This is a genomic window from Lactobacillus sp. OTU4228 (genome assembly GCF_001006945.1).
Lineage (GTDB): Bacteria > Bacillota > Bacilli > Lactobacillales > Lactobacillaceae > Lactobacillus > Lactobacillus amylovorus.
On the sequence record NZ_CDLD01000014.1, the window covers coordinates 115,343 to 173,013 of the forward strand.

53 protein-coding genes, 5 pseudogenes and 1 riboswitch (2 of these 59 running past the window's edge) are annotated in these 57,671 nt (G+C 38.5%); of the genes and pseudogenes, 46 read left to right on the forward strand and 12 right to left on the reverse strand.

Translation table 11 applies throughout. The annotated features are described in order from the left end of the window. The 9 genes and pseudogenes from BN1206_RS04115 to BN1206_RS09860 form a co-directional block, all read left to right on the forward strand. Nucleotides 1-590, forward strand: partial view of an L-lactate dehydrogenase gene (locus BN1206_RS04115; protein ID WP_013437721.1) — the 3' portion only. It extends 337 nt beyond the left edge of the window; 590 of the gene's 927 nt are visible here — the last part of the coding sequence; its start codon lies beyond the left edge, outside the window; the stop codon is at nt 588-590. Between the two features lie 125 nt (nt 591-715). Beyond that, nucleotides 716-2,032, forward strand: coding sequence for a C1 family peptidase (locus BN1206_RS04120; RefSeq protein WP_013437722.1), 1,317 nt, complete (start codon nt 716-718; stop codon nt 2,030-2,032). A 218-nt stretch (nt 2,033-2,250) separates the two neighbouring features. After that, nucleotides 2,251-2,961: pseudogene (locus BN1206_RS04125) on the forward strand (anion permease). Between the two features lie 59 nt (nt 2,962-3,020). Next, on the forward strand, nt 3,021-3,803 hold the full coding sequence (locus BN1206_RS04135; protein ID WP_052542941.1) for an alpha/beta fold hydrolase: 783 nt from the start codon (nt 3,021-3,023) through the stop codon (nt 3,801-3,803). A gap of 97 nt (nt 3,804-3,900) precedes the next feature. Beyond that, a pseudogene (locus BN1206_RS10015) lies at nt 3,901-4,281 on the forward strand ([citrate (pro-3S)-lyase] ligase); the annotation flags it as partial. A 173-nt stretch (nt 4,282-4,454) separates the two neighbouring features. Beyond that, a pseudogene (locus tag BN1206_RS04145) lies at nt 4,455-4,901 on the forward strand (collagen-binding domain-containing protein); the annotation flags it as partial. Nucleotides 4,902-4,957: 56 nt separating this feature from the next. Continuing rightward, nucleotides 4,958-5,149 (forward strand): LPXTG cell wall anchor domain-containing protein, encoded by a 192-nt coding sequence (locus BN1206_RS04150; protein WP_013641799.1) that lies wholly within the window; start codon nt 4,958-4,960, stop codon nt 5,147-5,149. Between the two features lie 222 nt (nt 5,150-5,371). Continuing rightward, nucleotides 5,372-5,827, forward strand: coding sequence for a DUF441 domain-containing protein (locus BN1206_RS04155; RefSeq protein WP_013641800.1), 456 nt, complete (start codon nt 5,372-5,374; stop codon nt 5,825-5,827). 31 nt (nt 5,828-5,858) lie between these two features. Then, nucleotides 5,859-6,023 (forward strand): hypothetical protein, encoded by a 165-nt coding sequence (locus BN1206_RS09860; protein WP_013437729.1) that lies wholly within the window; start codon nt 5,859-5,861, stop codon nt 6,021-6,023. A gap of 21 nt (nt 6,024-6,044) precedes the next feature. Here the strand turns inward: BN1206_RS09860 and BN1206_RS04160 are convergent, their stop codons facing one another. From BN1206_RS04160 to BN1206_RS04170, 3 genes are read right to left on the reverse strand one after another with little or no spacing between them, the layout of a single operon-like run. Then, complete coding sequence (locus tag BN1206_RS04160; protein ID WP_013641801.1) at nt 6,045-6,878, reverse strand: energy-coupling factor transporter transmembrane component T family protein; 834 nt, start codon at nt 6,876-6,878, stop codon at nt 6,045-6,047. 1 nt (nt 6,879) lies between these two features. Further along, nucleotides 6,880-8,580: an ABC transporter ATP-binding protein gene (locus tag BN1206_RS04165; RefSeq protein ID WP_052542942.1), complete on the reverse strand. Its 1,701-nt coding sequence runs from the start codon at nt 8,578-8,580 to the stop codon at nt 6,880-6,882. A gap of 11 nt (nt 8,581-8,591) precedes the next feature. After that, complete coding sequence (locus tag BN1206_RS04170; protein ID WP_013641803.1) at nt 8,592-9,149, reverse strand: ECF-type riboflavin transporter substrate-binding protein; 558 nt, start codon at nt 9,147-9,149, stop codon at nt 8,592-8,594. Between the two features lie 193 nt (nt 9,150-9,342). On the opposite strand from BN1206_RS04170, the pseudogene BN1206_RS04175 reads away from it, so the two are divergent. Both BN1206_RS04175 and BN1206_RS04180 read left to right on the forward strand, forming a co-directional pair. Then, nucleotides 9,343-10,612, forward strand: a pseudogene (locus BN1206_RS04175) (FAD:protein FMN transferase). Between the two features lie 3 nt (nt 10,613-10,615). Next, complete coding sequence (locus BN1206_RS04180; protein ID WP_013641804.1) at nt 10,616-10,996, forward strand: DUF1828 domain-containing protein; 381 nt, start codon at nt 10,616-10,618, stop codon at nt 10,994-10,996. A gap of 284 nt (nt 10,997-11,280) precedes the next feature. Here the strand turns inward: BN1206_RS04180 and BN1206_RS04185 are convergent, their stop codons facing one another. Together BN1206_RS04185 and BN1206_RS04190 are read right to left on the reverse strand one after the other, a co-directional pair. Then, nucleotides 11,281-11,613 carry a hypothetical protein gene (locus tag BN1206_RS04185; RefSeq protein WP_013437736.1) on the reverse strand — a complete coding sequence of 111 codons (333 nt, stop codon included), beginning with the start codon at nt 11,611-11,613 and terminating at the stop codon, nt 11,281-11,283. Nucleotides 11,614-11,628: 15 nt separating this feature from the next. Then, nucleotides 11,629-12,567, reverse strand: a complete 939-nt coding sequence (locus BN1206_RS04190) for a sugar-binding transcriptional regulator (RefSeq protein ID WP_052542943.1) — start codon at nt 12,565-12,567, stop codon at nt 11,629-11,631. Between the two features lie 188 nt (nt 12,568-12,755). Between BN1206_RS04190 and BN1206_RS04195 the strand changes: the two genes are divergently transcribed. Next, complete coding sequence (locus BN1206_RS04195) at nt 12,756-14,102, forward strand: threonine/serine exporter family protein (protein WP_013641808.1); 1,347 nt, start codon at nt 12,756-12,758, stop codon at nt 14,100-14,102. Nucleotides 14,103-14,195: 93 nt separating this feature from the next. Here BN1206_RS04195 and BN1206_RS04200 read toward each other — a convergent pair whose 3' ends face one another. Both BN1206_RS04200 and ybaK read right to left on the reverse strand, forming a co-directional pair. Beyond that, nucleotides 14,196-14,657 (reverse strand): hypothetical protein, encoded by a 462-nt coding sequence (locus BN1206_RS04200; RefSeq protein ID WP_022087179.1) that lies wholly within the window; start codon nt 14,655-14,657, stop codon nt 14,196-14,198. Nucleotides 14,658-15,088: 431 nt separating this feature from the next. Next, entirely contained in the window at nt 15,089-15,598 is a 510-nt protein-coding gene (gene ybaK / locus BN1206_RS04205; protein ID WP_013437740.1) for a Cys-tRNA(Pro) deacylase, read from the reverse strand. Nucleotides 15,599-15,660: 62 nt separating this feature from the next. On the opposite strand from ybaK, the gene prmA reads away from it, so the two are divergent. From prmA to aspS, 6 genes are all read left to right on the forward strand, one after another. Continuing rightward, complete coding sequence (prmA, locus tag BN1206_RS04210) at nt 15,661-16,605, forward strand: 50S ribosomal protein L11 methyltransferase (protein ID WP_022087047.1); 945 nt, start codon at nt 15,661-15,663, stop codon at nt 16,603-16,605. 55 nt (nt 16,606-16,660) lie between these two features. After that, nucleotides 16,661-17,023 (forward strand): hypothetical protein, encoded by a 363-nt coding sequence (locus tag BN1206_RS04215; RefSeq protein WP_013437742.1) that lies wholly within the window; start codon nt 16,661-16,663, stop codon nt 17,021-17,023. Nucleotides 17,024-17,037: 14 nt separating this feature from the next. After that, nucleotides 17,038-19,278: a RelA/SpoT family protein gene (locus tag BN1206_RS04220; RefSeq protein WP_052542944.1), complete on the forward strand. Its 2,241-nt coding sequence runs from the start codon at nt 17,038-17,040 to the stop codon at nt 19,276-19,278. Next, a complete protein-coding gene (gene dtd, locus BN1206_RS04225) occupies nt 19,278-19,715 on the forward strand; it encodes a D-aminoacyl-tRNA deacylase (RefSeq protein ID WP_052542945.1) in 438 nt (145 codons plus the stop codon). Before BN1206_RS04220 ends, dtd begins: the two co-directional genes overlap by 1 nt. Before the next feature lie 291 nt (nt 19,716-20,006). Further along, nucleotides 20,007-21,293 (forward strand): histidine--tRNA ligase, encoded by a 1,287-nt coding sequence (hisS, locus tag BN1206_RS04230; RefSeq protein WP_013641813.1) that lies wholly within the window; start codon nt 20,007-20,009, stop codon nt 21,291-21,293. 2 nt (nt 21,294-21,295) lie between these two features. Further along, the gene (aspS, locus tag BN1206_RS04235) at nt 21,296-23,149 is read left to right on the forward strand and encodes an aspartate--tRNA ligase (RefSeq protein WP_052542946.1); all 1,854 of its coding nucleotides are present in this window, start codon (nt 21,296-21,298) and stop codon (nt 23,147-23,149) included. A gap of 59 nt (nt 23,150-23,208) precedes the next feature. Here aspS and BN1206_RS04240 read toward each other — a convergent pair whose 3' ends face one another. Together BN1206_RS04240 and BN1206_RS04245 are read right to left on the reverse strand one after the other, a co-directional pair. Next, the gene (locus BN1206_RS04240) at nt 23,209-24,393 is read right to left on the reverse strand and encodes an aminotransferase class I/II-fold pyridoxal phosphate-dependent enzyme (protein WP_014565781.1); all 1,185 of its coding nucleotides are present in this window, start codon (nt 24,391-24,393) and stop codon (nt 23,209-23,211) included. 105 nt (nt 24,394-24,498) lie between these two features. Then, nucleotides 24,499-24,756, reverse strand: coding sequence for a hypothetical protein (locus tag BN1206_RS04245; RefSeq protein WP_013437748.1), 258 nt, complete (start codon nt 24,754-24,756; stop codon nt 24,499-24,501). A 95-nt stretch (nt 24,757-24,851) separates the two neighbouring features. On the opposite strand from BN1206_RS04245, the gene coaBC reads away from it, so the two are divergent. The 4 genes and pseudogenes from coaBC to BN1206_RS04265 all read left to right on the forward strand — a co-directional run bounded on the left by coaBC (nt 24,852) and on the right by BN1206_RS04265 (nt 29,076). Next, nucleotides 24,852-26,048: a bifunctional phosphopantothenoylcysteine decarboxylase/phosphopantothenate--cysteine ligase CoaBC gene (gene coaBC, locus BN1206_RS04250; RefSeq protein WP_013437749.1), complete on the forward strand. Its 1,197-nt coding sequence runs from the start codon at nt 24,852-24,854 to the stop codon at nt 26,046-26,048. 386 nt (nt 26,049-26,434) lie between these two features. Further along, nucleotides 26,435-27,230, forward strand: a pseudogene (locus BN1206_RS10320) (aldo/keto reductase family protein). 46 nt (nt 27,231-27,276) lie between these two features. Further along, a complete protein-coding gene (yidA, locus tag BN1206_RS04260; RefSeq protein WP_013437750.1) occupies nt 27,277-28,086 on the forward strand; it encodes a sugar-phosphatase in 810 nt (269 codons plus the stop codon). A 24-nt stretch (nt 28,087-28,110) separates the two neighbouring features. Further along, nucleotides 28,111-29,076, forward strand: coding sequence for a 2-hydroxyacid dehydrogenase family protein (locus BN1206_RS04265; protein WP_013641816.1), 966 nt, complete (start codon nt 28,111-28,113; stop codon nt 29,074-29,076). A gap of 47 nt (nt 29,077-29,123) precedes the next feature. On the opposite strand, the gene BN1206_RS04270 is transcribed toward BN1206_RS04265, so the two are convergent. Together BN1206_RS04270 and BN1206_RS04275 are read right to left on the reverse strand one after the other, a co-directional pair. Further along, on the reverse strand, nt 29,124-30,509 hold the full coding sequence (locus BN1206_RS04270) for an APC family permease (RefSeq protein WP_013437752.1): 1,386 nt from the start codon (nt 30,507-30,509) through the stop codon (nt 29,124-29,126). Nucleotides 30,510-30,612: 103 nt separating this feature from the next. Continuing rightward, nucleotides 30,613-31,227, reverse strand: coding sequence for a DedA family protein (locus BN1206_RS04275; protein WP_013437753.1), 615 nt, complete (start codon nt 31,225-31,227; stop codon nt 30,613-30,615). 137 nt (nt 31,228-31,364) lie between these two features. On the opposite strand from BN1206_RS04275, the gene uvrC reads away from it, so the two are divergent. From uvrC to BN1206_RS04315, 8 genes are all read left to right on the forward strand, one after another. Continuing rightward, nucleotides 31,365-33,167, forward strand: coding sequence for an excinuclease ABC subunit UvrC (uvrC, locus tag BN1206_RS04280; RefSeq protein WP_052542947.1), 1,803 nt, complete (start codon nt 31,365-31,367; stop codon nt 33,165-33,167). Between the two features lie 78 nt (nt 33,168-33,245). Next, nucleotides 33,246-34,550, forward strand: coding sequence for a GTPase ObgE (gene obgE / locus BN1206_RS04285; protein WP_013641818.1), 1,305 nt, complete (start codon nt 33,246-33,248; stop codon nt 34,548-34,550). 20 nt (nt 34,551-34,570) lie between these two features. Then, nucleotides 34,571-36,490: an acyltransferase family protein gene (locus tag BN1206_RS04290; RefSeq protein WP_082104746.1), complete on the forward strand. Its 1,920-nt coding sequence runs from the start codon at nt 34,571-34,573 to the stop codon at nt 36,488-36,490. 18 nt (nt 36,491-36,508) lie between these two features. After that, nucleotides 36,509-37,444: a ribonuclease Z gene (rnz, locus tag BN1206_RS04295; RefSeq protein ID WP_013437757.1), complete on the forward strand. Its 936-nt coding sequence runs from the start codon at nt 36,509-36,511 to the stop codon at nt 37,442-37,444. Beyond that, on the forward strand, nt 37,444-38,238 hold the full coding sequence (locus BN1206_RS04300; protein ID WP_013437758.1) for an SDR family NAD(P)-dependent oxidoreductase: 795 nt from the start codon (nt 37,444-37,446) through the stop codon (nt 38,236-38,238). The genes rnz and BN1206_RS04300 overlap by 1 nt, the downstream gene beginning before the upstream one ends. 5 nt (nt 38,239-38,243) lie before the next feature. Beyond that, nucleotides 38,244-38,495, forward strand: coding sequence for a lipopolysaccharide assembly protein LapA domain-containing protein (locus BN1206_RS04305; protein ID WP_013437759.1), 252 nt, complete (start codon nt 38,244-38,246; stop codon nt 38,493-38,495). Nucleotides 38,496-38,595: 100 nt separating this feature from the next. Beyond that, entirely contained in the window at nt 38,596-38,784 is a 189-nt protein-coding gene (gene rpmF / locus BN1206_RS04310; RefSeq protein WP_013437760.1) for a 50S ribosomal protein L32, read from the forward strand. Nucleotides 38,785-38,843: 59 nt separating this feature from the next. Then, entirely contained in the window at nt 38,844-40,400 is a 1,557-nt protein-coding gene (locus tag BN1206_RS04315; protein ID WP_046432508.1) for a bifunctional metallophosphatase/5'-nucleotidase, read from the forward strand. A 61-nt stretch (nt 40,401-40,461) separates the two neighbouring features. On the opposite strand, the gene BN1206_RS04320 is transcribed toward BN1206_RS04315, so the two are convergent. Continuing rightward, complete coding sequence (locus BN1206_RS04320) at nt 40,462-40,680, reverse strand: YjzD family protein (protein ID WP_013437762.1); 219 nt, start codon at nt 40,678-40,680, stop codon at nt 40,462-40,464. Nucleotides 40,681-40,795: 115 nt separating this feature from the next. Between BN1206_RS04320 and BN1206_RS04325 the strand changes: the two genes are divergently transcribed. The 16 genes from BN1206_RS04325 to BN1206_RS04400 all read left to right on the forward strand — a co-directional run. After that, on the forward strand, nt 40,796-43,903 hold the full coding sequence (locus BN1206_RS04325) for a DNA polymerase III subunit alpha (RefSeq protein ID WP_052542949.1): 3,108 nt from the start codon (nt 40,796-40,798) through the stop codon (nt 43,901-43,903). 165 nt (nt 43,904-44,068) lie between these two features. Next, nucleotides 44,069-45,031: a 6-phosphofructokinase gene (gene pfkA / locus BN1206_RS04330; RefSeq protein ID WP_013437764.1), complete on the forward strand. Its 963-nt coding sequence runs from the start codon at nt 44,069-44,071 to the stop codon at nt 45,029-45,031. 33 nt (nt 45,032-45,064) lie between these two features. Next, complete coding sequence (pyk, locus tag BN1206_RS04335; RefSeq protein ID WP_013437765.1) at nt 45,065-46,834, forward strand: pyruvate kinase; 1,770 nt, start codon at nt 45,065-45,067, stop codon at nt 46,832-46,834. 125 nt (nt 46,835-46,959) lie between these two features. Next, a complete protein-coding gene (locus BN1206_RS04340) occupies nt 46,960-47,850 on the forward strand; it encodes a CvfB family protein (protein ID WP_013437766.1) in 891 nt (296 codons plus the stop codon). Then, nucleotides 47,840-48,745, forward strand: a complete 906-nt coding sequence (xerD, locus tag BN1206_RS04345) for a site-specific tyrosine recombinase XerD (protein WP_013437767.1) — start codon at nt 47,840-47,842, stop codon at nt 48,743-48,745. The genes BN1206_RS04340 and xerD overlap by 11 nt, the downstream gene beginning before the upstream one ends. 9 nt (nt 48,746-48,754) lie before the next feature. After that, a complete protein-coding gene (locus BN1206_RS04350; protein WP_013437768.1) occupies nt 48,755-49,108 on the forward strand; it encodes a reductase in 354 nt (117 codons plus the stop codon). After that, nucleotides 49,101-49,841 carry a segregation and condensation protein A gene (locus tag BN1206_RS04355; RefSeq protein WP_013437769.1) on the forward strand — a complete coding sequence of 247 codons (741 nt, stop codon included), beginning with the start codon at nt 49,101-49,103 and terminating at the stop codon, nt 49,839-49,841. The genes BN1206_RS04350 and BN1206_RS04355 overlap by 8 nt, the downstream gene beginning before the upstream one ends. Continuing rightward, nucleotides 49,831-50,421, forward strand: a complete 591-nt coding sequence (gene scpB, locus BN1206_RS04360; RefSeq protein ID WP_013641823.1) for an SMC-Scp complex subunit ScpB — start codon at nt 49,831-49,833, stop codon at nt 50,419-50,421. The genes BN1206_RS04355 and scpB overlap by 11 nt, the downstream gene beginning before the upstream one ends. Continuing rightward, nucleotides 50,421-51,137, forward strand: coding sequence for a pseudouridine synthase (locus BN1206_RS04365; RefSeq protein ID WP_013437771.1), 717 nt, complete (start codon nt 50,421-50,423; stop codon nt 51,135-51,137). The genes scpB and BN1206_RS04365 overlap by 1 nt, the downstream gene beginning before the upstream one ends. A 27-nt stretch (nt 51,138-51,164) precedes the next feature. Next, nucleotides 51,165-51,279: riboswitch (FMN riboswitch) on the forward strand. A gap of 77 nt (nt 51,280-51,356) precedes the next feature. Beyond that, nucleotides 51,357-52,046, forward strand: a complete 690-nt coding sequence (locus BN1206_RS04370) for an ECF transporter S component (RefSeq protein WP_013437772.1) — start codon at nt 51,357-51,359, stop codon at nt 52,044-52,046. A 102-nt stretch (nt 52,047-52,148) separates the two neighbouring features. Next, complete coding sequence (locus tag BN1206_RS04375; protein WP_052542950.1) at nt 52,149-52,622, forward strand: SAG1386/EF1546 family surface-associated protein; 474 nt, start codon at nt 52,149-52,151, stop codon at nt 52,620-52,622. A 51-nt stretch (nt 52,623-52,673) separates the two neighbouring features. Beyond that, nucleotides 52,674-53,348: a (d)CMP kinase gene (gene cmk / locus BN1206_RS04380; RefSeq protein ID WP_052542951.1), complete on the forward strand. Its 675-nt coding sequence runs from the start codon at nt 52,674-52,676 to the stop codon at nt 53,346-53,348. Nucleotides 53,349-53,418: 70 nt separating this feature from the next. After that, nucleotides 53,419-54,630 (forward strand): 30S ribosomal protein S1, encoded by a 1,212-nt coding sequence (gene rpsA, locus BN1206_RS04385; protein WP_013437775.1) that lies wholly within the window; start codon nt 53,419-53,421, stop codon nt 54,628-54,630. A gap of 67 nt (nt 54,631-54,697) precedes the next feature. After that, nucleotides 54,698-56,005: a ribosome biogenesis GTPase Der gene (gene der / locus BN1206_RS04390; protein WP_013437776.1), complete on the forward strand. Its 1,308-nt coding sequence runs from the start codon at nt 54,698-54,700 to the stop codon at nt 56,003-56,005. Between the two features lie 162 nt (nt 56,006-56,167). Then, nucleotides 56,168-56,443: an HU family DNA-binding protein gene (locus BN1206_RS04395; protein WP_003547110.1), complete on the forward strand. Its 276-nt coding sequence runs from the start codon at nt 56,168-56,170 to the stop codon at nt 56,441-56,443. Nucleotides 56,444-56,531: 88 nt separating this feature from the next. Further along, nucleotides 56,532-57,671, forward strand: partial view of a tetratricopeptide repeat protein gene (locus BN1206_RS04400; protein WP_013437777.1) — the 5' portion only. The gene runs 108 nt beyond the window's last position; 1,140 of the gene's 1,248 nt are visible here — the first part of the coding sequence; the start codon lies at nt 56,532-56,534; its stop codon lies off the right edge, out of view.

Below are 57,671 nucleotides of genomic sequence, written 5' to 3' on the forward strand. Positions count from 1 at the left end.
TATTCGTTGTTTCCGCAAACCCAGTAGATATCTTAACTACTTTAACTCAAAAGTTATCAGGCTTCCCTAAGAGCCGTGTAATTGGTACTGGTACTTCACTTGATTCAATGCGTCTTCGCGTTGAACTTGCTAAGAAGCTTAATGTTCCAGTTGCCAAGGTTAACTCAATGGTTCTTGGTGAACATGGTGATACTAGTTTTGAAAACTTTGATGAATCAACTGTTGATGGCAAGCCGCTTCGCGACTATGCAGAAATTAATGACAATGTTTTAAGTGAAATTGAAACTGACGTCCGCAAGAAGGGCGGCAAGATCATCGCTAACAAGGGTGCTACATTCTATGGTGTTGCAATGATGCTTACCCAAATCGTTAGTGCCATCTTGGACAACCGTTCAATCTGCTTGCCATTATCAGCACCAATTAACGGCGAATATGGCATTAAGCACGACTTGTACTTAGGTACTCCAACTGTTATCAACGGTGAAGGTATTGAACAAGTAATCGAAACCAAGCTTTCAGATGCTGAAAAGGCTAAGATGCTCAACTCAGCTGATAAAATGCAAGAAGTTTTATCAGGTATTGAACTTTAATTGATATAGATATATTAAGAAAAAGGCGTTCATTGAGCGCCTTTTTTTGCTTGCTAGATAATACAAAAGAAGGTATTATTATGATTAAAGAATTAATAAGAAATTAGAGACTAACGAGGTAGGATATGACAGTTATTTCTGATCAAGAGATCGCAGACTTTTCTGCCGATTTCAATACTAATAGCAAAAATCAAGTTGCTTCACGTGCTGCTCGTCGTAGCGGATTACTTGAAGCATCCTTTAACGATCGCGTTTCAGAACGTTTAAACCATGTTTTTTCAACTGAACTTGATGTAGGTGGCGTAACTGACCAAAAGCATTCTGGTCGTTGCTGGGAATTTGCCACATTGAATGTTTTGCGTCATTACTTTGGCAAGCAAAACAAAGTAAAAGATTTCACTTTCTCACAAGCTTATAACTTTTTCTGGGATAAGATTGAACGCGCAAATGCCTTTTATAATGCAATGATCCGTTTGGCTGATAAGCCACTTAACGACCGCGAAGTGCAATCATGGTTAGCTTTTGCTGGTGAAGACGGCGGCCTTTGGAGCATGGCCATCAACCTAGTTAAAAAATATGGTGTTGTACCTTCATACGCAATGCCTGAAAGTTTTAACTCCAACAATACTACTGGTTTGATCGATTCTTTAGCACGTAAGGAAAGAAAAGATGCTATTGCTTTACGTAAATTAGTGAGTGAAGGCAGTTCACAAGATGAACTTGAAAAGGCTAAGAAGCACTTTTTGAATGAAGTTTACCGCATGGTATCTGTTGCCTTAGGCGAACCACCAAAGAAGTTTGACTTGGAATACCGCGATGACGACAAGAAATATCACTTGGAAAGAGACTTAACTCCACGTGAATTCGTACAAAAGTATTTCAAGGATTTTAAGTTTGATGATTATGTAGTTTTATCAAACTGTCCTAACCACGAATTTAACAAGCTTTACCATATGCCACTTTATGACAATGTTGATGGCGGTGATCAAATTAAGTTTTTGAATGTGCCAATTGAATATTTGGCTCAAGCTGCTGTAGCACAACTTAAGTCTGGGGATGCCGTAATCTTTGGTAACGACGTTTTGAAGCAAATGGAAAGAAAGACTGGTTATCTTGATACCGAACTTTACCAAACCGATAAATTATTTGGTGTTGATACCAAGATGAGCAAGGCTGATCGTTTAGCGACTGGCGAAGGCTTTGCTACTCACGATATGACCTTAGTCGGCGTTGATGAAGATCACGGCCACATTCGCAAGTGGAAGGTTGAAAACTCTTGGGGCGATAAATATGGTCACAAGGGCTTCTACGAAATGAGCCAACCATGGTTTGAAGATTATGTTTACGATGTCGTAGTTAGAAAAGAATTTTTGACTGATGAACAAGTTAAATTGGCAGAAGGTCCAGCAATCGACCTAAAGCCATGGGACAACATTGGTTAATAGCTCAAAGCCTAGTTTTTACTAAGCTTTTTTCTTTTGCTTATAAAAATAACAAGTTATTTATGAATTAATTTCACAAGTTAATATATTTTTATAAAATACTAAAAAATCGATATTTATTTAAAAATGCTTAAATTTCGAATAAAAAGTATATAATACTATGTGAAAACATTCATTTTTAAAATTTAGTTTATTAAAGCTAAGCAGGGGAAGAAAAAATGAAATATCTAGAAAGAGTAAACTACAAAGGCTTTATTTGGCCTTTAGTAATGGGGATTGTGTTGTGGCTGATCACTCCGTGGCGGCCTAGTGGATTAACTCCTCAAGCATGGGAAATGTTTGCTATTTTCGTAGCGACTATTGTGGGATGTATAACAAAGCCGCTCCCAATTGGTAGTACCACGCTTTTAGGGATGGTTGTAACTGTCTTGGTTGGAATTGCTCCAGTTAAAGACGGGGTTAACTCAAAAGGTGTTGTCGTTCAAACTGGTATTTTGAGTTCATTCGGTAACTCAGCTGCCCGGTTAATTGCGATGGCCTTTATCATGGCTCACGGTATTAGCAAGACTGGTTTAGGTAACCGTGTCGCATACCTCATGATTAAACGTTTTTGTAAAAAATCAATTGGTATCGGTTATGCGATTACTGGTTTGGAATTGATTATGGGTGCTTTGATTCCATCAAATAGTGCTCGTACTGGTGTGTTACTTGGCTAGTAGTTGAATCAATTTCTAATGCTTTTGGCATTCACTGGCGCAATCAACGCATCAACCACGCACTATGCTAACGGTCCAGCTTCTATTTTGGCTACGACGGGCTATGTCAAACAAAATGAATGGTGGAAGATGAACTTTGTTTTAGGTATCGTCTACATCTTGATCTTTGGTATTGTTGGTACTTTATGGATGAAAGTTATTGGTGTCTGTTAAAAGTAAAGTCAATCTGGGAGAACCGGGTTGCCTTTTTGTGTAATAGAAAGTAAGGAAAAATGGAATTTAAAACAAATGATAATGTAACTTTACATTACAGTGATACTGGTGAAAAAGATAAGCCAGTTTTGCTCGGAATCCCAGGAATCGGTGGTTCTAGTCAGATGTGGCGCGATTTAATTAACTTATTTAAGAAGGATTATCGCTTCATTATGCTGGATCCAAGAAACCAAGGAAAATCTGAACGTACTTATCGCGGACAACGCATTAGTCGTCATGCCGCAGATCTAGAAGAATTACTAGTTAAACTAGACTTGCATGATGTTGTTGCAATTGGCAACTCCATGGGTGCCGCCAACATCTGGGCTTATTTATCCATCTATGGCAAGGGTAGACTCAAGGCAATGGTTGACTTGGATCAATCACCAAAGATGATCGCCGACAAGAATTGGAAGTATGGTTTTAAAGATCTAAATTGGGATAACTATCCTGAAATGTTAAAGCTAGATTTTGGCAAGGCTTTTTATCACCATATTGATGACGAAATGTTTGAAGCAGCTAAGAAGGAATATCAAGAATTTCCTTATGATCCGGAAGAAAACTATAAATGCTTAGTTGAACATGCTGAGCAAGATTGGCGCGACGTGGTCATGGATATGCCTGTGCCACTTCTTGTAATTGCTGGGGCTAAATCGCCATATTTCAATCCTGATTTCATTAAGGCGGTTAAATTCTTAAATGATCAGGTAGAAACTGCTCTAATTCCTGAATGTGGTCACTTACCACAGGCAGAACAACCTGAAAAAACACATGAGATCATCGCTGATTTTTTGAAAAATTAAAAATTTAGTGATTAAATTAAAATAATTAAAATTTGGGAGTACACTGAATTTGTGAAAATAATTACTTGTTATTAATGCTTAGTAAGGTGGCATGTTTATGGACAAAGTCGTTGATTTATTTTTAAACGACTCCTCGACTAGAAAAAAGTGGGAACTGGTAGTGTTAGTGGCAATGTTTTGAAGTATATCGGTGTTAAAAACAATAATGCTTGAACAAGGTAGTCACCAATTTGATGAATTACCTAACCCAAGAAAAGACTTTCCATTCCTTTTTTTTACGAAAGCAAAGTATGCGGCAAGCTTTGAACACTTGCACTTCAATCTCTTGGCGAAAACTGACGAGGCAGCCTTTCTTGAAAATGGTACGCCTGATATCCAAGACTACTTGCATGACTTGCCCAAGATTGACGATCAAGCTAATAAGAAGATAGCTGCGATTGTGATGAATGCTAATCCGTTCACGCTAGGTCATAAACATTGACTTCCGGTACAATAACATTTCATGGCCTAACAGATACTAAAGAATCTCCATTGATTATTATTAATGTTGGAAAAAATGAAAATCTGACTTCATTATCGTCTGCTGCCAATATGGATTTATATTATGGTAATGAAAAAATCGATTCATAAGAATATCATAAATATTCCAATCGTATTTTATGGAATTTTGGTAGCAATTTACAAGAATTGAAAATTGCTAATGGTCATTTCATGGGAAGTATTTTAGCTCCAAATGCTGTATTTGATACTGGATTTAATGTAGATGGTAACATAGTAGCTAAAGAAGTTACTATTGGTAGTGAAAATCACCGTTGGGATTGGATGATGCCAGCTTATCCAGTTGTTCCTAATCCCCAACCAGAACCTGAACCAGAGCTCCAACCTAAACCAACACCAAATTCTGATCCTGAACAACCTAACTTCTTCCCACCAGCTCTAAAGATTCAGACGAGCCGGAAACACCTCAATTTGGTGAACCCCAAGTCAAAACTCATTTACCTGATGCAGGTACAGTTAGCCAAGCTCCAGCGACCAACAATAATGAGGAAGTATTCTTTCAACCTCAAGCAAAACGCCATTTTGGCAAAGCAGTACTGACCGATAAAAAGACAAAAACAGTTAAAAAAGCCAAGACTGCTACAACCGCAGTTAAGGTGGATAAACCAGTTATCAAACATATCTCAGTAAAAAAGGTAGTCACTCCTCAAGTTAAAAAAGTAAATAAAAAGGTGGCAACTACACTTCCACAAACTGGACAAAAGCAAAATCATGTTACTTTACTTGGTTTGGTCTTAGGCGCTGTATCAATAATGATCGGCTTCTTCGATCAAGCCAAGAAAGAATAAATTAATCCTTAATAAACTTATGTCCCAAAAAGTCCGAGCAATCGGGCTTTTTCTTTTACAAACAAAAAAGTCCACGTTTCCGTGGACTATATTTGCGTATACAATATTCATTCCTTGCGTATTTTTATTATTGCATATTTGGAATTAGATTTCACTTATTTTGTCTTGAAAACAATTTTTTGTTAAAGTAAGAAAATAAGTATTTTTGAGGGGGAAAAGTAGATGGAGAGTTGGCTATTTTTAGCCTTAATTTTAGTAGTAGCATTAGTTGGAAAAAATATGTCATTGATTATTGCGACAGGGGTTGTGATGCTATTCAAATTACTACCTTTTACCAGTAAATGGCTGCCAACAATTCAAGCAAAAGGAATCAACTGGGGCGTGACTGTCATCTCAGTCGCAATCTTAATCCCTATTGCTACCGGACAGATTGGTTTTAAAGACCTAATCAAAACTTTTAAAACACCAGCAGGATGGATCGCAGTTTTAGCAGGTATCTTAGTCGCTATTTTATCTAGATATGGCGTTGACCAATTAGCCGCCGTACCACAAGTGACCGTTGCCTTAGTGCTCGGTACGATCATCGGTGTGGTGGTCTTCAAAGGCGTGGCAGCTGGCCCCGTAATTGCCAGCGGTATGACATATCTAGTGATCACCTTATTTAATCTGCACTTTTAGATGTATAATTAGAAAAAAGAAGGTGGACTAAATGACAATAATTGTTCACGAAAATATAGGTAAAGAACTAGACGATTATCTAGAACGACGTTTGCGCAATTATGAAGTAATTACACCGCCAATACCTAAAAAGCCAGAGATCGTTACCTTAGAAGACGACGATAAAAAGAAGAAACATCATAAAAAGGATCGCTAAATTGATAGCGATCCTTTTTAATTATACAAATGGATTATAGAAGCGGCCGTGATCAAGTTGCCAAAGAAGTACGACAAGTAAAACTAGTACAACGGCTAATCCCATTACCCAAAAATCATCTTTTTTAAATGATTCTGCAACATACCAAGTACGCTTTTTCTTGGAACCAAATCGTCTGAGTTGCATTGCCGTACTGATTGTATCGATTCGATCCAAACTAGTGAAGATTAGTGGCATGACAATGTTTAATGTGCCCTTGATTCGTTTAGATAATTTAGCTTTCTTAGATAGTTCAACACCACGTGCCTGTTGTGCGGCCGAGATGGACCAATAAGAATTTTGAATATCAGGGATGTAGCGCAATGCCAATGCTACGGCATAAGAAATCTTATAGCTGATACCGATGCGATTTAAACTTGCCGCAAATTGACTTGGATTCGTTGTGAGCAAGAAAAGCAGCACGACTGGAATTGAGCAGACGTATTTCAAGAATAAATTAAATAGGTAGAAAACTTCTTGAATGGTCAATGTAAAGTAACCAGCATGAATCAAGATACTCTTTGAATGATAGATATTTTCACCATAAGTTGGTTGGAAAAGGTAAACAAAGAGCAAATTCAAAATCATGAAAGCAACGATAAATTTAACGATAAAAGAAATTTGGCGCCATTTGATGTTTGCTTCCTTAAAAAGATAGATCGAGAGAATACCAATCGCAACTAGAAAACGGGTATCGTAAGTAATCATACAAGCTGCCGAAACTAGCAACATGAAAACTAACTTGGTCGTGGCATTTAGCTGATAGATAAAACCACTCCCTGGTTGATAGCCTAGTATTTGACTTTCATCATGCATATTACTTGTTCCTTTCTGAATTGATGTATGAGCGAACGAATGCGTCAGGATCCCTTAACTGATATTTTTTAGCTAAATCATATAAGCTGGTTCGCTTTAAAGCTGCCTTTCTGATTAAGCTCTTTTCAGTTAAAAGCTTGATTGGCAGAGTATCTGCAATTAATTCACCATCCGCAAAAGCAAGTGAGCGATTGGTGTATTCCATCATGAGGTACATGTCGTGAGTGATAATCATGATCGTTTTGCCTTGCTCATTAAGTTGATTTAAGAAGCTCATGATCTCAGTGTAAGTCTTCCAATCTTGTCCTGCAGTTGGTTCATCCAAGATAAGCAGATCAGGTTCAAGCACCAGAATTGCAGCAATTGTCACACGCTTTTTTTGACCGAAACTTAAAGCAGAAATAGGCCAGTTACGGTAAGGGTAGAGGCCACAAATCTTTAGCGCATGATAGACTTTTTCTGTGATTGCTTCCTTATTATAGTTGCGCAAACGTAAACCCAATGCGACTTCGTCAAAGATCATCTTTTGGGAGATCATTTGATTAGGATCTTGCATGACGTAGCCAATTTTTTCTGAACGTTCTTTGATTGAGAGTGAGGCTAAGTCATCACCGTTAAAAAGAACGCGTCCTTCGTTTGAGATGAAGCCACAGATAATACGGCAAAGGGTAGTTTTACCAGCACCATTTTGACCAACGATTGAAACAAAGTCGCCTTTGTTGATGGTAGCTGTGACATCGTGCAATGGATTAACCTGCAATTTGTTGTAGCGGTGACCAACGCCTTTTAATTCAAGCAAAGGAGTAGTCTCTTTTTTTTCACCTTCCAGTATGCTGTGATTAACCCAGTCTTGCAATTGATGAGCGATTTCGGGTTCATCGGGCAAAGCTGCGACGGAAGTTAAGTCAGGGATGTTGGCAATATTAATATTGGCTTTTTCCAACGCCTTTAAATAAAGCGGACTTCTAACGCCAATGTCTTCTAATCTGTTTTCGTGTAAAAGATCATTCGGCTTTTTATCAGCAACGATTTCACCATCATTAATTAAAATAATACGATCAAGTGATTGACGCATCACTTCTTCAACGCGGTGTTCGATGATGATTACCGTGGCATTTAATTCCTTTTGAATTTGATCAATTAAGGCCATTGTTTTAACGCCAGAAGCAGGATCCAGGTTGGCTAATGGCTCATCAAAAAGCAGAATAGGTGATTCATCAATTAAGACACCTGCTAAAGCCACAATTTGTTTTTGCCCGCCTGATAAATTCTGGGGTGATTGTTTTAATAAGTGCGAAATATTAAGCTCATCAGCCCAGCGATGTACCGTTTGACGAATCTTGTTTTGCGGCTTGCAGTCATTTTCCAAAGCAAAAGCAATGTCCTCCCCAACGGTTAATCCAATAAACTGACTGTCAGTATCTTGTAAAATAGTTGAAGTAGTAAAAGATAAATCGAATAAATTAGTATTCTGGATATTTTTACCGTCAACCAGGCATTCACCTTCGATATCACCTGTATCGATATTAGGAATCAAGCCGTTAAGACAGCGACCAATCGTTGATTTACCACTACCTGATGGTCCGGCAATGAGAATCTTTTCGCCTTTATTAATATCTAAGTTAATATTTTTCAGCGTTGGAAATGCCTGACTATCATATTTAAATGTAAAATTCTTGAATGAGATAATTGGTTGGGTCATAAAACGCCTTTCTAATCTTCTTTGCGCAAACTGCCTTTTTTGATTTTGGTTCCCGCGTATGCTTTAAGTAGCAGTGTACCCACAATCATGATAGTAATTCCGTTAGAGATCGTTGCACTGATGCCCTGCACGAATACCTTATTGGCAGGTTCACTGTAAATCAGAATATCGCCGACTGGTGCAACAGCAATCCAGGCGATAGCGTTAGCCAGAATTTGCACGATATTAAAGAAAATAATTTGTTTAAAACCAAAAATGCCGTTTTTAAGATCCAATGGCTTTCTGGAAAGCCCAATTATCAAACCGAAGATTCCTGTGGCTAGAACCCAGCTCCACCAAGTTTGTCCATACATAATAAAGTCAGATAAAGCATGACCAATAAAACCTACTGCAAAGCCAACTTTAGCGCCATAGATTGCCGCAAGTAGGGCAAGAAAAGGGAAGACGAGCTCAATATTGGTGTTAGGAATAGGCGTAGGAATTGAAGTAAAACGGGCTAAAATGACATAGATAGCCGAACCAATTCCGATCGCTACAACGTTTTTAACTGATAAGCCTCTAGTTTTCATAAATTTCTCCAAAAAATTAGTATAGTTAAAAGGTATAATTAGAAAGCGGTTACTGTCAAGGCGGGATGCTTTTTCAGATTATTCACATAAAAGTTATTTAATTTGAATATTTTAGAATAATTTATAATAAAATAAGTTACACTTTTCACATTGTGTTAAAACAGAACTATATGAATGAAAAAGGGTTAGAAGAATGTTCGCAACGGTGTTTTATTGGTGTGTTGTAGTTGCAGCATGTGCTTGGTCATTAGTTTGGTCATTAATCTACCTAGCAAAGCATGAGAACGGCAACTTATGGATCTTTGCCATTATCAATGCTTTAGGCTTAATTGCATTGGGTATTTTATACTGGATTTATAGTTCACAAGACAACCAATGGTACTGGTTTGCTTCGAAGCAACTCAATATCGCTGGCTTAGTTTATGTATTTTACTTCTACATTGTTTGGGTTGTCTTCCAAGCTATTGCAGGAATTACTAAAAAAAGTACAATTAACCTAACCACTAAGCCGACTGAAGATACGCAATTTTTGATGGGTACTGTTTGTACGATCAAGGTTAATAACAAGAATAAGAGTGCAGCGCTAGATGATGGTTTGGATCGTATTAAAAAGCTAGCCGATGAGATCACTATTAACCAAAAGGGCAGTGAAGTTGATAAGATTATTGCTGAAGCCGGTCAAAGTTTCCGCTGATGTTTATGATTTATGCAAGAAAGCATATTACTACAGTCAAAATTCGGATGAATCCTTTGACATGGCAATTGGGCCAATTACTAGTTTATGGCGGATCGGTTTTCCAGATGCCCATAAGCCAACGTAAAAGCAAATTGATGCTCGCTTGCCACTAGTTAACTATCGTAATGTTAAGTTCAATGATGCAAAATGCACCGTTTATTTAACTAAAAAGAATATGAAACTAGACCTAAGCGGAATTGCCAAGGGCTATATTACCGACCAAGTTAAAAAAGTTTTGGTTAAAGATGGTGTAACAAGTGCAATTATTGATCTAGGTGGTAATGTATATGTATTAGGTCCTTCACCAACTAACCACAGTAATTGGACGGTCGGTATTCAGGATCCTAAGAAGAGTCGTGGTACCGCTATTGGTTCTATCCCAGAAATGAATAAGACAATTGTTACCTCAGGTATTTATGAACGTTACTTGAAGGTCGGCAAGACCGTTTATAGTCATTTGATGGATCCTAAGACTGGTTATCCTTTCCAAAATAATTTGATGGGCGTTTCTATTGTGACCAAGAATTTGGTTGATGGGGATGCACTTTCAACTGCTACCTTTGATAAAGGACTGGAAAAAGGCTACCAGTACATTGAACAAAAGAGGGGTACCAACGCAATTTTTATCACTAAGGATAAGAAAGTTTATGTAACTAGTGGTTTGAAGAATAAATTCAAGCTGTTTAAGGATTCAGGCTACAAGTTAGCTCAGATCAAGACGAGGTGAAAAATGAAACAAGAAGAGACAAAGGCATTAAGCAGAGAAATCGGTGATTATGTAGCTGCAAATACCAATGTTATTTGGGTAGATGATCATACGATGCAAATTGCCACAATGATGATTGATGCTTATGGTGATACGGTTTATGTATGGGTAGACGAAGCAGAAGATCATTGTCGTGTTAGTGACGGCGGTCGGATTTTATTCAAGCTTGACCCTAATGATGAAGACGGAGAACTAAATGATACGGCAAGAGAAATTGCTTTAGGATCAGGTTATCAATTTGACGATGAGCACTTTGAAATTTATGTCGATGTTGATCGCAAAAATGTTGCTCAAGCTGCGATAAAATTAGCACAATTACAAGTAGCGATTTCATATTTAGGCTAAAAATACATCCCTAAACTCCAGTTTTAGTAGTTCAGGGATGTATTTTTATCTTCAGTTTTCTTCTGACATCATTAATCATTAGCAGGGATCCTTTCTACATTAACATCATCCGGCTTTTGCCCATTTAAATCAAAATTAGCAACAGTCTCACCTAAGTTCATCATGCTTTCTACATCTGGAATACAAAATTCAGTTCAAAACTCCTTATATATCACCTCACCGTCATTGTAAACCGCTTACAATAAAAAACTTAAGAAAAGCCGCAACTTTTGTTGCGGTATTTTTTAAGCTTTTTTCTTATTATCGTGTTGCATAAAAATAAAGAAAGCAGAAATAATATTGATGATTACGGCAGGCAAAGCCAGGACAGCGGTAAAGCCATAAAGAGCATTACCAACCACGCCTAATATTGGTCCAATCATGGAAATTTTTAAATTATGTGCTTGAACAACGGCAATAGCATTAATAATTACGCCGGCCCAAGCAAATAGGTAGTAGAACATCGCCATTCTAGTGGTGAAACTTGCGCCGAAAATAGCGAACCATGAAGCGATGAATAAGAGGCAGTTAAACAGGTTAATGGCCCCGATCCATAGGTCGAATTTAGTTTTTTTCATTTTTTCCTCCAAAAATTAGTCTTCATGTTGCAGTACTCGCTCTGCGATAGCATCGTTGATTACCAAGTGAGTGATAATACCGCTACGAAGTGCTCCAAGCAAGGCCTCTGACTTAAAGCGATTGCTTACAACGCAAAAACGAATTGGTGTTTTCATGATATCCTTCATTGAAATACCACAGATATGCTTTTCAATGTAAGGAAAGAAGTTGCCATTGATATCGTAAGGACGGCCCATTATCATGCCTGCCACTTTATCTTGAGGGATATCTTTAAATAATTTTGGTCCGTAGTTAGTAAGTAAGAATTGGTTAGTTCTGAAAGAATCAAAGTTTCCTAAGCCAGTAAACAACAATTCAAGATCATGGTAGCAGTTTTCAATTATCTTGAAGTATGGTTCAGTTCTTAAAATAGGAATGATCTTAGGATTAATGACATATAGTGGTGCAGGCAGATTCAAACTATGTGCATGCAAACTGTCAGCGGCTTCTTGAGCCAAAGGATTCTTACGACGGTTAGCGTTAATTGGTTGACCCAACAGTTGAACAAAGTAAAGCTTAGTTAAGGTTTCTTCAGAAAAATCATTGATTACTCCGCGCATAGTTGAACCCCAGCTGACACCGGCAATTTTAGTATTTTGCAAGTAGTTTTCAATTTGCTTAGAGGCAAAGTTGATTACTGCTTCGCCATCGTCTTCCTTATCTTCATAGCAGTGCAAGATGAAGACTTCTTTTAAACCAAATTTCTTCTGAAATTCGCGCTCTAATAACTGATTGCGTTTGACGCCTTGGGTAATTTGAATTTTAACAATACCGCGCATTTCGGCATCATCCAGCGCCTTAGTAATTAAGTAGCGTGATAAATTGTATTTTTGTGAAATCTCGCCAATGTTTAATTTGCTTAAATAAAAATCATGAGCAATATCGGCTAATTGTTCATCTGTTAATTGTGCCACTTTAAATTTCTTCCTTTATGTCTATTTGTCTTACTCTCTAAAAAATATTATAAGTTTAAAGTAATAAAAAAGGAGTACTTATTTTTAAAAATATAAAATTTTATGCCGGACTTGATAAAAATCCTGTGGTAGAATAAAAGAGCTATAATTTTGCTAAAAATCAAGGATAGAGGAAAGTAATCATACCAATGAATGAAAAGGAACAAGAACATCATTTATCTGAAAAGCACCATATGAAAATTCTATGGGAAGAGTTCTTCAAGAGTGATGATGATACACTGGCCCAAGATGCAACCCTAGTTGAAAAAGCTTCGATTGTAGGTAGAGTTGGCATCATGCTTTTAAGCTGCGGTACAGGAGCTTGGCGTGTGCGTGATTCAATGGACACAATCGCAAGAACGCTCGGCATCACTTGTTCAACGGATATTGGTTTGGTATCGATTGAATATACTTGCTTTGACGTTGATAATGAATCATACTCGCAAACCTTGTCTTTGCCAGCTACTGGTGTAAATATGACCAAGTTGAATGAGTTGGAGAAATTTGTCCGCCAATTCGAAGCTGGTGATGGACAATGGACTATTGGTCAAATTCATAAACGTTTGCGTGAAATTGCAAATCAAAAGTCGGCTTATTCTTCTGTGATTGCTGGGTTAAGTTCTGGTCTTGCTTGTGCTGGATTTATTTTCTTGTTAGGTGGCGGCTTGCCAGAAGTTATTTGTGCCTTTTTTGGCGCGGGAGTCGGTAACTATGTCCGTTCACTTATGGGTAAACGGAAAATCACTTTGGTAGCCAAAATTGCAGTTGCAGTTGCGGTAGCCTGCGTAGTTTACTTTGCCTGCTTCAATTTAGGTACGCTACTCTTTCACTTGGATCACCACCATGCCTATGGTTATATTGGCGCCATGCTGTTTGTTATTCCGGGATTCCCATTCATTACGTCAGGACTCGACATGTCCAAACTGGATATGCGTTCAGGACTTGAACGACTTACTTATGCAATTTTGATCATTACGATTGCGACCATGGCTGGTTGGGCGGTAGCTACTGTTTTGAATCTCCATCCAGGTTCTATGCTTAAGCTTAAGATCGATCCAGGCATGTTAACATTCTTGCGTTTGATTGCCAGCTTTTGTGGGGTATTCGGCTTCTCGATTATGTTCAACAGTCGACCAAATATGGCGGCAACAGCAGCGATTATTGGTGCGATGGCTAATACGCTTCGTTTGAGTTTAGTCGACTACGCTTACATGGCTCCAGCTTTGGCAGCCTTTATCGGTGCGCTACTGGCTGGACTTTTGGCAAGTGTTGTACGACAAAAGGTTGGTTTTCCAAGAATTGCGATTACGGTTCCATCAATCGTAATTATGGTTCCAGGACTATACATGTATCGTGCAGTATTCAATTTTGGGATTACCAACATTAACATTGGTGCCTTCTGGATTACTGAAGCATTAATGATCGTGATTGCTTTGCCTTTAGGACTTCTTGCTGCTCGTATCTTGACTGACAAGAAGTGGAGACATGCAGATTAATATTTAAGGACGAACCATGTGGCTCGTCCTTTTTTGCTAAATGAGGAAAGAGAAATGCATTATTTTATTACTAGTCAAGAAAATCTTACTCCTTCAGCGATTGAAATTGCGCAGATGCAGCGAGTTCATTACTGGTGAATTTCTGGGATTTTCAACCGCGGCGTCAACTTGAATGAAGTAGGCGTGTCTACTATAAGAAGTGTCATTTTGACCATTAGAAGGAAAATGAAAAGAACCGTCACTTGATTGATCAACAGAGAAGCCAGATGAATTTGAATGAGCTTTTAGATAATCCTCAAAAGCTGTTTGTTCATCTGGATGAGTAGTTAAGTAACTATAAATATTTTGTTGATCGGAATCTACTGTTTGAGCATTTTCTTTAACTTCAGTAGTTTGCTGAGATGCATTATTTTCGTCTGCGTGAACAAGGTGACTATTGCTTAAGAAAAATGTAGTAATAAGTACTACTGCAGCTAGGCCAGCTGACAATTTACGAAAACCAAATTTTTTACCGTAAAGTTTGGCATTAAAATCTAAATCATTTTTATGTTCCATAATATTTAAACCTTTCTTGGGAATTAAGATTTTTTATAACACCTTTACAATAACATTCTTAAATAACAAAGTTACACAAAAAATACAAAAAATCTTATAGAAGTATATGGGCATAGCTATAGCTATGATTACAGATTGGTAGGGATTTCATTTAATAATATAAAATAACAGCAATTTTATATAAGTACATAAAAAAGGAGCAATATAAAATTACTCCTTTTTAAATATAAATATTATTTTAGTCGTTGTTTATTTTGCGATTGCTAATGCGGTTACCACGAAAGTGGCAATCATTGCAACTGTAAAACCAATGATACCCAATAAAATATTCATTTCAGTCATCTTCCTCTATATATGTTACTTCTATAAATGTGGTATAAATTAAGTGTAACATAAAAATCGTCCAATGGCTGAATAAATTGTAAGCGTTTTTATTCAAGCAGATCAGCAAACTTAGCTTCTGTAACTTTGGCCAAGTCTTCTGGATTTAAGAAAACACTGCGTCCAAGTTTGCCACTTGAAACACCAACTTCGTCTGTTTCCTTCATTGTGTTATCTAGATAGATAGGGAAGTGGTGCGTAAAGTGAATACCAATAGGAGTATTAGCACCGTGAACGTAACCCGTTGTCTTTTCTAGTTTCTTTAAAGGAAGCATTTCACATTTCTTATTTCCAGAAACCTTAGCAAGTTTTTTCATGCTTAAATGTTCAGTAACTGGTACAACTCCGACAAGTGGGCCGGTTTTATTTCCTTCACATACCAAGGTCTTGTAGACGAATTGCTCTTTGTCCCTTAGAATAGAGGTGTCCATTTGCGCAACTCCACCTTTATCTTTGGTGACCGCAAATTCGGCTTGACGATACTTGACCTTATGTTGGTCTAATATTTTTTCGACTAATGTTTTCTCAAGTTTATTCTTTTTATTTTTCTTCTTTGACATATTTATCACCTTTAACCATGATAGCATTGCTCAAAGAAAATCCCAAAGGAGTTTATATATTAATGAAGTTACTTATTATTAAAATTGACACAAGTCATGAAGTAGAAGATGCTTTAGGCGTTTATGCTCAAGACGACTTAAATGCACTCGGCATTGAATCAAGAAAGCGCAGCGATTTTGAACAAGCCGGTTGGCTTCATGATTCGACTGTCGTTGAGATGGACGACATCAAAGATTTGCCTAAGGACACCTATTTCTATGCCTACTTTGATGAAGAAGCTGATAAAGATGAACTTGTTAGGAAATTCCAAGCTAAGCTCAAGGAACTTGCAGGTTATGGCTTAAACATCGGTGAAGGTAAGATCACTACTTCTTATATCAAGGATCAAGACTGGAACACTGCTTGGCAAAAGTATTACCACGTAATCGACTTTTCAAGACACTTGGCTATTGTACCTGAATGGGAAGACTACAAGCCTGCCTTTAGCGATCAACAATTGATCAAGCTTGATCCAGGTCTTGCCTTTGGTACAGGTAACCACAAAACTACGCAACTAGCTATGATGGGACTTGAACGTGCCATGATTAAGCCAATGAGCGTAGTTGATGTAGGTACTGGTTCTGGTATTTTGGCTATTGCTGCTTCCAAGCTTGGCGCAACCGATGTTTTAGCTACCGATATTTCAGATGAATCAATGACTGCAGCTAAACAAAACTCAGCTTTGAATGATTTAACCAACATTCGCGTACAAAAGACTAGTTTGCTTGCTGATGTTAAGGGTAAATTCGATATTATTGTAGCTAACATTTTAGCTGAAATCTTGCTCGACTTAATTCCACAAATGGATGCTCACTTAAATGATGGTGGTCAAATCATCTTCTCAGGTATTGATTACTTACAATTGCCTAAGATTGAAAAAGCCTTAGATGAGAATGGTTTTAAAATTGACTTGACCATGAGACAAGGTCGCTGGATTGGGTTAGCTATTACTAGAAAAGAAAAATAAACGTGGTAAAATATTATCAATTAAATTAAACTTTGATGAGAGGCACAAATTTTTAATGAAAAAAATTGGGGATAAGATAAAAGAAATTTCAGTAATCAAGAAGTTAAATGCCCATGCATGGATGCCGCTTGTCTGGTGGAGTATTTTGGTGGCAATTTTGCCATACATTTTCAGTATATGCCGTTTGCCAATAGTTTTTAGAGTTGGTTTGCTGTTTTTCATCATTAATGGCGTGATTGCCTATCATTTAGGCAGTTTAATCAGTCGTTTGAACTTAAGCAGATGGTGGTTAATATTGATGCCAGTCGTGTTCGATTTAGCGATTTTGCCAAAATTTGCTCTGTATAATTTAATGTTTGGTTTGATTTATCTAATAATCGAACTCTTCGGACTACTGAATAAAAATATTTACCGTTAGAGGGGATGACCTTAATGTCCAAATATGTTGAAATGACTCATGATCAGGTAATTGATGCCTGCAAAAAATATATGAATGATAAGCAAGTAGCTTTTGTAGAGAAAGCATATGAGTTTGCCAATAAAGCTCATGCTGGACAAAAAAGGGCATCTGGCCAACCTTATATTATTCACCCTACACAAGTTGCCGGAACGCTTGCAACCTTAGGCCTTGATCCAGATACAGTGGCTGCAGGATTTTTGCACGATACTGTTGAAGACACGCCAGTAACCAATGATGAATTGAAAGAAAAATTTGGCGAAGACGTTGCTTTTATTGTTGATGGCGTAACCAAGTTAAACAAGTACGAATATAAGTCACACCAAGAATTTTTGGCTGAAAATCACCGTAAAATGTTGATTGCGATGGCTAAGGACCTGCGGGTAATCATGGTTAAATTGGCTGACCGCTTGCACAACATGCACACATTGCAGCACCTGCGTCCAGACAAACAACGCAGAATTGCTTCAGAAACCATGGATATTTATGCTCCGCTGGCCGATCGTTTAGGTATCGGGACGATCAAGTGGGAGCTGGAAGATATGAGTTTCCACTACTTAAATCCTGAAGCTTACTACCGTATTGTTAACTTGATGGATGTTAAGAGAAGTCAACGTGAAAAGTACATTGCTGATACGATCAAAACGCTTAAGAAAACTTTAGATGAATTAGGCATCAAGTACGAAATTTACGGTCGTCCAAAGCATATTTACTCCATCTACAAGAAGATGGTGAATAAGCACAAGGACTTCGATGAAATCTATGACTTGCTGGCTGTTCGTGTAATTGTTAAAAATGTCCGTGATTGTTACGCAGTTTTGGGTGCCGTTCATACCGAATGGAAGCCAATGCCAGGACGTTTCAAGGACTACATTGCTATGCCAAAGGTAAACGGCTATCAATCACTTCACACTACCATCATTGGACCCGGCGGTCGTCCACTTGAAATTCAAATCAGAACTGAAGCTATGCACCAAGTTGCTGAATACGGTGTTGCTGCCCACTGGGCATATAAGCGTGGCAACTTCAATGGGGTTGAAGCTACTTCATCAGGTGAAAAGCTAGACATGGTTCGTGAAATCCTTGAATTGAAGGATGAAACCAAGGACGCCGGCGAATTTATGAAGTCAGTTAAGAGTGATATCTTCTCTGACCGTGTTTACGTCTTCACGCCAAAGGGCGAAGTTTACGAATTGCCAAAGGGCTCTGTAACTTTGGACTTTGCGTACGCAATTCATACCCAAGTAGGAAGTCATGCAGTTGGTGCCAAGGTTAACAATAAGTTGGTGCCACTTGACTACAAGTTGAGAAATGGTGACGTCATTGAAATTATGACGCAAACTAATGCCACACCATCTCGTGACTGGGCCGACATGGTTAAGACCTCAAGAGCACGCAACAAGATTCGTCGCTACTTCAGAGGACAAGACCGTGAAGAAAGCATCACTCACGGTGAACAAATGGTAGCCAATATGATTCGTGAAGAAGGACTTGCTCCTAAAGACTTCATGGATAAAGAGCACATTGAAAGATTATTGGACCACTTCAATTACCATACTGAAGAAGAATTGTATGCCGCAGTTGGTTTTGGCGATTTGTCAGCTCAAGCCGTTGTTAACCGTTTGACCGTTGACTTGCGTCGTGAAGACGAGAAACAAAAGCAAAAGGAACTCGAAGAGAAGATTTTGAATTCTGGTCAGCAATCTGTTCAAGAAGAGCAGCCAAAGAAGAATTCAAATTCTGTCATGAAGGTTAAGCATAAGAATGGCGTCATGATTCAAGGCGTCAGTGACTTAATGCTTCACTTGGCTAAGTGCTGTAACCCAGTTCCTGGTGATAAGATTATCGGTTATGTTACTAAGGGCCGTGGTGTTACTATTCACCGTACCGATTGCCGCAACATTACCAAGGAAGCTGAAGAACAAGGGCGTTTGATTGATGTTGAATGGGAGAATGTTGAAGAAAACAGTGTTCAATCATTCAATGCCAACATCGAAATCTTTGGCTACAACCGTTCAAACTTGCTTAGCGACGTCATTAACAAGTTGAACTCACTTACCAAGAACATCAATAATATTTCTGGTAAGGTTAACGAAGACAATATTGCTCATATTTATGTCACAGTTGCGGTTAAGAATGCTAACCAGCTTGATGAAATCTTGAGCAAATTGCGTGATATTCCAGATGTTTATGAAACAAAGAGGTCAGATAATTAATGCGAGTTGTAATTCAAAGAGTCAATCATGCGCAAGTCGATATTGCTGGCGAGACAGTTGGCAAGATTGGCAAAGGATTTTTGCTACTAGTTGGTATTAAAGAAGGGGATGAACTTCCCGTAGTCAAAAAGGCAGCCGATAAGGTTGCCAAAATGCGTATTTTTGAAGATGAAGATGGTAAAACTAACTTGTCTTTAAAAGATGTACATGGTGAAATTTTGAGCGTTAGTCAATTTACTTTGCTTGCTAATACTAAGAAGGGTAATCGCCCTAGTTTTGTTGAAGCAATGCGTCCACCAAAGTCCAAAGAACTTTGGGAAGATTTCAATCATGAGCTTGAGCAAGATGGCTTCCATGTTGAGACTGGTGAATTCGGCGCCGAAATGCAAGTTAGCTTAGAAAACGATGGTCCATTCACAATTGTGTTAGATCTTTAGAGAAAATCGCTTTCAAAGGTTGACTTTAATACAATAAAAATATAAGCTAAAAAAGAATTATCGATGACAAAGAATGAAGATTAGCAAAGATCTATTTAAAGAGACTGCTCATTGTGGTGAGAGAGCAGATAGATCGCGGTCTGTGACACCTTTAACAGATAATGGATCGTCTGGCGAGCGTTAATCGCAGCAACCAAAAAGGTGGTACCGTGCTAATTTAAGCGCCCTTGATTTTAGTTCAAGGGCGCTTTTTTTATTAATAAAGTTATCAAAATAAAAAAGGATGATTAAATGAGAGTACAAAAACCAAAAGGTACAGTCGATATTTTGCCTGAACAATCCGGTTCATGGCAAAAGGTCGAAGAAACTGCAAGGAATTTCTTCAACCGTGCCAACTACCGTGAAATTCGTACGCCAAGTTTTGAAAACTACGAAATTTTCTCACGTTCAAGCGGTGATAGTTCTGAAATCGTAGAAAAGCAAATGTACGACTTCAATGATAAGGGTGGTCGTCATATTGCCCTTCGTCCAGAAGGAACTGCCGGAGTAGTTCGTGCTTACGTTGAAGACAAGATGTACGCACCAGAAGTAGTTAAGCCATTTAACGTATTTTACATGGAATCTACTTTTAGATACGAACGTCCTCAAGCAGGTCGTCAACGTGAATTCCACCAAATCGGTGTAGAAAGCTTCGGTTCAAGCAATCCACTTGCTGATGTTCAAACCATTATGATGGGTCACGATTTGCTTGCTGAATTAGGCGTTAAGAACTATCAACTTCACATCAATACTTTGGGCAATGAACAAGTACGTAAGGATTACCACGATGCACTTGTAAACTACTTCACTCCAGTTAAGGATGAATTATCTGAAGATTCTCAAAGAAGATTGCGTGATAACCCATTACGTATTTTGGATTCTAAAGATGATCGCGACAAGAAGTTCTTGCCAGATGCTCCTAAGATTCGTGACTTCCTTGATGATGATTCAAAGCAAAACTTCGAATCAATTTTGAAGATGCTTGATCAATTGGGCATTGACTATGTTATCGACGATGACTTGGTTCGTGGTCTTGATTACTACACTGGCGTAATCTTTGAATTCATGGTTGAAGATAAGAGCCTTTGGGAATCAGCTACTACTATTTTGGGTGGTGGTCGTTACGATCACTTAGTTGAAGAATTCAACGGCCCAGCTACACCAGCTGTTGGTTTCGGTATTGGTGAAGAAAGATTAATGCTTGTTTTGGAAAAGCAGAATCCAGCTTTATTTGAAAATAGAGGCATTGATTTCTTCATCACTAATATTGGTGATGGTACTGCTCAAAAGGCTATTGAAATTACTAGAAGTTTGCGCAAGCAAGGCTTTGAAGCTGATTTTGATGTTAACCAAAAGAAGCTTAAGGCACAATTCAAGAAGGCTGACCGTGATCATGCTAAGTATGTAATTACTTTAGGTGAAAAGGAACTTGAAAACGGCGTTTTGAATATCAAGCGTTTAGCTGATGGTAAGACCATTGATTTAAGTCTTGAAGACATCAATGATATGAGTAAGGTAATGAAGGATTTAGAGGATTAACAATGGAAAAGATCGAAGAAAGAACAGACTATTGTGGCAATATTACTGAAAAATATATTGGCCAAGATGTAAACCTTTATGGTTGGGTACAACGTGTACGTAACCTTGGTAACTTGGTTTTCATCGATTTGCGTGATCGTGAAGGTTTAGTACAAATCGTTGTTAACAAGGATTCCGGTAAGGAATTGATGGATATTGCTGACTCACTTGGTAACGAATACGTTCTTCAAGTTAAGGGTAAGGTTGTTAAGCGTTCAGAAGTAAACCCTGACATGAAGACTGGTCAAGTAGAAGTTGATGCTACTGAAATCATCATCTTGAACAAGGCTAAGAACCCTCCGTTTGAAATTAAGAATGGTGTTGATATTTCTGAACAAACTAGATTAAAGTACCGTTACCTTGATCTTCGTCGTCCAGAAGTTCAACAAGCTATTATCTTACGTTCAAAGATTTTGCGTGCTACTCACGAATTCTTTGACGAAAACGGCTTTATCGATATTGAAACTCCAATTTTAGGTAAGTCATCTCCAGAAGGTGCACGTGACTACTTAGTTCCTTCAAGAATTTACCCAGGTAGCTTCTACGCACTTCCACAATCACCACAATTGTTCAAGCAACTTTTGATGGGTGCTGGCTTTGATAAGTACTACCAATTGGCACGTTGTTTCCGTGACGAAGACTTACGTGGTGATCGTCAACCAGAATTTACTCAAATCGATATGGAAATGTCATTTGCTGACGAAGAAACTATCCAAGGCTACACTGAAGGTCTTTTGAAGAAGATTATGAAGGATGTTAAGGGGATTGACCTTAAGACTCCTATTAAGCGTATTACTTGGACTGACGCAATGAACAAGTACGGTAGTGACAAGCCTGATACTCGTTACGGCATGCTTATCCATGACTTAAGCTCAATCTTTAAGGACAGCGACTTCAAGGTGTTCTCAGGTGCAATTGCTGATGGCGGCTTTGTTAAGGGTATTGCTGTTAAGAACGGTGCTAAGGAATACTCACGTAAGAAGCTTGACAAGAAGGCTGACTTCATCAAACGTTTCCACGCTAAGGGTTTAGCTTGGGTTAAGTACGAAGATGGTGAATTCTCAGGTCCTGTTGCTCGTTTCTTGACTGATGACAACAAGGAAGCTTTGAAGAAGGAATTCGACCTTGAAGGCGGCGAATTAGTAGTATTTGTTGCTGACAAGTGGAAGGTAATTTGTGACTCATTGAACCACCTTCGTCGTGAATTCGCTAAGGAAACTGGTATTATTCCTAAGGGCGTTTATGACTTTGTTTGGGTTGTTGACTGGCCATTATTCGAATACGATGAAGGTCTTGGCCGTTGGGTAGCAGCTCACCACCCATTCACCATGCCAGATGATGAAGGTGTAAAGCTTTTGACTACTGAACCACACAAGGCACACGCACGTAGTTACGACATCGTTATGAACGGTGACGAAATGGGTGGTGGTTCAATCCGTATCCACAAGCGTTCAATCCAAGAAAACATGTTTAAGGCACTTGGTTTCACTAAGAAGCGTGCTTACGAACAATTTGGTTACTTAATGGATGCTTTGGACATGGGCTTCCCACCACACGCAGGTCTTGCAATTGGTCTCGACAGATTTGCTATGATGCTTGCTAACAAGGATAATATTCGTGACGTATTGGCATTCCCTAAGAACGCTAGTGCTTCAGAACCAATGATGCACGCTCCAGCTCCAGTAGCAGATCAACAATTAGCTGACTTAGGTATTGAAGTTGAAGATAAGTACCAAGACAGTGTTAAGGCAACTGAAGAACGTCTTGAAAAGATGGCTGCAGAAGATGCCGAAGAAAACTCAACTTGGGACAAGTAATCTTTAAATAAAAGCAAAAAATAGACTTCCGAAAAGGAAGTCTATTTTTTGCTTTTATTTTATAAATCGTTAACGAAATCGGTAATTCGCTTTAAACTTTCGTGTAATTGTTCAGTTGATGATGCATAAGATAGTCTTACGTAGCCTTCGCCGCCTTTACCAAAATAACGACCAGGAGTTACGCCAACTTTAGCCTTTTGTGCCAATTCAAAAGCAAATTGTTCATCATCGATGCCATATTTTTCAGGAATTTTGGCAAAGATATAAAAGGCACCTTGTGGCGTAGCCATTTCAAAACCAAGCTTTTCCAAGCCGGTTTGCATAAATTGCAGCCGCTTTTCATAGATTGCTCTTGCTTCAGCAGGATCACTTTGACCATTGTTCAATGCCTCAACGGCAGCCATTTGCACATTGTCAGTCACAGAGGTTACTAAAAAGGCATTAACTTTTTGAATGCTCTGCATGATTTGCTTAGGAGCAGCGATGTAACCTAAACGCCACCCAGTCATTGCGTATGCTTTAGATAAACCAGAAATTAAAATATTGCGATCTGGAATATATTCGGACAATGAATGATGTTCCGCATTGCCATAAACGAGTTCAGCGTAGATCTCATCAGTAATTGAATAGATTTTGTATTCTTTAATTACTTCGGCTAGTTGTTGCAAAGTTTCTTTAGCATAAACACGGCCGGTCGGGTTGGATGGGTCGGTCAAGATGATTGCCTTTGCTCCCTTGCCGCGACCGTTTAAAACGTGACGCAAATGTTCAGGCGTTAAAATGAAACCGTCTTTTTTAGTATCAAGTTGAATAGGGGTAGCACCAGTCATCTTGATCAACTGGAAGTATAGTGCCCAAACTGGAGTAGGAACGATAATCTTGTCCCCAGGATTAAGCAAAGTCATAAAGACGTCGTTTAAAGCACCGGTTGCACCAACAGTGACGCAGATTTCATCTTTGGGATCATAATGAACACCGATGGAACGGTCAAGGTAGCAGCTGATTGCTTTAAGTAGTTGAGGTTTACCAGCTTGTGGTGCGTAGTGTGAGTCATCATCGTTAATGTCGCGAATGGCAGCCTTTTTAATATGATCTGGTGTAGCAAGATCAGGCTCACCAATAGTTAACTTGATAATGCCAGGGATGCCTGAAACTTTTTGATCAAATGCACGAATTTTTGAAGCGGATAAGTTACTAAGGTTAGTATTGATAATTGATTTTAAATCACTAGATAAATTTGGCATATAAGTAAAGTTCCTTTCTGTATTAATATAGATTCTAAAGTACAGAAATGAAGATGACAACCTTTTTATACTCAATCAAAAAAGAAGTTACTATATGTCACTCCTCTAAGAATTATCTTTTAAAATACCATTAGAATTGGTATAAATCGCTTTCTTTTCGTGAACTGGTTTTTGCCATGGAAGTAGCGGCAAAGGTCTAGTAGGTGGTTTAACTCTATTCTTCTTTTTCAAAGAAACTGGCTGATTAATTACTTTAACTGTAGTAATTTCTTTGTTAGGTGGTTTTGGTTGTGCCTGCTTGCTACAGCCAGCTAGTGAAGCAAGACTTAAGGCAACCAGCGATAATTTTATTATAAGCTTCATTTTATCCTCCAAAAATTTATCCCTAACCGTTATTCTACTATTTTTAGCAATAATGATAAAATAAAAATAAATTTGTTTGAGAAGAAGGAATAATAATGGCAAAAGTAGCAGTCTATATGACAGGCGGCATTGCTATGTATAAAGCCGTGCAAGTCGTGCGAAATCTTGAAAAAAGTGGTCATGAAGTACGGGTAGTAATGACTAAAAATGCGGAACGTCTGGTTACTTCTAATACATTGGCCGCATTGACTAAGTATCCAGTATTGGATAATCTATGGAAAAAAGAAAATGAAGCTAGCATACCGCATGTTCATTTGGCTCGCTGGACTGACTTAGCCTTAGTTGTTCCAGCAACGGCTAACTTTATTGCTAAAATGGCTAATGGTCTAGCTGATGATGCCGCTAGTACCACGATTCTGGCAACAAGCGCACCAAAATTGGTTGTGCCTGCAATGAATGATCAGATGTGGAGTAATCCTGCTACTCAACGCAATTTGCAATTTTTAAAAGAAAATCAAGTGCAGATTATGGAGCCAGCGGTGGGAATGCTGGCGGAAGGATATGCTGCTAAAGGTAGAATGCCTGAGACAGAACAAATCTCTGCTTGGGTAGAAAACTTTTTGCAACAAAAAGAAATCTTAAAAGATAAAACCATTATCGTCACCGCCGGAGGAACAGAAGAAGCAATTGATCCAGTTCGCTTTATTGGGAATCGTTCTAGTGGCAAAATGGGAATTTCTATTGCTCAAGCCGCTGCCGAGATGGGCGCAAAAGTAAAATTAATTTATGGGAATGTTACAGTTGCCTTGCCGCAAGATGAAAAGATTGAATTGTATCATACTGCAAGTAGCGAAGAAATGTTAACAAAAGTAAAGCATGAATTTACCAAAAGTGATGTGTTAATTATGGCGGCTGCCGTAGCTGATTGGAAGATGGCTAAAGTGGCCGACCATAAATTGAAAAAGCAGGCAAATCAAGCTACTTTGAAATTAACTTTAGTTAAAACGAAAGACATTTTACGTGAAGTGGCCAAACATAAAAATCCAGGGCAATTAGTAGTTGGTTTTGCTGCTGAAACAAATGATTTGCTAAAGAATGCGGAAAAGAAGCTGCATGAAAAAGGAGCAGATCTGATCGTGGCTAACGACGTTTCGCAAAATGTCTTTGGCAATGATAATGATAAGGTGACTATCCTTAAGCAAGATGGCACGATCGATGAATGGCCTGAGATGAGTAAAAAAGTAATTGCTAAAAAATTATTGATATACGTGAATAGCTTTATGCATAAATAATTAATGTAACATTTTTGTAACATAACGCAAACAATCTATACAAATAGCATTGCAATAGGACTATGAATATAAAAAATGACCAAAATTGTGCAAAGATACGATAATTGTGCTTGTTTTAGTACAGAAAACTAGTATTATAAGTTGCGGGAATTAAGAGACTGAAGAGAAAGAGTTGATGGTTTATGAAATCAGCCCTTTCTTTTTTTGTATATAAAATCTCGTCTAAGAAATGACTGATAATCTGCAAAGAAATATCGCTAAAGCCTATTTCATCGCGTTTTTTGCTCTGTTGTTTAAAATGACAATTTTGTTAAAAAGTAAAAATTATAAGTATATGTATAGGATTTGAATAATATTTGGTGTATGCTATTCACAGCAGGTTCAGTATGTACTCTGATAAAACTTTAACGCTTAACAACGGAATAAAGATTCCTCAGATACAATTAGGTACTTGGCTAATCAATAATGATGACGTAAAAAAAGTCGTTCGTCAGGCCATTAGTGTTGGTTACCGCGCTTTTGATACCGCAAGAGACTATGGTAATCAGAATGGCGTAGGCAAGGAAATTTGGAATTCCGATGTTTAACGTAGTGATATATATTTAACAACTAAATTGCCAACTGCTGTCAAAGACTATGAGGGCACTAAGAAGGCAATTGATAAAGCTTTAGATCGCTTCAGCTTAGAATACATTGACATGCTTCTGATTCACTCACCGCAGCCTTGGATTGAAGTAAATAGAACCAATGACCGTCACTTTGAAGGCCGGTAAAGTTAGATCAATTGGTGTGTCTAATTTCTTGCAAGAAGATGTGGCTAACATTGTTAATAATGGTACGATTAAGCCAGCTGTTAACCAGATCGAAGTTCATATTGGACATGTGCCAACAGATTTGATGAAATATTGTGAGAACTTAGGAATTCAAATCGAAGCATATTCACCACTTGCTCACGGACGTTTACTTAAGGATCGTAAGATCAATGAATATGCTAAAAAATATGGCGTAAGTCCTGTACAATTGATGCTTGCCTTCGACTTGCAACTAGGCTGTATCGTTTTACCGAAGAGTGACAATGTCAGTGAAATGAAAGATAACTTGAGTGTTGATTTTGAAATTAGTAAAGAAGATATGGACGAACTAGTTAAATTAAAAGAAAACACTCAGGCCATGTCAGTTTAATAAGCATTGCTGAAAAAGCGGTGCTTTATTTATTTTAAAAAGAAAAATGAAAAAGATAGATTTAATCGCCATTGATATTGATGGTACTTTAGTAAACTCTAAAAAAGAAATTACCCCTGCCGTTAAAAAGGCAGTGTTAGATGCCAAAAATCAAGGTAAACAAATAGTGATCTGCACAGGAAGACCATTATCTGGTGCACAACGTTATTTGGATGAATTAGGTTTAAACAATCAAGATAACCAATATGTAGTCAGCTTTAATGGCGCAGTAGTTGAATCAACCAGTGGCCAAGTAATTTTTAAACAAGGGCTAAGATATGAAGACTATGTTGATCTAGAAGCAATTGCACGCAAATTGAATCTGCATTTTCATAGCGTTAGTTTAGATCGAATTTACACCTCTAATCGTGATTTAGGACACTACACGATTTATAACTCGCGGGTGGTTAAACTGGAAGTCTCATATCGTACACCAGAAGAAATGAAGCAAATACCGATTATCAAATGCATGTACATTGATGATCCAGATTATTTGGATAGTAAAATTACCAGTCCGCTTTTTGAGCAAATGAAAGATCGCGTCGTTTTCTCCAAAACTGAACCATTTTATTTTGAAGCAACGGCAGCCGGCGTTGATAAAGGAACTGGTCTTAAGCGCCTGTGTGATTACCTTAAGGTTAAACCAGAAAACGTGATGGCTTTGGGTGATCAAGCAAATGATATGCCAATGTTAAAATATGCTGGTTTAGGTGTGGCGATGGGCAACGCAGTGGACTATACTAAAAAGCATGCAGATGAAATTACTGCAGATTGTGATCATGACGGAGTGGCGGTCGCAATTAACAAAATTTTATAAAGGATATGGAATAGAGGCTTCATAATGAGTAAAGCAAAGATTTTAATTTTGGGTGGATTGAGAAAAGATTCGCTTACTGATTTAGAAAAGGAATGCGATGTTACAGTTGGTCCAGCAGGCCATCGCTTACATGATGATCGTGAATGGGTATTAGATCATATTGCAGATTATGACGGTGTCATTGTGGCAAAGATGGCTTTTGATAAAGAAATGATTGATGCTGCCAAGAATTTGAAGATAATTTCTACTTACGGTGTAGGTTTTGATCATGTAGATGTGGAATACGCTAAGGAAAAGGGAATTGTTGTTTCAAACTGTCCTAAGAGCGTATTGCGTCCAACTGCTGAATTGACTTTAACCATGATTATGGCTTCAGCTCGTCGCTTGCGCTATTATGACCATGCTTTGCGTGAAGGCGTATTTTTAGATGCTGACGAATATGATAACCAAGGCTACACGATTGAAGGCAAGACTTTAGCTATTTTAGGTATGGGCAGAATTGGCCAACAAGTAGCTCGTTTTGCTAAGGCATTGGGGATGAAGGTTATTTACCACAATCGTCACCAACTTGATAATGAATTAGAAGCAGAATTAAATGCTAAGTACGTTGACTTTGATACCTTAATTAAGGAAGCCGACTTTTTATCATTGCATGCTCCAGCAACTGATGAAACTTACCACATTATTAATGCTGATGTCTTTAAAGAAATGAAAGAAACGGCATATTTGATCAATGTAGCTCGCGGTTCACTAGTTGATAGTGATGCTTTGATTGCCGCTTTAAAGAATGGTGAGATTGCAGGTGCAGCTTTAGATGTCTTTGAAAATGAACCACATCCTAAGCAAGAATTGGTAGACATGGATAACGTAATCATGACTCCACACGTCGGCTCAGCTACTCACGTTGCTAGATTCAATTTATCTAAAGAAGCAGCTAACAATGTTTTATCATTCTTCAAAGATGGTAAAGCTGTTAACCAAGTTAACTAAAATAAGTTAGAGTAAAACAAAAAAGCGGCTAAGCCGCTTTTTTTATTTTATTCATGTTCTAGTTGACTGTGACGATAACCATAAACGAAGTAGATAACTGTCCCAAGGATTAACCAAATTGCAGCCATTAAGTAAACTTCTGAGCTTAAGTGACAAATCATAAAGATACAGATTAAGCCAGAAATGATTGGCAGGTATGGATAACCAGGAACCTTGAAACCGTCGTTAACGATATCTGTCCTCTTTCTTAATTTTAAAATACCAAATGATACTAAGGTGAAGGCAAATAATGTGCCAAAGTTAACCAAGTTGGCTAATTGATCTACTGAGAAGAATGCCGCACCTAAGGCAATAATAATTGTTACTGCAACTAAGGCATTTTGAGGAGAATGGTGCTTTTTATCAAGCTTACTGAAAGTTGCTGGTAAAAGACCATCTCTAGCCATGGCGTAAATTAAACGCGAACTTGAATAGATCATCGTGAGCATCATGGTTGCCATTCCTAGCATGGCACCAAATGATAATAATTCGGCTACCCAGTCTTGGTGGACATATTGTAAGGCAAAAGCAACCGGATTAGCTACGTTTAACTTGGTGTATTTAACCATTCCTGTCAAGACAATGGAAACGCCAAAGTAAAGGACAGCCGCAATTGCTAGAGTACCAATAATGCCTAGTGGCATATTCTTCTTAGGATTCTTAACTTCGGCAGCTGATGAAGAAACAACGTCAAAGCCTAAGAAAGCAAAGAAAACGGTAGTTGCACCTTTAATCACACCAGAAGCGTGGTATGGCAAGAATGGGTGATAATTGCTTGACTTAATAAATTGCATCCCCACAAAGATGAAGATCAAAATAATCGCAATCTTAATGAAAACCGCAACAACGTTAATCTTGATGGAATTTTTCATTCCACGTGACAGCAGGATACTAATAATCAAAATTATTAAAACAGAAACAAGGTCAAAGTAAACGCCATGTGACAAATTCATTGGCCCTGAAACGGCCTTAGGAATTTTTAAGCCAAACGGACTAATAAATGAACTAAAGTATGATGACCAACCTGCGGCAACGGTAGCCACAGATAGCATGTATTCCAAGATTAAGGCCCAACCAATGATCCAACCGGTGAACTCGCCGTAAACGATGTTACCGTATGAATAAGCACTACCAGCAACTGGAATTGCGGAAGCAAACTCGGCATAACACATTCCGGCAAAGGCGCACACGATTGCTGCGACCATGAATGACAAACTAACTCCAGGCCCAGCAGCTGTAGCAGCTACCGTACCAGGCAGAATAAAGATCCCAGTCCCGATAACTGCACCAACCCCAAGTGACATTAGGTCGAGGGCATTCATTGTTTTGGAAAACTTGATATCTTTTCCTAAGTAGTTTTGAATGCTTTGTTTTCTAAATATGTGAAATTTCATCGCAACATTCCCCTCTATGTAATATGTAAAGATAGATTAATTTTACATGATATTTTTAATTTCTTGAAGGGCAAAAAAGCACTATTAAAATAGTGCTTTTAGTCTAATCAGCCTTTATTTTTGTTTTGTACCATTTAAATGAGCCATAGATAAGGGCAATGATGATGAAAACGGCAATGATCAATGAGTATTCTTCAAAGATATTCACGATGACTTGCCAATTTTCACCCATGTAGGATCCTAATGAAACTAAAATGATGTTCCAGATCAAACTACCAAGAGTAGTGTAAATTAAAAACTTGGAAAGCTTAACGTGAGCGGTACCTGCTGGAATAGAGATTAAACTTCTGATAACGGGGATGCAACGACCATAGAAAATTGCGCCTGTTCCATATTTATCAAACCAGGCAATTGCCTTTTTAACATCACCCTTTTTGAAACCAAGCATCTTGAACATTTTATGATTAAATACTTTTTCAAGACGGTCCTCACTCAGTAAAGTTCCGATCCAATAGAGAATGATTGCTCCTAAAGTGGCACCGATTGTGGCGGCGATTATCACTAAGGAAACGGTCATTTGCGAGTGATGCGTCGCAAATCCTGCAAATGAAAGGATTACTTCTGAAGGAATAGGCGGGAAGATATTTTCAACCGCAATTAAAAAGCTGATGGCCATGTAGCCAAATTGGTTAATTAAATCAAAAACTATATTAGTCATCGGTATTTCTCCTAAGCGTTTTCTTTTAATATAGCAAGTTTTGGTCTAGATAGCTATTTCTATAAGCAAAGTTAATATCTTCTTAAAAAAGCTGTGTTAAACTATTTAGTGCGAATTTTTTATTGGGGTGCGATAGAATGGCAACACAATTAATTGAGAATAAGTTGAAGCTATTACCAGAAAAACCGGGCTGCTACTTAATGAAAGATATCAATGGCACGGTTATTTATGTTGGTAAATCCAAAAATTTAAAAAATAGAGTGCGTTCATACTTTAAGAGTAAGCAAGTAGGGCGGCGTGCTGAATTAGTGCGTGAAATTCGAGACTATGACATTATTACGGTTTCTACTGATAAGGAAGCTTTTTTACTAGAAATTACTTTAATTAAAAAATATCAGCCATATTACAACGTGCAGTTAAAGCAGGGGACAGGCTATCCTTACATTGAAATTACGCGCGAACATGATCCGCAAACGCGCCTGACCAGTATCGTGCATAAGGATGGTGGTTATTACTTTGGCCCATATCCTAACGTTTATGCGGCCCAGGCTACGTTAAAGTTTATCCAAAAAGTTTATCCATTAAGACGCTGCCATGGCTACCAAGGCCGCCCATGTCTTTACTATCATATGGGGCAGTGTTTAGGGGCCTGCTTTAAAAAGGTGCCGCAAAAAGAATATGACGAGCAAATTAAGAAGATTAAGAGCTTTTTGAATGGTGATATTGCAGAAGTAAAGCAAGACTTGACCGTCAAGATGGAAAAGGCTTCTGAGCAGTTAGAATTCGAACGCGCAGCCGAAATTCGAGATCAATTGAAGTATATTGAAGAAACGGTTGAAAAGCAGAAAATCATTTCTAACGACAACACTCAACGCGATATCTTCAACTACTACGTTGATAAATCTTGGATTTCAATACAGATTTTCTTCTTGCGTCAGGCTAAGCTACTTAGAAGAGAAACCAGAATGTTTCCTTTAACGGATACAACTGATCCAGAAGATGCATTTACTTCATTTATTGTGCAATTTTATGGGCAAAGAAACCGCGTTTTGCCAAAGGAAGTCTTAGTTCCTACTGGCCTTGATAACGATACTTTGGCGGAAGTATTAAAAGTTCCAGTTAGAACGCCGCAAAGAGGACAGAAAAAAGCGTTGCTTGATATGGCTAAAGATAATGCCAAGTTGAAATTAGATGATAAGTTTAGACTACTTGAATTAGGTAATCGTAAAACTAAGGGTGCACAAAAAGAGATCTTTGATGCTCTAGGTTTGCCATATGGTCATATTATTGAAAGCTTTGACCACTCGCATATTCAAGGTGCAGATCCAGTTTCGGCCTTAGTTGTTTTTAAAGATGGTGAACCAGATAAAACTTCGTACCGAAAGTACAAATTAAAGGGTGAAGTTGAACACCAAAATGGCGGCGATGAAGTTCGTAACACCAGGGAAGTTGTTAGAAGACGATATGGTCGACTTTTACGTGAAAATAAAAAAATGCCTGATTTAATCCTGATGGATGGTGGTCAAATTCAAGTAGATGCTTGTGAAGACGTTTTGCGTAACGAATTAAACCTAAATATTCCTGTTGCCGGGATGGTTAAAGATGATAAGCACAGAACAAACCACTTGTTATTCGGCGATCCGATCAATGGTATTCCGTTGAAACTGATCCCGCTTAATCCTAAGTCAGAAGGTTTTTACTTAATGACAAGAATTCAGGATGAAGTGCACCGCTTCGCCATTACTTTCCATAGAAGACGTCATGCCAAGAATGCTTTATCAAGCCGATTAGACTCGATTAAAGGCATTGGTCCTAAGAGTAGAAATAAGCTGCTCAGAAACTTTGGTTCATTAAAGAAGATTAAAGAGGCATCGGTTGATGAGCTTCGAGCTGCCGGACTTACTTTGACCCAAGCACAGACAATAAAATTGACGCTGTAAACCTAGAAAACGCCCAAGAATGCGCGTTTGTGTGGTATAGTAATAAAAGTTAGATTAAGACGGAAGGAAGAGATAAACATGCCAACATTTGTTGATCAGACTAAAATTGAAGTACAAGCCGGAAAAGGCGGCGATGGCATGGTGGCTTTCCGCCACGAAAAGTACGTTCCAAATGGCGGACCAGCTGGCGGCGACGGTGGTCGCGGCGGCAGCATTATTTTTGTTGCTGACAGCGGTTTGCGTACATTGATGGATTTTCGCTACCGTCGTAAATTTAAGGCGGACAATGGCGAAAATGGTCGCATCAAGTCTCAATATGGTAGAGCTGCTAAAGACCTTTATTTAAAGGTGCCTGTTGGGACAACAGTTTATGATTTTAATACCGGTGAATTAATCGGTGATTTAGTAGAAAAAGGACAAGAATTAGTTGTAGCTCACGGTGGCCGTGGCGGTCGTGGTAATATTCACTTCGCTACTAGTGTTAATACGGCACCTGAAATTGCCGAAAACGGTGAACCAGGTGAAGACCGCGTTTTACGCCTAGAACTTAAGTTACTAGCTGATGTAGGTTTAGTTGGTTTCCCATCAGTTGGTAAATCTACGCTTTTGTCAGTAACAACTAAAGCTAAGCCAAAGATTGCAGCTTACCAATTTACTACTTTGACTCCAAACTTAGGGATGGTAATTTTACCTGATGGTCGTGACTTCTCTATGGCTGACTTGCCTGGTTTAATTGAAGGTGCTAGCCAAGGTGTGGGTTTAGGTATTCAATTCTTGCGCCACGTTGAAAGAACTAAAGTAATTTTGCACTTAGTATCAATGGATCCTAATAATGGTCGCAAAGCAATTGACGACTATCACACCATCAGAAAGGAATTGCAAAATTATGAAACTGATTTGTCTAAGAAGCGTGAATTAATTGTCGCTTCACAAATGGATATTCCAAGTGCAGAAGACAAGCTCAAGGAATTTAAGGAAGCTTTGCAAAAAGAAGGTAATGACGAACCAGTTTATGAAATTTCTAGTGTAACGCACCAAGGCGTATCCAAGTTGATGAGCGATACTGCTAACTTGGTTGCCGAAGTCGAAGAAGAACGTGCACAAGAAGAACCTAAGACTGTTGAAAATACTAAGGAATACAAGTACAAGGCACCACAAAAGAACGAATTTACTGTTGAAAGAGTTGGCGAGCATGAATTCGTTGTTAAGGGAGAGCAATTGGAGAGATTAGTACAAATGACCAATTTGGATCACCAAGATGGTATCATGCGTTTGGCTAGAAGACTTAAGCGTTTAGGCGTAGATGATGCCTTGCGTGAAAAGGGTGCAGTTAACGGAGACGATGTTGCAATCGGCAAGTTTGTCTTTGAATTTGTACAATAATATGTGAGTAGAGATAGATTATGAGAAGAAATCGGTTTATTACAGGGTATTCTGGACTTAGAGCATTAGCGGTGATCGGAGTAATACTCTATCACCTTGATTCTAATTCGTTTATGGGAGGATATCTGGGTGTGCCAATTTTTTTCGTGCTCTCAGGTTACCTCGTCACGGATCATATACTTAATTCATATGACAGAACGGGAGATTACGATAATAAACACTTTTATTTAAGTAGAATAAAGAAGATTTATCCGCAGCTGATTTCGGTTTTATGGTTCAGTGCGGCGTATATTTTTCTGTTTCAACGCAATCTTTTAGCTAAGCTGAATCAGATCGTCCTGGCTAACCTACTGAATGTCTACAATTTTTGGCAAATTCATAATGGTCAAAGCTACTTTGAACGTTTTGCGGCTAATGAATCGCCTTTTATTAACCTATGGACGATGTCAGTAGAAGGGCAATTCTACATTTTGTGGCCGATTGTCATTTTCTTACTGGTAAAACTAGTAAAGAAAAAGAAGAATATTTTTGGGATTTTGATTGGACTTTCATTAGCATCTGCAATTGAAATGCTGGTTCTATATTTAATGAAAGCTGACATTAACCGTATCTATTATGGAACGGATACGCGGTTCTTCCCATTAGGTTTAGGGGCCGCATTAGCAGTTATTTGGCCAATAGAGCAGCTGAATCCTAATGTGACCAAAAAGGATACACGAATACTTGATTTGGTTGGACTAGTTTCCTTTATTTTGATGCTGGTCATGTTCTTCTCAAAGGCAATGAATCCGCAACAGGCATTTGCTTATTGTGGTGGGATGCTTTTGTTTACTTTGATTGTCTGCGTGTTTGCCGGAGTAATTGCGCATCCAGGCAGTCACTGGAATAGAATTATGACTAATGTCATTTTCGATTGGATTGGTTCAAGAAGCTATGGGATTTATCTTTACCAATTTCCAATCATGATCTTTTTTGAAGATAAATTTACTAATATTGGTGATCATCCGGTACTGTACCATGTGATTGAAATCATCTTGATTTTGCTAGTAAGTGAAATTACTTACCGCTTAATTGAAAAGCCAATGGGCAAGATTACGTGGAGTAAAACCAAGGCCTACTTTGCTCGAATTTTGGATTTAGAGACTAAGGATTACATCAAAAAGACGCAAGCAGTTTTTGCAGCATTTATTTTGATTTTAGGTAGCATTGCTATTGCTGTTTCACCTAGAGCAAAGGCAGAAGATTTTAATAAGACTCAACTTGCTCAAAGAATTCAAAAGAATACCAAAGAGCAAAAGAGCGACAATGCTAAGCTGATCAAGAAGTTAAAAAAGCAAAAGCAAAAAAAAGAAGATAAGTCGAAAATCATTAGACAAGCGGAAAAAGATGCTAAAAAGCACCCAGTTAATAAATCATATGTTAAATATGGTATTTCGCAGCTTGATTTGCAGTTAGCACAAAAAATTCAAGTTACTGCAATCGGCGACTCTGTCATGGCCGGTTCAAGTGACAACTTAAAGAAATTAATGCCTAAGGCCTTAGTTGATGCGGCTGTTTCTAGACAATTAGATGTTGCATTTGGCCTACTTGACAGTTATCAAAAGCAGGGAGTTTTAGCCGATAACGTATTGATTGGTTTAGGCACAAATGGACCATTCTCGATGGATGACTTAGATCGAATCATGCATCAAGTTGGGCCTAAGAGAAAAGTTTTCTGGATTAATGTTCATGTACCAACTAGAGATTGGCAAAAACCGGTGAATGATTTGCTAAGACAAGGTGCAAAACGGTATCATAATCTTATAATAATTGATTGGTATTCATATTCGAAGAATCATCCAGATTGGTTTTATGGTGATCACACGCACCCTAATATAAAAGGATCGAAATATTATAGTGCGTTTATTACCAAAACAATTGTTAAACATTCAAAATTTTAAGATAGAAATAGGATTTTCATGGAATTACAATTTTTAGGAACAGGTGCAGGGCAGCCATCCAAGCAGCGCAATGTTTCTTGTGTAGCGTTAAAGCTACTAGATGAACTTAACGGGATCTGGCTGTTTGATGTAGGGGAGGCTACTCAGCATCAAATTTTAAGAACAAATATTAGACTACGCAAAATCACTAAAATTTTTATCTCACATAACCATGGCGATCATATTTTTGGCTTGCCAGGATTGCTATCAACCCGTTCTTTTCAAGGGGATGTTGGACCATTAACGATTTATGGTCCGGCTGGAATTGAGCAATTTGTGCGTACGTCTTTACAAATATCAAGAACCAAAGTTTCTTATCCCATTAAGTTTGTTGAATTATCTGAACCAGGATTAATTTGTGAAGACAAGGGCTTTCGCGTTTATACGGACAGACTAGATCACCGTATTCCAAGCTTTGGTTTTAGAGTAGTTGAGGCTACTCATCCAGGTGAACTTTTAATTGATAAATTAGCAAAGTATAATATCCCTAACGGGCCAATTCTTGGTCAACTAAAACGAGGCGAGCAAGTGACCTTGGCTGATGGGACCGTCTTAAATGGAAAAGATTTCTTGGGACCAGAAAAGCCTGGCCGCATCGTCACGATTATTTACGATACCCGCTCAACGCCAAGCATTGCTCGTTTAGCAAAAGATGCGGATGTTTTAGTTCATGAATCAACTTTTGCTGGAGACGAAAGCAAAATGGCTCGCAATTATTACCACTCAACTTCTGTTCAGGCAGCTAAAATTGCTAAACAAGAAAATGTTAAGAAGTTGTGTTTGAACCATATATCTGCTCGTTATATGGGAGCAAAAGCTAAGAAATTAGAGAATCAAGCTAAGAAGGTATTTCCAAATACAGTTTTGGTAAATGACTTTGATCGTATTGAAATTCCGATGAAAGGCGCAGAATAATGAAAGATTCACTAAGAAATAAAGTTGTTATTATTACAGGTGCTTCTAGTGGCATTGGTCGTTCAATTGCTCTTGAAAGTGCTGGCCGTGGTGCTACTGTCATTTTGATTGCCAGAAGAAAAGATCGTCTGGAAGAAATTGCGGCAGAAGCTAGAGAATTATCAGGTGCTGAAGCTTATGTCTTCCCAACAGATATGGGTAAGCCTGATGATATTGAAAAGACCTTTGATGAAATTACCAAGCAAGTAAAGCATATTGATTTCTTAGTCAACTGTGCCGGTTTTGGTAAATTCGAAGAATTTATGGAACAAAAGATGCAAGACGTAACCAACATGTTCCAAGTAAACATCTTAGGCTTAATGTACTTCACTAGACTTGTTGGCCGTGTCATGATGGAACAAAAGACTGGTCAAATTATTAACTTTGGTTCAATCGCTGGTAAGGTGCCAACTACTAAATCAGCTGCTTACAGCGCATCTAAGGCTGCAGTCATTCAATTTTCAAATGTATTGCGCCTAGAACTTAAACCATTTGGCGTCAAGGTAATGACCGTTAACCCTGGTCCTGTTTACACTAACTTCTTTAACATTGCTGATAAGTCTGGCAATTACGTCAAAAACGTTCAGGAGTTTATGCTTGATCCAGACGATGTTGCTTGGCAAGTGGTTCACTTCTTTGGCAGTGACAAGCGTGAGCTTAATGTACCACTTAGCTTGGCAGTATTAGCTAAACTTTACAACTTGTTCCCAGTCATCGGTGATGAACTTTCCTTGAGATTTGCTTCTAGGAAGTAGTGGCGATGGAAAAACAAAGAAACTTAATTATTGGCTCAGTCGTTGCCCTAATTGCAGTAATTTTCGTGGTGCTTAATACTTCACCAGTTGCTATTAACTTTGGCTTTTTCAAGGTTAGATTGCCCTTGATTGTGGTGTTAGTAGTGATGGTGATCATCGGAATGATTATTGCCTGGTTTTTCGGACGCGATAGCCAAGAGCATAAAGCACAAAACAAGGTTGCTTTTTTGAATAAAAACAAGAAGAAAACTGAATAGATCTTGATTTATTCTTAATTGAATAGTATCATTGAATCACGTGAGTAATTCAGGGCGCTCAGTCCTGAAGCTTAAGACTACAATAAAGGAGATCAATTAAATGGCAGTTCCTGCAAGACATACTTCTAAACAAAAGAAACGTTCACGTCGTGGTCACATTAAGTTGAGTGTTCCAGCAATGCACTATGATGCAACTACTGGTGAATACCGCTTAAGCCACCGTGTTTCACCAAAAGGTTATTACAAGGGTCGTCAAGTTGTTAACAGCAACGATAACGGCAATAACTAATTAAAAGACACCTGTAATGATGGTGTCTTTTTTTATGCCTAAGAAAAGGATTTAGAACAATGAAATTAGTATTTTTGCACTCAAGTGATACGCATGGCTTTTTATTGCCAACTGATTACCATAATAAAACCGACTATGATGCACCCATCAGCTTAAGCCGAGTAAGCTCTGTAATTAAGTCAGAGAAGGAAAAATACGGTGCAGATCATGTTGTAGTAACAGATGCTGGTGATTGCCTGCAAGGTTCTCCATTAGCTTCTTACACCCATTCAACGGGTGATTATAACGATTTGTTGAAGTTTACCGAAGCATACAACGCAGTTGGCTATGATGCACGCTGTCTTGGTAACCATGACTTCAACTTTGGTCTTGATTATTTAAGCTACTATGTTGATCAAAATAAGGCACCTATCATCAATGACAATATTTTGGATGCTGAAACCAACGTGCCATTCTTTGGCAAGGAATATGTCATCATCGAAAAGAATGGACTTAAGATTGGTATTCTAGGGATTACCACGCAATATATTCCACATTGGGAACCAGCTAAAAATGTTGCCGGCTTAAAGTTTGCCTCCGCCTATGAAAAGATTAAGCATTATGCTAAAATTTTGCGTCCTCAAGTTGATGTCTTGGCTGTAATGTATCACGGCGGTTTTGAAAGTGACCCAGTAACAGGCAAGGCCACGGAACCTCATCGTGGTGAAAATGAGGGTTACAAGATTTTAACCGAGATTCCAGAAGTAGATGTCTTTTTAACTGGTCACCAACACCGTCGTTTGAATGTGGTAACTAAAGATACTGCAATCGTGCAACCAGGTTACCGCGGCGAAGCAGTAGCAGAAGTAGTTTTGCATATTGATGATCAAACTAAGAAGATTACTAATATGACTACCAAGTTGATTGACACCAACGATTATGATCCAGATCCAGCAGTAGTAGAAAAAGTAGCTGATTTGGATAAGAGAACGCAAGAATGGCTCGATCAACCTATTGCTCACTTAAACAAGCCTGCTCGAATTGAAAATGCGATGAAGGGCAGAATTGAAGGCGCACCATTCATTAATTTGATTCAACAGATGCAATTGTGGTTTACCAAAGCAGACGTTTCAGCTACTGCCGTAATGAGTGAGACTGCTAAAGGCTTTGATAAGACGGTTACGATGAGAGATATTTTACTTAACTACCCATATGCTAACCAATTATGCAGAGTGAAATTAACTGGTAAAGAGCTGCGTCATATTATTGAGCATAGTGCAGGATTTTTGAAGAAGGATAAAGATGGCAAGATTACTTTTATCGATCGCTGGATTAAACCTAAGCCAATGCTTTATCACTTTGATGTCTTTTATCCTGTCGAATATGAAGCCGATTTATCTAAGCCGGAAGGTGAACGCTTAACTAAATTGACTTTGCATGGCAAGCCAATTGAAGATGATCAGATTTATCACTTGGCCGTAAACAACTACCGTGCAATGGGCGGCGGCTTCTATCCGGAATACAGCATGGATAAGATTGAAATAACCCTTGATAAGGATTACGTGCAAATGTTTAGCGAATACTTAACTCATGGCGATGTTCAAGTAGACACTAAGAAGAATTACAAGTTCTATTAAAAGACAAAAAAATACACGTGAGATAAATGATTCTCACGTGTATTTTTGTTTAATTAATAAATTATTTTAACTTGCTGTACTTACTATTATCTTTTTTTGTGTGAGCAGTAATGGTTGCAATAATTGCTGAGAAAAGAATACCAAAGATAACGCCAACAATGACACAGTTTCTCATGTCGGTTACGTTAAATGAAGCACTTTGGGTTAAAGGACCAGCAATAAAGCCTACAACAAGCATGTAGATTACGCTCCATACGATTGTAACGATATATCGACCCATATTAATTCCTTCTTTCGTGTAGAATTTTATCAAAATCCGAGGCTAATTTCAAACTCGATTAATGCAATTTGGTATACTAAATTTAATACAAGTTTGGCGAAAGGTGGTTACTATTATGCAAATAGCTGCACTGCAAAATCTAAGCTCATTTACATTACTAGATAGTCCAACCAAAGTGGCGGATTTGATTAAGACGGCCAAAGAAAAGGGCTATAGTGCCGTAGGTTTGGCGGATATCAACGTAACGTATGGTTTAGTTAACTTCTATGAAATTGCTAAAAAAGAGGGGATTAAGCCACTTTTAGGGATGCAAATTCGCTTAAATGGCTTGATTGATAGCACGCAAAAATATGATTTGCTGGTCTTTGCGAAAACTAATGCGGGCTATCATAATTTGTTGCGGCTTTCTAGTGCGATTAATTTATTAACCGAAAATGGTCAAAACGATAAGATTTTAACCCTCAAAGAACTGACCAAATACTTAGAGGATTTATTGGTAATTATTCCCGCTAATACTAGAAGTGAATTAGTCTATCTTTTTGAAACTAACCAGCAACTGGGCAGTGACTATTTGCGTGATTTAAAGAAAATTGTGCCTGACTTTTATCTTGGCGTTTATGCGGCCAAAAATGCTCAGGACTATCTCGATTATGTTCGCTCTTTAAGTAAGCAGTTCGATTTACCATTAGTTGCCGTTGAAGACAGCGAATATCTAAGACCGCGCGATCAATTTTTACAAAAGACTTTGCGGGCCATTCGCTCAGGTCAAAAGATGCAGGATATGGTGCCACTAGCTAAGCAAGACGGTTCGCATTATATGGTTGATGCAGAACAGATGCTTGAAAGATACCATCGCTTTGATTTGGATGATGCGGTTAATAACACTGCTAAAATTGCCGAAAAATGCAATGCAGAAGTAATTTTTCAAAAGCCAGTTTTACCAAAATATCACCAAAATAAGTTTCCAACTTCTGAGGAGTATCTGCATTACTTAGCTCAGACAGGCCTGCAAGCAAGATTTGGACAAGAAAAAATTCCGGCAGAATATCAAAAACGCCTCAACTATGAATTGCGAATTATTAATCAGATGGGCTTTGATGATTATTTCTTAATTGTTTGGGATGTCATCAATTATTGCCACCGCGTCAAAATTACAACGGGCCCTGGAAGAGGTTCCGCTTGTGGTTCGCTTGTCTCTTATTCATTAAGAATCACAGAAGTAGACCCATTGAAATACCATTTATTGTTTGAGCGTTTCTTAAATCCAGCTAGACATGAAATGCCTGATATCGACCTGGATATTCCTGATATTCATCGAGATACGGTTATTAAGTACATGTATCAAAAATATGGCATGGATCATGCGGCACAGATTCTTACTTTTGGTACTTTAGCTGCTAAGCAAGCCTTGCGTGATGTAGGCCGCGTTTTTGGTCTAACAATGGTTGAAGTTAATAAATGGGTCCGTGCTATTCCGTTTTCTAAGGGAAAAATGACGTTAAAACAAGCCTACGAAGAATCACGTGAATTACGACTGCTTGTTGATGCCACAGAAGAAAATAAGCTGCTTTTCAGAACGGCAATGGCATTAGAGGGGTTGCCGCGACACTATTCAATTCACGCGGCTGGATTAGTCATTAGTGATGATTCGATTGCCGGAATTTCAGGCTTGCAAGCAGGTCCACTTGGCATCCCTGTTACTCAACAAACTAAGAAATACGTTGAATCTTTGGGTCTATTGAAAATTGACTTCTTAGGCTTGCGTAACTTAACTGTTTTGGGCAATATCTTAGACTTAGTGCGTAGCCAAGGAGTTAAGATAGATCCTAATAAGATCCCTTTGAATGACGCTAAGACATTAGAATTATTCCAACAGGGGAAAACTGATGCGATTTTCCAATTTGAATCTGAAGGAATCAGACGCGTTTTGCGTCAGCTTCATCCAGATAATTTTGAAGATCTTGTAGCGGTAAATGCTTTGTATCGTCCAGGTCCAATGCAAAATATTGATACGTTCGTTGCCAGAAAGAATGGCAAAGAACCAGTACGCTATCCTGATCCAAGTTTGAAGCAGATCCTGCAGCCAACTTACGGAATTTTGGTTTACCAGGAACAAGTTATGCAAACGGTACAAATTCTGGCTGGATTTTCACTAGGAGAGGCCGACATTTTGCGCCGGGCTATGTCGAAGAAAAAGCAAGATGTCATTGAGCAGGAAAAGAGCAAATTTATTGCTGGCGTAGTTAAAAACGGGCACTCTAAGGAAGTAGGTGAGCGCGTTTACCATTACATTGAGCAGTTTGCCAATTATGGTTTTAACCGTTCTCACGCTGTGGCTTATACCAAGATCGCCTTTTGGCTAGCTTATCTTAAAGTACATTATCCAGCAGCTTTCTATACTGCAATGTTAAATTCTTCTACTTCGGCTAAGGCTCAGCAATATGTAATGCAGGCTCAAGAAGCAAATATCCGTGTTCTAACGCCTGATATCAACCACAGCCAATTAGAATACACGTTGCAAAATAACAATATTTTAGTTGGCTTAAAGGCAATTAAAGGCTTGCGTGTAGACTTTGCCAAAGAAATTGCGGCTAATACTAAGCCGTATAAGTCACTTAGTGATTTCTTGCGTAGAATAGATTCTAAATTTTTACAAATTGATGCCATTGAAGCCTTGATCATGGCGGGAGCATTCGATCAGATTGAGGATAACAGAAATGAATTGTTGGCTAACTGTAAGGATATTATTGCAAATGTGCAATTGACGGGGCAGAATATTTCATTATCTGAGATTTTGGGGGATGCACCACTGAAGCCAGCTGAAATACCAACTAACGGTGAAAAAGCCGAAATGGAAGAAAAAGTTTTGGGCTTTGCTACGACAACAACGCCGCTGGTTGCCGTTCAAAAATATGCGCAAAAGTTTAACGCCCTGCCTTTGAATCAGTTCCAGTTCAATGAATCAGGAATCGGTGTAGGTAAGTTAATGAGTCTTAAAAGAATTAGAACTAAGAATGACAAGACGATGGCTTTTGCCGGTTTTGCCGATTCTTCAAGTCAGCAGGAGGTTATCATTTTTCCAGCTGCTTATGAAAAGTTTAACGATGTTCTGAAAATAGGCGATATTTATTTGCTTGGATTGCGGACGCAGGGCGATCGTTTTGATCAAAATAAAATGCAATATTTGTTAACTAATCTGCGAAAAGTAAACTTCAAAGACTAAATTTTGTTAAAAGAAAAACAATTATCGCAGATGTAAGTGCTATCAATTAGATTTGCAAAAATAAAGCTTAAGTTAGCGCAATTTTTATGAGCTTTTTGAACCAAAAAATGTTAATATTTATTTGATGTGAGAAATTACACAAAATAATCATGATGAGGTGAATTCATGAAACGGATTGGTATTTTAACTAGTGGTGGAGACGCCCCTGGTATGAATGCAGCAATTAGAGCTGTGACAAAGACTGCCATTCATCATGGCCTTGAAGTCTTTGGAATTCGTTACGGTTTCGCTGGTTTGGTTGCAGGTGACTTTGTTCCGCTAACTACGGAAAATGTTGACCACAAGATTAATGAAGGCGGTACATTCTTGTACAGTGCTCGTTTCCCTGAATTTGCACAAGAAGAAGTGCAACAAAAGGGTGTAGAGCAATTGAAGAAGCACGGTATCGATGCAGTTATCGTTATTGGCGGTGACGGATCATACCACGGTGCTTTGGCCTTAACTCGCCACGGCGTAAACTCAGTTGGTTTGCCAGGAACTATCGACAACGATATTCCTTACACTGACTACACGATCGGCTTTGATTCTGCTTGTCGTACTGCTATGGACGCAATTGATAAGATTCGTGACACTGCAAGTAGTCACCACAGAGTATTCATTGTTAACGTAATGGGTCGTGAATGTGGTGATATTGCTATGCGTGTTGGTGTTGCAAGCGGCGCAGATGCTATTGTAATTCCTGAACGTCCTTATGACATTAAGGAAATTGCAGAAACTCTTAAACGCGGATTTGCAGATGGCAAAGATCATGGTATCATTGTCTTAGCAGAAGGTGTCATGGCTGCCGATAAATTTAAGGATGAATTACTTAAATACGGTGACTTTGATGCCCGTGCTAATGTCCTTGCACATATGCAACGTGGTGGCTCACCTACTGTCACAGATAGAGTAAATGCTACTAAGATGGGTAACTATGCTGTTAAGTTGCTTCTTGATGGGAAGGGCGGTTTAGCTGTCGGCATCGAGAATAGCAAACTTGAAACCCACGACATTCTTGATTTGTTTGATGGTAAACACCAAGGCGACTATGCGCTTATGGATGTAAATGAAGAAATGACTAAATATTAATTTAGTTGATTTTTGGAGAGGATTTTTTTAATAATGAAGAAAACTAAGATTGTTAGTACTTTAGGGCCAGCTTCAAACGATATTGAAACTATTACCGCTTTAGCAAAAGCTGGTGCAAACGTATTCCGTTTCAACTTCTCACACGGTGACCACCCAGAACACCTTGCTCGTATGAAGATGGTTCGTCAAGTGGAAAAGGATACTGGTTTGCTTCTTGGTATCGACCTTGACACTAAGGGTGCTGAAATCAGAACCACTGAACAAGAAGGTGGCAAGTTTACTATTAACACCGGTGACATGATCCGTGTATCAATGGATGCTACCAAGAAGGGTAACAAGGACATGATCCACGTTACCTACGATGGTTTGTACGATGATACTCACGTTGGTGGTCACGTATTAATCGATGACGGTTTGGTTGACCTTTTGATCAAGGAAAAGGACGACTCAAAGAGAGAATTAGTTTGTGAAGCTCAAAACACTGGTGTTATCGGTTCAAAGAAGGGTGTTAACGCTCCTGGCGTTGAAATCCGCCTCCCAGGTATCACTGAAAAGGATACTGACGACATCAAGTTCGGTTTGAAGTTCGGTATTAACTTCATTACTGCTTCATTTGCACGTAAAGCTCAAGATATCTTAGATATCCGTAAGCTTTGTGAAGAAGCAGGTGCAGACTACGTTAAGATCTTCCCTAAGATTGAATCACAAGAAGGTATTGACAACGCTGACGAAATCTTGCAAGTATCAGATGGTTTGATGGTTGCTCGTGGTGACATGGGTGTTGAAATTCCATTCATGGAAGTTCCATTTGTACAAAAAAGCTTAATCCGTAAGGCTAACGCACTTGGTAAGCCAGTTATCACTGCTACCCAAATGCTTGACTCAATGCAAGAAAACCCACGTCCAACTCGTGCCGAAGTTTCAGACGTTGCTAACGCTGTTCTTGATGGTACTGACGCAACTATGCTTTCAGGTGAATCAGCAAACGGTCTTTACCCAGTTAAGGCTGTTAAGGCTATGGCTGAAATTGACGAACGTACTGAAAAGCAAATGCTTAAGCGTAACACTTTAGCACTTCAAAGATTCGAAGCTTACAAGGGTTCAAACGTAACCGAAGCTATTGGTGAATCAGTTGTACGTACTGCTCAAGAATTAGGTGTTAAGACTATCATTACTGCAACTAATTCAGGTTACACTGCACGTATGATTTCTAAGTACCGTCCAAACGCAGACATCATTGCATTGACCTTCGACGAAAAGATTCAACACTCATTAGGTATTGTTTGGGGCGTTCAACCAGTATTGACTGAAAAGCCTAAGTCAACTGATGACATGTTTGAAGTAGCTGCTAAGGTAGCTAAGGAAAAGGGCTTTGTTAAGGATGGCGACCTTGTAATCATCGTTGCCGGTGTTCCAGTTGGTGACTCAGGTACTACTAACTTGATGAAGTTACAAATCATCGGTGACAAGCTTGTTCAAGGTTTAGGTGTTGGTAACGGTTCAGTTATCGGCAAGGCCGTTGTAGCAAACTCAGCAGAAGAAGCTAACAGCAAGGTTAAGGAAGGCGACATCTTAGTTGCTAAGACTACTGACCCTGACTACAACCCAGCTATTAAGAAGGCTTCAGGCTTAGTTGTTGAAGCTTCAGGTTTAACTTCACACGCAGCAGTTATCGGCTTATCATTAGGTATCCCAGTTGTTGTTGGTGCTACTGACGCAACTTCAAAGATTTCTGATGGTTCAACTATTACTGTTGACGCTCGTCGTGGTGCTATCTACCAAGGCGAAATCTCAAACCTTTAATTTAAAGATATAAAAAATAAGATTAGCTAATCAAAAAATAGTCAGCTTTCGAGCTGGCTATTTTATTTTGCTCAAATTTCTCTTATACTTATATATAAGAATATGTAAAGTAGGAGACGCTAAATATGCTTGGAACTGTTGAAAAAGGAAAAATTATTGATGAAAATGAGAATGCTTATTATGTTCAGATAGATGGAATTACTTATGAACTAAAGAAGCAGGAAATCACTCAGGATGATATTCCTAAAGTTGGTGATGAAATTGAAGGCTTCATTTATGACAATAAGCATCATGATCGTGAAATGACGCAATTTTTACCGTTTGCTCAACCAGATCAATATGGCTGGGGTAAGGTCACTGAAGTAAGACCTGGTTTAGGTGTATTCGTCGATGTTGGCCTTCCTGATAAGGATGTTGTATTGTCAATGGACGATCTGCCACGCGAAAAGGAAAGATGGCCACGCCGTGATGATCGTTTATTGGTTAGATTGGAAACAGACTACAAGGATCGAATTTGGGCAAAGCTTGCTGATGAAAACATTTTTGATCAATTAGCTGCTAACTTCCCTAATAATATGAATAATCAAAATGTCTTTTGTACTGTTTATGCTAGTCGTGAAATTGGAGCCTTTGTTTTAACTGACGACTATTACTTGGGCTTTGTTCACGCTTCCCAAATGCCTCGTCCGATGCGTTTAGGCGAACAATTTAAGGGAAGAGTCATTGGTGTCAGCCAATATGGTCGTTTGAACCTGAGTGCTTTGCCTCGAGCATTTGAAGAAATTGATGACGATGCACAAATGATTTTGATGAGTTTGCGTAGACGTGAAACTAAGACTTTGCCTTTCTACGACAAGTCTGATGCTCAAGAGATTAAATCTTACTTTGGTATTTCAAAGTCAGCCTTTAAGCGTGCTGTAGGTCACTTGCTTAAAGCTGGCTTAATTGAAGAAAATAAAGACGCAGGAACAATCACCTTGATTAAGGATCCAAAAGAGGATGTCGATGACGAATAATGAGTTGCAGGATCAAATAGACGATTACTTACGCTTTAGCCAAGTTGAGCGAGGCTTGAGCACCAATACAATTAGTGCTTATCGACAAGACCTCGAAGAATATCTTTCTTTTATCAAAAAAGAGGGGATGTCTTCATGGCCAACAGAAGCTAGTGATGTTGATGCCTTTTTAGCTAGACAGCGTGATTTGAATAAGGCAACGAGTTCGATTAGTCGACTTATTTCGAGCATGCGTAAATTTTATCAATGGCTAGCAAGACAAAATATTCAAAAGTTAAATCCAATGCTGGAAATTGATTTACCCAAAAAGGAGCGACGTCTGCCAACTGCTTTGAGTCGAGAAGAAGTTAATCGTTTGTTAGAACAACCAGATGTAGAACAAAAATTGGGTCTGCGGGATCGTGCGATTTTGGAAACTTTGTATGCGACAGGAATGCGGGTTAGCGAATTGATTAATTTAGAATTACAAGATATCCATGAAGATCTTGGCTTAATTCGTGTTTTAGGAAAGGGATCAAAGGAAAGACTGATCCCAATTAGTCCTGTAGCTTTGCACTGGATTGATAAGTATCAAAAGCAAGTTCGCGATCCACTAATTCTTAAATCTGGGAAAAATGATGAACATCTTTTCTTGAATAATCGTGGAGGAAAATTAACTAGGCAAGCTATTTGGCAAATGATAAAGAAATATTGTCAAATGGCAGGTATCACTAAAGATGTTACGCCTCACACTTTGCGTCATACGTTTGCGACGCATTTATTAGAAAATGGTGCAGATTTGAGAGTTGTGCAAGAGATTCTAGGTCACTCTGATATTAGTACCACTCAAATCTATACTAATTTGTCGCAAAAACATATTTTACAAGTGTATCAAAAGACTCATCCACGTCTTTAGGTGAAAGTTATGCTAATACAATATAAAAAAGATTATGAAAAGACGGCTATGGGGTTGCTCTCATATTTGCCAGATTTCAAAAATATCGAAAACCTAAAAGAAGAAATCAGTTTGAATCAAGAAGACAATGATTTCGTGCTATTTTTGTACCGTAACAAGCAAAATAATGTTGTCGGTGTGTTGGGTACACAAATGACAGACAAGTTCATTATTATTCGCTACTTGTCTCTTGCTCCAGGTTTTCGTGAAATTAGTTATGAAAAGGATATTTTTGCCGAGTTAAAGAATGAATATCCAAATAAGCGGATTACGGCAGTACCCGAATATACCGACCTATTGAAGGCAGTTGAAGCAGATGGATAAAAAAGATTTAACAGTAGAATTACCTAATTTTGAAGGTCCATTGGATTTATTGCTGCACTTGATTCAGTCACAAAAAATCGATATTTATGATATTCCTATTGCCCAAATTACGAGTCAATATCTTGCATACTTGGGGCAAATGCAAAAACTAAATTTGCAAATTGCTGGTGAATACTTTGTAATGTCTTCGACTTTATTGCGGATAAAGTCACAATACTTATTACCACAAAATGACTTTGTAGATGAAGTTGAACCAGAAGAAGATCCACGTGATGAGTTGGTTCAGCAATTGATTCAATATTCAGTGTTTAAAAAGATTTCAGCCTATTTTAAAGAGCGTAACGAAGAAGTGCCGATTACGGTTTCTAAAGAGGCTAGTGTCTCCAAATCGGTTAAAGTGCAGCCGTTGCCTAAAGGTCAAATTACGTCGGATGAATTAGCTACGACTTTTAGTATGGTTTTACGACGCTTAAAAATACGTAAGCCAAATACCGCTTCAATCGAAGTGGCAGAAACGCCAATTAACGATATGATTGATTATTTGCATGAGCGATTAGAGCAAAAAAAGAGAGTCAGCTTTTTTAGTTGTGCTGATCGCATGCGGTCTATTTCTGATGTGATTGGATTGTTTTTGGCGATGCTCGAATTAAGCAAAAAGCATGAAATTTATATTATGCAAGCAAGAGAATTCGGTGATTTGGATTTAGAAAGAGCGGATGTAAATGGCAAGTAAGGAAGCAAATTTAGAAGCACTTCTATATGCAGCTGGAGATAGCGGAATTGAAGAGCAAAATTTGACTGCGCTTCTTGAAGTAGATGGCGAAGAGTTAGGGCAAATTGCAGAAAAAGTTAAGCAAAGATTAGCTGCGAACAAAGATTCTGGAATTCAGTTAATTCATGTAGCTCACACCTATAAGCTGACTACTAGTCCTCAAACAGCTGAAATAATTGAAAAATATTTCCAAAAAGATTTAACGAAAAACTTAAGCCAATCAGCTTTAGAAATTTTGGCAATTGTCGCATATCGTCAACCAATAACTAGAGTAGAAATTGATGATATTCGTGGTGTTAATTCTTCGGGTGCGCTACAGACCTTGGTTTGGCGCGGTTTGATCGAAACCAATGGTAAGAAAGAAGCACCAGGCCATCCAAAGCTTTATGTGACTACTGATTACTTTTTACAATACTTCAATTATCAAAGTTTAGCTGATCTTCCACTAATTGAAGACTTTGAAGATAGTGCGAATAACGAAGAAATAGATTTGTTTGATCCTAAGAAGACAGATCAAGATACTCAGAAAGAAGGACAATAATGGCAGAAAGACTGCAAAAAATTATTGCGGAAGCAGGCATTGCGTCAAGACGAAAAGCAGAAAAAATGATTACTGCTGGACGCGTTAAAGTCGACGGTAAAGTTATTACTAAATTAGGTACTAAGGTCGACACTTTTAGCAATATCACAGTGGATGATGAACCAATCGAAAGAGAAAGTCTGCACACTTATCTTTTCTATAAGCCACGTGGTGTTGTTTCAACTGCTAGCGATGACAAAGATCGAAAGACAGTAGTGGACTATTTTGAAGACGTACCATACCGTTTATATCCCGTAGGTCGTCTGGATTACGATACCTCTGGTCTTTTATTAATGACTAATGATGGTAAATTAGCCAACTTGTTAATGCATCCAAGAAACGAAGTTTCAAAGGTTTATGTAGCCAAGATCAAAGGGATTTTGACTCCAGAAGAGATTAAAACTCTGACCCATGGTGTTAAGCTGGATGATTTTAAGGCTGCTCCTGCCAAGGTTAAAGTGCTTAAAACAGATAAGCGTAAGGATACTCAAATTGTCCAATTGACTATTCATGAAGGTCATTACCACCAGGTAAAAAGAATGTTTAAGGCAGTTGGCCATTTGGTTGAAAAATTGTCACGAGAAAAATATGCTTTCTTAACTTTGGACTCGCTTACTTCCGGTCAATACCGGGAATTATCGAAAAATGAAGTTGACAAGTTAATGCGTTTGGATTAACTTATAATTGTAAATTGAATATCAGGTTATTGTCTTCAGGGCAGGGTGAAAGTCCCGACCGGCGGTGAGAGTCCGCGACCCACTTTTGTGGCTGAATCTTTTATGATACCGATAGTTAGAGTCTAGATGGAAGAAGACAGATCAATAAAAATCTTACTTTACTTTTAAGGGTCTGTTGCTGAAGCAATAGACCTTTTTTCTTGGAAAGGAAAGTAAGTTATGGATAAAGCTAGAACTAAATCTGGTAACTTAACCAATGTTGTCGCATATGCCTTAATTGGCTGTATTGCATTTGTAGTTATGAAATTCGAATTTCCAATTATGCCTGGTGTGGGCTTTTTGAAATTTGATTTTTCAGACGTCATTATTACCATCGGGATGTTTATTTTCGGAGCCGTTCCAGGAATAATCATCGCTGTGATCAGAATGATTTTGAGTTTAATTTTTAGCGGTTTTGCACTTCCAAGTGTCATTGGTGAAATAGCAGCGTTTTTGGCATCTATGTCGTTTTCATTGCCATTTTATTTCTTTAGTAGGAAAGTAACCCCTGAGAGTAGAAAGACGCTGAAAGGACATTTAATGCCGGTTGTAGGATTAATCATTGGTGTTTTAGCAATGACATGCATCTTAGCTGTAGCTAATGCCTTTGTTTTAACTCCTGTTTATGCAATTACTGCAGTGCCTAATTTGCCAGCAATTAATGGTTATGGTGCGCTTTACCACTTTACGGAAAAAGTATATTTGGGGCAATTGCTCCATTTGCCATCAATGAAGGCGTACATCTTTAGCATTATTGTTCCATTCAACTTGTTAAAAGGTGTCATCAACAGTGTGGCAGTTTACCTGTTATTTGAAGCAACGATTACGACGATTAAACCATTTGTCCGTAAAAGATTTAATTTAAACTAAAAAAATATTCCATCAGCTGCAAAAGTTGATGGATTTTTTTATATTCAAAGCTTCGTAAAATATGCTAGAATTAATCCGTTAAGTGAATGGAGGAATTTATAGATGGATAAAAAATCAACAGGTCCATACAAGCACTATGAGCGTCCTACTGAGAAGCGAAGCGCAAAAGATCATCGACCTAACGGCTCTGGTCGCTGGATTGCAACAATTGTAATTCTAGCAGTGATCTTAATTGCACTTGTTCCAATAGTATATCGCTTAGCCTCAAATCATTCTTCTGAAAAAGCTACTGAAGTTCAAACAGTCAAGAAAACTTCTTTAAGTTCAAAGAGCAAGAGCTCTCAAGCTAAGAAAAAATCCTCAGCTTCCTCAGCTTCCTCAGCTTCTTCAAAGAGCAATGATTCTGCCAAAACTAGTTCTAGTTCATCGGAAAAGACTATTTATACAGTTAAAACCGGTGATACTTTGACTAGTATTGCGCAAAAACATGGACTCACTGTTGATCAATTAGCCAAGTTAAATAATCTTAAAGACACTTCAAATGTCAATATTGGCCAGACACTTAAGTTGAAATAATCTTTCAGAAAGGATAAAAGAGGTCGACGGTAAGATCTCTTTTTTGTTGAAATGCAAGTAGCAGTTGATGGTCCTGCATCAGCAGGAAAGAGCACGGTTGCTAAAATCATCGCTAAAAAGTTGTCATTTGTATATATTGACACAGGTGCAATGTACCGTGCATGTACAGTTATTGCTCGTAATCATAATTTGGATTACGGGGATGAAGCGGGAATCTTAAAAGCCATTGATGAAGATGGAATCGAATTAAGATCCGACGATGGTGAACAAAAAGTTTACGTAGCTGGAAAAGACGTTTCTAAAGAAATTAGAACTCCAGAAATTTCAGCTAACGTATCACAAGTTTCCGCTTTACCTAAGATTCGTGAAAAGATGGTTAGTTTGCAACGTCAAATGGCAGGCAAGACCAATGTTATTATGGATGGTCGTGATATCGGAACTACAGTATTGCCTAATGCTGAATTAAAGATCTTTTTGGTAGCTTCTGCTAGATCACGTGCTGAACGCCGTCTTTTAGATCTTAAGGAACGTGGGATCGAATCAAAGCAAACTGTTGATGAAATTGAAAAAGACATCGCAGCAAGAGATTACAAGGATTCACACCGTAAAATTTCGCCACTTAAAAAGGCAGATGATGCAATTGAAATTGACACTACAAATATGTCGATCGACCAGGTTGTAGAGGCAATTTTAGCTCAAATCAAAAAAACTCAAAAAATTTTTTAAAAAACAGCACAAAATAGTAGAAAAATATCTGACTTTCATTTAAAATGGAACGTGATATTGGGAGGTACATATGTCAGAAAACAGTAATCAATTTTTAGACGCATTAAAGCAAATGCAAGGAGTTGAGGTCGGAGATATTGTCAATGTCGAAGTATTAGACGTTGAAGACGGCCAAATCGATGTTGGCGTTGAAAACGCTGGTGTTGAAGGTGTTATCACTCGTCGTGAATACACTTCAGATCGTAACGCAGACTTACGCGATTTAGTTAAGCCTGGCGACAAGTTCAAGGCCTTAGTATTAAGAAGAGCCGGTGGCGACAAGGAAAATGGTGAATTCTTCTTCTCAGTTACCCGCTTAAAGGAAAGAGAAGCATACGACAAGTTACAAAAGGACTTCGAAGAAGGCAAAGCTATCGAAGGTACTGTAACTTCATCAGTACGTGGTGGTTTACTTGTTGATGTTGGTACTCGTGGTTTCTTACCAGCTTCATTAATTTCAAACCGTTACGTTTCAGATCTTAAGCCATACATTGGTAAGACTATGAAGCTTAAGATTACTGAAATCGATCCAAACAAGAACCGTTTGATCCTTTCACATAAGGACTTAGTTGAAGAAGAACGTGAAGAAGCATTCGACAAGGTTGCATCACAATTAGTTGTTGGCGACGTTATCGAAGGTAAGGTATCACGTTTGACTAACTTCGGTGCATTCATCGATGTTGGTGGTGTTGACGGTTTAGTTCACATTTCAGAAATTTCTTACAAGCACGTTGACAAGCCAAGCGATGCTTTAAAGGCTGGTCAAGATGTTAAGGTTAAGGTCATTGGTATTGACAATGACAGACATCGTATTTCCCTGTCTATTAAGCAAACTGAACCTTCTCCTTTTGAACAAGCTACTGCTAACTTAAATGAAGGCGATGTTTTTGAAGGTGAAGTTAAGTCATTGACTAACTTTGGTGCTTTTGTTGAAGTTGCTGACGGTATCCAAGGTTTGGTACACGTTTCAGAAATCTCAAACAAGCACGTTGACAAGCCAAGCGATGTTTTAAAGGTTGGCCAAACTGTTAAGGTTAAGGTTTTGAACATTGACCCAAGTGACAGAAGAATTTCACTTTCAATCAAGGCTGCTGACTCAAACACTTCTTCATCAGACAACAACAGTTCTCGTCCACGTCGTTCACGTAACGAAAACTCAGTAAACAAGAAGTACATGAGTGACAATGACAACGGCTTTGCATTAGGTGACATCATTGGTGACCAATTAAAGGACCGTAAGTAGTCATTTCTATTAAAAAAGCCGACAGACGTCGGCTTTTTTATTTTCTAATTTGTAAAGGAGGGTGAAAATGGCTTTACCAGTTGTAGCGATTGTGGGCCGACCAAACGTCGGTAAATCAACGCTCTTTAACAGAATTATTAATCAGCGCTTAGCAATTGTTGAAGATAAGCCTGGTGTAACTCGCGATAGAAACTACGCTCAAGCCGAATGGATGGGCCATAAATTCGATCTAATCGATACTGGGGGTATTACCTGGGAAGGCGGTAAAATCGAAGAGGAGATCCGTGCACAAGCTGAAATTGCTATTGAAGAAGCAGACGTTATCGTTATGCTAACTAGTGTAGTAAATCATATGACGGATCTTGATGAACGTGTTGCTCACTTGCTTTACCGTACCCAAAAGCCAGTTATCTTGGCTGTAAACAAGGCTGATAACCCTGAACAAAGAAATGATATCTATGATTTCTATAGTTTAGGTTTAGGCGATCCAATTCCTGTATCAAGTAGTCATGGTACCGGTATTGGTGACTTGCTTGATGCCATTGTAGATAAATTCCCTGAAGATAAGGACACCCAAGCTGAGGATGTCATTTCATTCAGCGTAATTGGTCGACCAAACGTTGGTAAATCTTCTATTGTTAACAAGTTGCTCGGTGAAGATCGAGTTATTGTTGCTAACGAAGAAGGTACAACTAGAGACGCAGTTGATACGCCTTTTACTAAAGATGGGGTAAAATTCAAGGTAGTCGACACCGCCGGAATCAGAAGACGCGGCAAGGTCTACGAAAAGACCGAGAAGTATTCTGTCTTGCGTGCTATGAGCGCTATTGAACGCTCAGACGTGGTTTTGCTGGTTCTTGATGCAAGTACAGGCATTAGAGAACAAGACAAGCACGTGGCCGGATATGCGCATGAAGCAGGCCGTGGAATAATCATTGTGGTTAACAAATGGGATCTGCCTAAGAAGAACAGTACCAGTGCTAAAGAATTTGAACGTGAAATCAAAGAAGAATTCCAATACTTGGATTACGCTCCAATTTTGTTTGTTTCTGCTAAGACTGGTCAACGTCTCGATCAAATTCCATCAATGGTCAAAGAAGTTTATGACAACCAAAACCAACGTATTCAATCAAGTGTCTTAAACGACTTATTGCTGGAAGCCAGCAAGCTTGTTCCTACGCCTATGGTTAAAGGAAAGAGACTTCGCGTTTACTACATGACCCAAGTAAGCACTAATCCGCCAACTTTTGTGGTCTTTGTAAATGATCCGGAATTGATGCACTTTTCATATGAAAGATTCCTTATAAATCAATTGCGTCAAAACTTTGATTTTACGGGAACACCGATAAAAATCATTCCTAGAAAGAGAAAGTAATAAAAAAGTTGCCAAATTTGCTAAAAAACCTTGTTGTAATAAGGGTTTTGTGATATTTTGGTTTCTAGGAAACAATGATTAGTCGTGATCATTATTCCTTGTTTTTTAAAAACAAAGAACAAACTTTGGACTTCGGGTTCAAATTCAGGAGGTGAATTATTTATGGCAAATAAAGCTGAATTAGTTTCTGAAGTTGCTTCAAAGACTAAATTGACTAAGAAGGAAGTTGCTGCTGCTGTTGATGCTATCTTTGGCTCAATCCAAGACAACCTTGCTAAGGGTGAAAAGGTACAATTGATCGGTTTTGGTACTTTTGAAGTACGCCACCGTGCAGCACGTAAGGGTCGTAACCCACAAACTGGTGATGAAATCGAAATCCCAGCAAGTGAAGTACCTGCATTCAAGCCAGGTAAGGCTCTTAAGGAAGCTGTTAAGTAGTCAATTACTTAAACATCTAATAAAAGACGTTGGGTTTTGTTCCGGCGTCTTTTTTTAGTACAATAATAGTCTGATTGGAGGCAAAACAATGAGTTATTCTGAACAATTGCTTGATTCGATTCAAAATCATGATTTTTCACAGAGTAAGCACCTTTTAAAAGAAGCACTAAATAATGATGATCCTGAAATTTTAGCATCACTAGCTGAAAACCTGACGGGCTTAGGGTTTACTGATTTAGCTAAAGAAGTATATCGTGCCTTAATTGTCAAATTTCCCAAAGAAGATTTGTTTAAAGTATATCTAGCAGAAATTTTACTTAATGATGGCGATGAAGACGATGGCTTGTCGCTGCTTTATAGCGTCTCTCACGACTCTTCTGCTTATCTGGATAGTCTGCTTGTTCAAGCTGATTATTACCAAACAAGCGGCTTAATTGAGACAGCAAAGGATAAATTATTGCAAGCACTGAAAATTGCACCTGAAGAAGATGCGGTTAAATTTGGTTTAGCAGAATTAGACTATTTAAGCGGTGACTATGAACAAGCTTTAGCCTTGTATAAAGATTTAGTTCAACGACAAGAAACATTTGGCGAAGTTAACTTAAATCAGCGTCTTTTTGCCACAAATGCTAAAATGGGCAACTATGAGCAAGCTGCTGAAATTATTAGAAAACGTAGCGACAGTATTTTCGATATTGATAGCAAATACGAAGCTGGGCTGGTAATGTTATCGGTTGGCGATGACGACAAGGCAATTAAGTTCTTAGATGAAGTAATTGAACAGAGCCCAGATTATGTCAATGCATATCCATTATTAGCACAAGCTTATGAACATAAGCACGACAACGAACAAGTTTTGCGGACCGCACAAGCCGGTTTAGCTTATAACGAACTAGATGAAACTTTGTATTCATTAGGAGCCAGAGCCGCTGCTAATTTGAATGAAATGGATACTGCCAGAGATTTGCTTGAAAAGGGTCTAAAAATTGCTCCAGACAACAGTGATTTGCGTATGCAGCTATCTAACTTGTATCTTCATATGCATCAAGATAGCAGCAACATCGCTTTGTTCAAAGATTTGGATAATGAGAATATTGAACCTCAAGCTCACTGGAATATGGCCTTGTCTTATGAACGACTCGACAATAGTGAAAAAGCTCAAAGCGAATTCTTATTGGCTTACCCTGACTTTAAAGAAAATCCTGATTTCTTGCGTCAAATGATTATG

Coding starts and splice junctions, on each gene's coding strand:
- BN1206_RS04120 (WP_013437722.1), top strand. CDS start 716: ATGACAGTTATTTCTGATCAAGAGATCGCAGACTTTTCTGCCGATTTC.
- BN1206_RS04135 (WP_052542941.1), top strand. CDS start 3,021: ATGGAATTTAAAACAAATGATAATGTAACTTTACATTACAGTGATACT.
- BN1206_RS04155 (WP_013641800.1), top strand. CDS start 5,372: ATGGAGAGTTGGCTATTTTTAGCCTTAATTTTAGTAGTAGCATTAGTT.
- BN1206_RS09860 (WP_013437729.1), top strand. CDS start 5,859: ATGACAATAATTGTTCACGAAAATATAGGTAAAGAACTAGACGATTAT.
- BN1206_RS04160 (WP_013641801.1), bottom strand. CDS start 6,878: ATGCATGATGAAAGTCAAATACTAGGCTATCAACCAGGGAGTGGTTTT.
- BN1206_RS04165 (WP_052542942.1), bottom strand. CDS start 8,580: ATGACCCAACCAATTATCTCATTCAAGAATTTTACATTTAAATATGAT.
- BN1206_RS04170 (WP_013641803.1), bottom strand. CDS start 9,149: ATGAAAACTAGAGGCTTATCAGTTAAAAACGTTGTAGCGATCGGAATT.
- BN1206_RS04180 (WP_013641804.1), top strand. CDS start 10,616: ATGAAACAAGAAGAGACAAAGGCATTAAGCAGAGAAATCGGTGATTAT.
- BN1206_RS04185 (WP_013437736.1), bottom strand. CDS start 11,613: ATGAAAAAAACTAAATTCGACCTATGGATCGGGGCCATTAACCTGTTT.
- BN1206_RS04195 (WP_013641808.1), top strand. CDS start 12,756: ATGAATGAAAAGGAACAAGAACATCATTTATCTGAAAAGCACCATATG.
- BN1206_RS04200 (WP_022087179.1), bottom strand. CDS start 14,657: ATGGAACATAAAAATGATTTAGATTTTAATGCCAAACTTTACGGTAAA.
- ybaK (WP_013437740.1), bottom strand. CDS start 15,598: ATGTCAAAGAAGAAAAATAAAAAGAATAAACTTGAGAAAACATTAGTC.
- prmA (WP_022087047.1), top strand. CDS start 15,661: ATGAAGTTACTTATTATTAAAATTGACACAAGTCATGAAGTAGAAGAT.
- BN1206_RS04215 (WP_013437742.1), top strand. CDS start 16,661: ATGAAAAAAATTGGGGATAAGATAAAAGAAATTTCAGTAATCAAGAAG.
- BN1206_RS04220 (WP_052542944.1), top strand. CDS start 17,038: ATGTCCAAATATGTTGAAATGACTCATGATCAGGTAATTGATGCCTGC.
- dtd (WP_052542945.1), top strand. CDS start 19,278: ATGCGAGTTGTAATTCAAAGAGTCAATCATGCGCAAGTCGATATTGCT.
- hisS (WP_013641813.1), top strand. CDS start 20,007: ATGAGAGTACAAAAACCAAAAGGTACAGTCGATATTTTGCCTGAACAA.
- aspS (WP_052542946.1), top strand. CDS start 21,296: ATGGAAAAGATCGAAGAAAGAACAGACTATTGTGGCAATATTACTGAA.
- BN1206_RS04240 (WP_014565781.1), bottom strand. CDS start 24,393: ATGCCAAATTTATCTAGTGATTTAAAATCAATTATCAATACTAACCTT.
- BN1206_RS04245 (WP_013437748.1), bottom strand. CDS start 24,756: ATGAAGCTTATAATAAAATTATCGCTGGTTGCCTTAAGTCTTGCTTCA.
- coaBC (WP_013437749.1), top strand. CDS start 24,852: ATGGCAAAAGTAGCAGTCTATATGACAGGCGGCATTGCTATGTATAAA.
- yidA (WP_013437750.1), top strand. CDS start 27,277: ATGAAAAAGATAGATTTAATCGCCATTGATATTGATGGTACTTTAGTA.
- BN1206_RS04265 (WP_013641816.1), top strand. CDS start 28,111: ATGAGTAAAGCAAAGATTTTAATTTTGGGTGGATTGAGAAAAGATTCG.
- BN1206_RS04270 (WP_013437752.1), bottom strand. CDS start 30,509: ATGAAATTTCACATATTTAGAAAACAAAGCATTCAAAACTACTTAGGA.
- BN1206_RS04275 (WP_013437753.1), bottom strand. CDS start 31,227: ATGACTAATATAGTTTTTGATTTAATTAACCAATTTGGCTACATGGCC.
- uvrC (WP_052542947.1), top strand. CDS start 31,365: ATGGCAACACAATTAATTGAGAATAAGTTGAAGCTATTACCAGAAAAA.
- obgE (WP_013641818.1), top strand. CDS start 33,246: ATGCCAACATTTGTTGATCAGACTAAAATTGAAGTACAAGCCGGAAAA.
- BN1206_RS04290 (WP_082104746.1), top strand. CDS start 34,571: ATGAGAAGAAATCGGTTTATTACAGGGTATTCTGGACTTAGAGCATTA.
- rnz (WP_013437757.1), top strand. CDS start 36,509: ATGGAATTACAATTTTTAGGAACAGGTGCAGGGCAGCCATCCAAGCAG.
- BN1206_RS04300 (WP_013437758.1), top strand. CDS start 37,444: ATGAAAGATTCACTAAGAAATAAAGTTGTTATTATTACAGGTGCTTCT.
- BN1206_RS04305 (WP_013437759.1), top strand. CDS start 38,244: ATGGAAAAACAAAGAAACTTAATTATTGGCTCAGTCGTTGCCCTAATT.
- rpmF (WP_013437760.1), top strand. CDS start 38,596: ATGGCAGTTCCTGCAAGACATACTTCTAAACAAAAGAAACGTTCACGT.
- BN1206_RS04315 (WP_046432508.1), top strand. CDS start 38,844: ATGAAATTAGTATTTTTGCACTCAAGTGATACGCATGGCTTTTTATTG.
- BN1206_RS04320 (WP_013437762.1), bottom strand. CDS start 40,680: ATGGGTCGATATATCGTTACAATCGTATGGAGCGTAATCTACATGCTT.
- BN1206_RS04325 (WP_052542949.1), top strand. CDS start 40,796: ATGCAAATAGCTGCACTGCAAAATCTAAGCTCATTTACATTACTAGAT.
- pfkA (WP_013437764.1), top strand. CDS start 44,069: ATGAAACGGATTGGTATTTTAACTAGTGGTGGAGACGCCCCTGGTATG.
- pyk (WP_013437765.1), top strand. CDS start 45,065: ATGAAGAAAACTAAGATTGTTAGTACTTTAGGGCCAGCTTCAAACGAT.
- BN1206_RS04340 (WP_013437766.1), top strand. CDS start 46,960: ATGCTTGGAACTGTTGAAAAAGGAAAAATTATTGATGAAAATGAGAAT.
- xerD (WP_013437767.1), top strand. CDS start 47,840: ATGACGAATAATGAGTTGCAGGATCAAATAGACGATTACTTACGCTTT.
- BN1206_RS04350 (WP_013437768.1), top strand. CDS start 48,755: ATGCTAATACAATATAAAAAAGATTATGAAAAGACGGCTATGGGGTTG.
- BN1206_RS04355 (WP_013437769.1), top strand. CDS start 49,101: ATGGATAAAAAAGATTTAACAGTAGAATTACCTAATTTTGAAGGTCCA.
- scpB (WP_013641823.1), top strand. CDS start 49,831: ATGGCAAGTAAGGAAGCAAATTTAGAAGCACTTCTATATGCAGCTGGA.
- BN1206_RS04365 (WP_013437771.1), top strand. CDS start 50,421: ATGGCAGAAAGACTGCAAAAAATTATTGCGGAAGCAGGCATTGCGTCA.
- BN1206_RS04370 (WP_013437772.1), top strand. CDS start 51,357: ATGGATAAAGCTAGAACTAAATCTGGTAACTTAACCAATGTTGTCGCA.
- BN1206_RS04375 (WP_052542950.1), top strand. CDS start 52,149: ATGGATAAAAAATCAACAGGTCCATACAAGCACTATGAGCGTCCTACT.
- cmk (WP_052542951.1), top strand. CDS start 52,674: ATGCAAGTAGCAGTTGATGGTCCTGCATCAGCAGGAAAGAGCACGGTT.
- rpsA (WP_013437775.1), top strand. CDS start 53,419: ATGTCAGAAAACAGTAATCAATTTTTAGACGCATTAAAGCAAATGCAA.
- der (WP_013437776.1), top strand. CDS start 54,698: ATGGCTTTACCAGTTGTAGCGATTGTGGGCCGACCAAACGTCGGTAAA.
- BN1206_RS04395 (WP_003547110.1), top strand. CDS start 56,168: ATGGCAAATAAAGCTGAATTAGTTTCTGAAGTTGCTTCAAAGACTAAA.